General features: G+C 63.9%; 56 protein-coding genes (2 of these 56 running past the window's edge). 26 read left to right on the top strand and 30 right to left on the bottom strand.

The features are described from left to right. The 8 genes from NVV79_RS15395 to aroA all read left to right on the top strand — a co-directional run. Nucleotides 1-85 carry the end of a cupin domain-containing protein gene (locus NVV79_RS15395; RefSeq protein WP_303991261.1) on the top strand. It extends 302 nt beyond the left edge of the window, so the window shows 85 of its 387 coding nt (coding positions 303-387); its start codon lies beyond the left edge, outside the window; it ends in the stop codon at nt 83-85. Continuing rightward, entirely contained in the window at nt 82-582 is a 501-nt protein-coding gene (locus NVV79_RS15390; protein ID WP_303991260.1) for a cupin domain-containing protein, read from the top strand. The genes NVV79_RS15395 and NVV79_RS15390 overlap by 4 nt, the downstream gene beginning before the upstream one ends. 54 nt (nt 583-636) lie before the next feature. Next, the gene (sufC, locus tag NVV79_RS15385; RefSeq protein WP_146292949.1) at nt 637-1,386 is read left to right on the top strand and encodes a Fe-S cluster assembly ATPase SufC; all 750 of its coding nucleotides are present in this window, start codon (nt 637-639) and stop codon (nt 1,384-1,386) included. A 3-nt stretch (nt 1,387-1,389) separates the two neighbouring features. Continuing rightward, nucleotides 1,390-2,598 (top strand): Fe-S cluster assembly protein SufD, encoded by a 1,209-nt coding sequence (sufD, locus tag NVV79_RS15380; protein ID WP_303991259.1) that lies wholly within the window; start codon nt 1,390-1,392, stop codon nt 2,596-2,598. Between the two features lie 162 nt (nt 2,599-2,760). After that, nucleotides 2,761-3,981, top strand: coding sequence for a cysteine desulfurase (locus tag NVV79_RS15375; protein WP_303991258.1), 1,221 nt, complete (start codon nt 2,761-2,763; stop codon nt 3,979-3,981). Nucleotides 3,982-3,993: 12 nt separating this feature from the next. Further along, nucleotides 3,994-4,389: an SUF system Fe-S cluster assembly protein gene (locus NVV79_RS15370; protein WP_303991257.1), complete on the top strand. Its 396-nt coding sequence runs from the start codon at nt 3,994-3,996 to the stop codon at nt 4,387-4,389. A 51-nt stretch (nt 4,390-4,440) separates the two neighbouring features. Next, nucleotides 4,441-4,821: an iron-sulfur cluster assembly accessory protein gene (locus NVV79_RS15365; protein WP_303991256.1), complete on the top strand. Its 381-nt coding sequence runs from the start codon at nt 4,441-4,443 to the stop codon at nt 4,819-4,821. A 271-nt stretch (nt 4,822-5,092) separates the two neighbouring features. After that, nucleotides 5,093-6,361, top strand: a complete 1,269-nt coding sequence (gene aroA, locus NVV79_RS15360; protein ID WP_303991255.1) for a 3-phosphoshikimate 1-carboxyvinyltransferase — start codon at nt 5,093-5,095, stop codon at nt 6,359-6,361. Between the two features lie 156 nt (nt 6,362-6,517). Here aroA and glp read toward each other — a convergent pair whose 3' ends face one another. The 7 genes from glp to NVV79_RS15325 form a co-directional block, all read right to left on the bottom strand. Beyond that, complete coding sequence (gene glp / locus NVV79_RS15355) at nt 6,518-7,720, bottom strand: gephyrin-like molybdotransferase Glp (RefSeq protein ID WP_303991254.1); 1,203 nt, start codon at nt 7,718-7,720, stop codon at nt 6,518-6,520. Continuing rightward, a complete protein-coding gene (moaC, locus tag NVV79_RS15350) occupies nt 7,717-8,196 on the bottom strand; it encodes a cyclic pyranopterin monophosphate synthase MoaC (RefSeq protein ID WP_303991253.1) in 480 nt (159 codons plus the stop codon). Before moaC ends, glp begins: the two co-directional genes overlap by 4 nt. Beyond that, nucleotides 8,196-9,008 carry an indole-3-glycerol phosphate synthase TrpC gene (gene trpC, locus NVV79_RS15345; protein WP_303991252.1) on the bottom strand — a complete coding sequence of 271 codons (813 nt, stop codon included), beginning with the start codon at nt 9,006-9,008 and terminating at the stop codon, nt 8,196-8,198. Before trpC ends, moaC begins: the two co-directional genes overlap by 1 nt. Then, nucleotides 9,008-10,027 (bottom strand): anthranilate phosphoribosyltransferase, encoded by a 1,020-nt coding sequence (trpD, locus tag NVV79_RS15340; RefSeq protein WP_303991251.1) that lies wholly within the window; start codon nt 10,025-10,027, stop codon nt 9,008-9,010. Before trpD ends, trpC begins: the two co-directional genes overlap by 1 nt. Next, a complete protein-coding gene (locus NVV79_RS15335) occupies nt 10,024-10,623 on the bottom strand; it encodes an aminodeoxychorismate/anthranilate synthase component II (protein WP_303991250.1) in 600 nt (199 codons plus the stop codon). Before NVV79_RS15335 ends, trpD begins: the two co-directional genes overlap by 4 nt. A gap of 174 nt (nt 10,624-10,797) precedes the next feature. Beyond that, on the bottom strand, nt 10,798-12,306 hold the full coding sequence (trpE, locus tag NVV79_RS15330) for an anthranilate synthase component I (protein WP_303991249.1): 1,509 nt from the start codon (nt 12,304-12,306) through the stop codon (nt 10,798-10,800). A 40-nt stretch (nt 12,307-12,346) separates the two neighbouring features. Continuing rightward, nucleotides 12,347-14,218 (bottom strand): peptidylprolyl isomerase, encoded by a 1,872-nt coding sequence (locus tag NVV79_RS15325; protein WP_303991248.1) that lies wholly within the window; start codon nt 14,216-14,218, stop codon nt 12,347-12,349. 124 nt (nt 14,219-14,342) lie between these two features. On the opposite strand from NVV79_RS15325, the gene tpiA reads away from it, so the two are divergent. The 5 genes from tpiA (at nt 14,343) to NVV79_RS15300 (ending at nt 18,123) form a co-directional block, all read left to right on the top strand. Further along, nucleotides 14,343-15,098 carry a triose-phosphate isomerase gene (gene tpiA / locus NVV79_RS15320; protein WP_303991247.1) on the top strand — a complete coding sequence of 252 codons (756 nt, stop codon included), beginning with the start codon at nt 14,343-14,345 and terminating at the stop codon, nt 15,096-15,098. Nucleotides 15,099-15,208: 110 nt separating this feature from the next. Continuing rightward, a complete protein-coding gene (secG, locus tag NVV79_RS15315) occupies nt 15,209-15,682 on the top strand; it encodes a preprotein translocase subunit SecG (RefSeq protein WP_303991246.1) in 474 nt (157 codons plus the stop codon). Nucleotides 15,683-15,791: 109 nt separating this feature from the next. Then, nucleotides 15,792-17,420, top strand: a complete 1,629-nt coding sequence (locus NVV79_RS15310) for a CTP synthase (protein ID WP_303991245.1) — start codon at nt 15,792-15,794, stop codon at nt 17,418-17,420. Nucleotides 17,421-17,532: 112 nt separating this feature from the next. Continuing rightward, nucleotides 17,533-17,901, top strand: a complete 369-nt coding sequence (locus NVV79_RS15305; RefSeq protein WP_303991244.1) for a hypothetical protein — start codon at nt 17,533-17,535, stop codon at nt 17,899-17,901. 45 nt (nt 17,902-17,946) lie between these two features. After that, nucleotides 17,947-18,123: a DUF4169 family protein gene (locus tag NVV79_RS15300; protein ID WP_303991243.1), complete on the top strand. Its 177-nt coding sequence runs from the start codon at nt 17,947-17,949 to the stop codon at nt 18,121-18,123. Nucleotides 18,124-18,321: 198 nt separating this feature from the next. Here NVV79_RS15300 and NVV79_RS15295 read toward each other — a convergent pair whose 3' ends face one another. After that, complete coding sequence (locus NVV79_RS15295; protein WP_303991242.1) at nt 18,322-18,753, bottom strand: VOC family protein; 432 nt, start codon at nt 18,751-18,753, stop codon at nt 18,322-18,324. Nucleotides 18,754-18,925: 172 nt separating this feature from the next. Here NVV79_RS15295 and eno point away from each other — a divergent pair, with 172 nt between their 5' ends. The 3 genes from eno (at nt 18,926) to NVV79_RS15280 (ending at nt 21,951) form a co-directional block, all read left to right on the top strand. Beyond that, nucleotides 18,926-20,203, top strand: coding sequence for a phosphopyruvate hydratase (gene eno, locus NVV79_RS15290; RefSeq protein ID WP_303991241.1), 1,278 nt, complete (start codon nt 18,926-18,928; stop codon nt 20,201-20,203). 14 nt (nt 20,204-20,217) lie between these two features. Next, entirely contained in the window at nt 20,218-21,186 is a 969-nt protein-coding gene (locus NVV79_RS15285; RefSeq protein ID WP_303991240.1) for an NAD(P)-dependent alcohol dehydrogenase, read from the top strand. A gap of 90 nt (nt 21,187-21,276) precedes the next feature. Continuing rightward, nucleotides 21,277-21,951: a hypothetical protein gene (locus NVV79_RS15280; protein ID WP_303991239.1), complete on the top strand. Its 675-nt coding sequence runs from the start codon at nt 21,277-21,279 to the stop codon at nt 21,949-21,951. A gap of 1 nt (nt 21,952) precedes the next feature. On the opposite strand, the gene NVV79_RS15275 is transcribed toward NVV79_RS15280, so the two are convergent. Both NVV79_RS15275 and NVV79_RS15270 read right to left on the bottom strand, forming a co-directional pair. Continuing rightward, a complete protein-coding gene (locus NVV79_RS15275; RefSeq protein WP_303991238.1) occupies nt 21,953-23,428 on the bottom strand; it encodes an AMP nucleosidase in 1,476 nt (491 codons plus the stop codon). Between the two features lie 332 nt (nt 23,429-23,760). Then, nucleotides 23,761-24,198 carry a DUF1801 domain-containing protein gene (locus tag NVV79_RS15270; RefSeq protein ID WP_303991237.1) on the bottom strand — a complete coding sequence of 146 codons (438 nt, stop codon included), beginning with the start codon at nt 24,196-24,198 and terminating at the stop codon, nt 23,761-23,763. A gap of 88 nt (nt 24,199-24,286) precedes the next feature. On the opposite strand from NVV79_RS15270, the gene folD reads away from it, so the two are divergent. Beyond that, entirely contained in the window at nt 24,287-25,189 is a 903-nt protein-coding gene (gene folD, locus NVV79_RS15265; protein ID WP_303991236.1) for a bifunctional methylenetetrahydrofolate dehydrogenase/methenyltetrahydrofolate cyclohydrolase FolD, read from the top strand. Next, nucleotides 25,186-25,734, top strand: coding sequence for a DUF1643 domain-containing protein (locus tag NVV79_RS15260; RefSeq protein ID WP_303991235.1), 549 nt, complete (start codon nt 25,186-25,188; stop codon nt 25,732-25,734). The genes folD and NVV79_RS15260 overlap by 4 nt, the downstream gene beginning before the upstream one ends. 138 nt (nt 25,735-25,872) lie before the next feature. On the opposite strand, the gene NVV79_RS15255 is transcribed toward NVV79_RS15260, so the two are convergent. Beyond that, entirely contained in the window at nt 25,873-26,199 is a 327-nt protein-coding gene (locus tag NVV79_RS15255; protein ID WP_303991233.1) for a hypothetical protein, read from the bottom strand. A gap of 171 nt (nt 26,200-26,370) precedes the next feature. Next, the gene (gene metH / locus NVV79_RS15250; RefSeq protein ID WP_303991231.1) at nt 26,371-30,126 is read right to left on the bottom strand and encodes a methionine synthase; all 3,756 of its coding nucleotides are present in this window, start codon (nt 30,124-30,126) and stop codon (nt 26,371-26,373) included. Between the two features lie 465 nt (nt 30,127-30,591). Here metH and NVV79_RS15245 point away from each other — a divergent pair, with 465 nt between their 5' ends. From NVV79_RS15245 to NVV79_RS15215, 7 genes are all read left to right on the top strand, one after another. Beyond that, entirely contained in the window at nt 30,592-31,416 is an 825-nt protein-coding gene (locus NVV79_RS15245; RefSeq protein ID WP_303991229.1) for a septal ring lytic transglycosylase RlpA family protein, read from the top strand. A 145-nt stretch (nt 31,417-31,561) separates the two neighbouring features. Beyond that, complete coding sequence (locus tag NVV79_RS15240; protein WP_303991227.1) at nt 31,562-32,707, top strand: D-alanyl-D-alanine carboxypeptidase family protein; 1,146 nt, start codon at nt 31,562-31,564, stop codon at nt 32,705-32,707. A 247-nt stretch (nt 32,708-32,954) separates the two neighbouring features. Continuing rightward, nucleotides 32,955-33,650: a dTMP kinase gene (gene tmk, locus NVV79_RS15235; protein WP_303991225.1), complete on the top strand. Its 696-nt coding sequence runs from the start codon at nt 32,955-32,957 to the stop codon at nt 33,648-33,650. Further along, the gene (locus NVV79_RS15230) at nt 33,647-34,675 is read left to right on the top strand and encodes an AAA family ATPase (protein ID WP_303991223.1); all 1,029 of its coding nucleotides are present in this window, start codon (nt 33,647-33,649) and stop codon (nt 34,673-34,675) included. The genes tmk and NVV79_RS15230 overlap by 4 nt, the downstream gene beginning before the upstream one ends. Next, the gene (metG, locus tag NVV79_RS15225; protein WP_303991221.1) at nt 34,672-36,222 is read left to right on the top strand and encodes a methionine--tRNA ligase; all 1,551 of its coding nucleotides are present in this window, start codon (nt 34,672-34,674) and stop codon (nt 36,220-36,222) included. The genes NVV79_RS15230 and metG overlap by 4 nt, the downstream gene beginning before the upstream one ends. A gap of 1 nt (nt 36,223) precedes the next feature. Further along, complete coding sequence (locus tag NVV79_RS15220; RefSeq protein WP_303991219.1) at nt 36,224-37,003, top strand: TatD family hydrolase; 780 nt, start codon at nt 36,224-36,226, stop codon at nt 37,001-37,003. 3 nt (nt 37,004-37,006) lie between these two features. Further along, nucleotides 37,007-37,843 carry an MBL fold metallo-hydrolase gene (locus NVV79_RS15215; protein WP_303991218.1) on the top strand — a complete coding sequence of 279 codons (837 nt, stop codon included), beginning with the start codon at nt 37,007-37,009 and terminating at the stop codon, nt 37,841-37,843. A 29-nt stretch (nt 37,844-37,872) separates the two neighbouring features. Here the strand turns inward: NVV79_RS15215 and NVV79_RS15210 are convergent, their stop codons facing one another. The 6 genes from NVV79_RS15210 to fgd all read right to left on the bottom strand — a co-directional run bounded on the left by NVV79_RS15210 (nt 37,873) and on the right by fgd (nt 43,567). Beyond that, nucleotides 37,873-38,874, bottom strand: a complete 1,002-nt coding sequence (locus NVV79_RS15210) for a TIGR03842 family LLM class F420-dependent oxidoreductase (RefSeq protein ID WP_303991217.1) — start codon at nt 38,872-38,874, stop codon at nt 37,873-37,875. A 100-nt stretch (nt 38,875-38,974) separates the two neighbouring features. Next, complete coding sequence (locus tag NVV79_RS15205; RefSeq protein WP_303991216.1) at nt 38,975-39,757, bottom strand: ABC transporter ATP-binding protein; 783 nt, start codon at nt 39,755-39,757, stop codon at nt 38,975-38,977. Beyond that, nucleotides 39,754-40,767: a putative F420-0 ABC transporter permease subunit gene (locus NVV79_RS15200; RefSeq protein WP_303991215.1), complete on the bottom strand. Its 1,014-nt coding sequence runs from the start codon at nt 40,765-40,767 to the stop codon at nt 39,754-39,756. Before NVV79_RS15200 ends, NVV79_RS15205 begins: the two co-directional genes overlap by 4 nt. Then, nucleotides 40,764-41,705, bottom strand: a complete 942-nt coding sequence (locus NVV79_RS15195) for a putative F420-0 ABC transporter substrate-binding protein (RefSeq protein WP_303991214.1) — start codon at nt 41,703-41,705, stop codon at nt 40,764-40,766. The genes NVV79_RS15200 and NVV79_RS15195 overlap by 4 nt, the downstream gene beginning before the upstream one ends. A gap of 5 nt (nt 41,706-41,710) precedes the next feature. After that, nucleotides 41,711-42,511 (bottom strand): coenzyme F420-0:L-glutamate ligase, encoded by an 801-nt coding sequence (gene cofE / locus NVV79_RS15190; protein WP_303991213.1) that lies wholly within the window; start codon nt 42,509-42,511, stop codon nt 41,711-41,713. A 39-nt stretch (nt 42,512-42,550) separates the two neighbouring features. Then, a complete protein-coding gene (gene fgd / locus NVV79_RS15185) occupies nt 42,551-43,567 on the bottom strand; it encodes a glucose-6-phosphate dehydrogenase (coenzyme-F420) (RefSeq protein WP_303991212.1) in 1,017 nt (338 codons plus the stop codon). Nucleotides 43,568-43,730: 163 nt separating this feature from the next. Between fgd and NVV79_RS15180 the strand changes: the two genes are divergently transcribed. Then, entirely contained in the window at nt 43,731-44,687 is a 957-nt protein-coding gene (locus NVV79_RS15180) for an MYG1 family protein (RefSeq protein ID WP_303991211.1), read from the top strand. On the opposite strand, the gene NVV79_RS15175 is transcribed toward NVV79_RS15180, so the two are convergent. From NVV79_RS15175 to NVV79_RS15120, 12 genes are all read right to left on the bottom strand, one after another. Continuing rightward, nucleotides 44,637-45,152: an AAA family ATPase gene (locus NVV79_RS15175; protein ID WP_303991210.1), complete on the bottom strand. Its 516-nt coding sequence runs from the start codon at nt 45,150-45,152 to the stop codon at nt 44,637-44,639. The genes NVV79_RS15180 and NVV79_RS15175 overlap by 51 nt on opposite strands. A gap of 130 nt (nt 45,153-45,282) precedes the next feature. After that, nucleotides 45,283-45,708 carry an MAPEG family protein gene (locus NVV79_RS15170; RefSeq protein ID WP_303991208.1) on the bottom strand — a complete coding sequence of 142 codons (426 nt, stop codon included), beginning with the start codon at nt 45,706-45,708 and terminating at the stop codon, nt 45,283-45,285. Nucleotides 45,709-45,791: 83 nt separating this feature from the next. After that, on the bottom strand, nt 45,792-47,483 hold the full coding sequence (locus tag NVV79_RS15165) for a thiamine pyrophosphate-binding protein (RefSeq protein ID WP_303991206.1): 1,692 nt from the start codon (nt 47,481-47,483) through the stop codon (nt 45,792-45,794). A 90-nt stretch (nt 47,484-47,573) separates the two neighbouring features. Continuing rightward, nucleotides 47,574-49,562: a tripartite tricarboxylate transporter permease gene (locus NVV79_RS15160; RefSeq protein ID WP_303991204.1), complete on the bottom strand. Its 1,989-nt coding sequence runs from the start codon at nt 49,560-49,562 to the stop codon at nt 47,574-47,576. A 123-nt stretch (nt 49,563-49,685) separates the two neighbouring features. Next, nucleotides 49,686-50,768, bottom strand: a complete 1,083-nt coding sequence (locus tag NVV79_RS15155) for a tripartite tricarboxylate transporter substrate binding protein (protein ID WP_303991202.1) — start codon at nt 50,766-50,768, stop codon at nt 49,686-49,688. A gap of 104 nt (nt 50,769-50,872) precedes the next feature. Next, nucleotides 50,873-51,697: an iron-containing alcohol dehydrogenase gene (locus NVV79_RS15150; protein WP_303991200.1), complete on the bottom strand. Its 825-nt coding sequence runs from the start codon at nt 51,695-51,697 to the stop codon at nt 50,873-50,875. Beyond that, a complete protein-coding gene (locus tag NVV79_RS15145; protein ID WP_303991199.1) occupies nt 51,646-52,089 on the bottom strand; it encodes an iron-containing alcohol dehydrogenase in 444 nt (147 codons plus the stop codon). The genes NVV79_RS15150 and NVV79_RS15145 overlap by 52 nt, the downstream gene beginning before the upstream one ends. After that, a complete protein-coding gene (locus tag NVV79_RS15140) occupies nt 52,086-53,252 on the bottom strand; it encodes a CaiB/BaiF CoA-transferase family protein (RefSeq protein ID WP_303991197.1) in 1,167 nt (388 codons plus the stop codon). Before NVV79_RS15140 ends, NVV79_RS15145 begins: the two co-directional genes overlap by 4 nt. Nucleotide 53,253: 1 nt before the next feature. Next, on the bottom strand, nt 53,254-54,027 hold the full coding sequence (locus NVV79_RS15135) for an enoyl-CoA hydratase/isomerase family protein (RefSeq protein WP_303991195.1): 774 nt from the start codon (nt 54,025-54,027) through the stop codon (nt 53,254-53,256). Then, nucleotides 54,017-55,195, bottom strand: a complete 1,179-nt coding sequence (locus NVV79_RS15130; protein ID WP_146289031.1) for an acyl-CoA dehydrogenase family protein — start codon at nt 55,193-55,195, stop codon at nt 54,017-54,019. The genes NVV79_RS15135 and NVV79_RS15130 overlap by 11 nt, the downstream gene beginning before the upstream one ends. Before the next feature lie 168 nt (nt 55,196-55,363). After that, on the bottom strand, nt 55,364-56,128 hold the full coding sequence (locus NVV79_RS15125) for an enoyl-CoA hydratase/isomerase family protein (RefSeq protein WP_303991192.1): 765 nt from the start codon (nt 56,126-56,128) through the stop codon (nt 55,364-55,366). After that, on the bottom strand, nt 56,125-56,549 hold the 3' portion of the coding sequence (locus NVV79_RS15120) for an enoyl-CoA hydratase/isomerase family protein (RefSeq protein ID WP_303991190.1). The gene runs 331 nt beyond the window's last position; 425 of the gene's 756 nt are visible here — the last part of the coding sequence; the start codon falls outside the window, past its right edge; it ends in the stop codon at nt 56,125-56,127. The genes NVV79_RS15125 and NVV79_RS15120 overlap by 4 nt, the downstream gene beginning before the upstream one ends.

Genomic DNA, 56,549 nt, shown 5'->3' with positions numbered 1-56,549 from the left:
GCTGTTCATCGCGGCCATCGGCGCACGCAATACCGGCAATGTCGATGACCACATCTATACCGCGCCAACGGGGGTAAGGGCATGACCGAAACCCGTAACCCCGTCGTTTCGCTTGCTGGCCTGGCGCTCGATGCCTGGGAGCAGGGCAGTCTCTACAAGTCTGCCGATACGTCCTTCGGCAAGCTGCTGGGCCTGCGCACCCTGGGCATCAGCTACAATGAAGTGCCGCCGGGCAAATCGAGCTGCCCCTTCCATAGTCACCACGTCGAAGAAGAGCTCTTCATCGTGCTGGAAGGCGAGGGGACCTATCGCTTCGGCGACCAGCGCCTGCCGTTCAAGGCCGGCGACGTGCTCGGTGCGCCCAATGGCGGCCCGGAAACGGCACACCAGATCCTCAATACCGGGTCGGTGACGCTCAAATATCTGGGCATTGCCAACAATGCCGATACCGAAGTCTGCGAATACCCGGACTCGGGAAAATTCCAAGTGACGAGCCGCAGCTCTGCCGATCGTCGCCTGCGCCATTGCGGCCGCGAAGGCCAGAACCACCTTGATTACTGGGACGGCGAACCCGGCGCCTGAGGGCGACGCAGCCGTCTGAACCGAATGACTGGAGACCGAACGATGACCACCCCGATCCTTGAAATCCGCAACCTGCATGCGCGCATCGAAGAGCGCGAAATCCTCAAGGGGGTGAACCTCACCATCCCGGCCGGGCAGGTCCATGCCGTCATGGGTCGCAACGGCTCGGGCAAGTCCACGCTGAGCTATGTGCTGGCCGGCAAGGAGGACTATGAGGTCACCGAAGGCGAAATCCTGCTCAATGGCGAGAATATCCTCGAAATGGAACCGGCCGAGCGCGCCGTCGCCGGCATTTTCCTGGCCTTCCAGTACCCGATCGAAATCCCCGGCGTTGCCACCATGACCTTCCTCAAGGCCGCCATGAACGCCCAGCGCAAGGCGCGCGGCGAGGGTGAACTCTCGACGCCCGATTTCATGCGCGCCGTCAAGGAAGCCGGCGCCCAGCTCAATATCGACGCCGACATGCTGAAGCGCCCGCTGAATGTCGGCTTCTCCGGCGGCGAGAAGAAGCGCGCCGAGATCCTGCAGATGGCTTTGCTCAAGCCGACTCTCTGCGTGCTCGACGAGACCGATTCCGGCCTCGATATCGATGCGCTCCAGGTCGTGTCCAAGGGTGTCAACGCCCTGCGCGCCGATAACCGCTCCATGCTGGTCATCACCCACTATCAGCGCCTGCTCAACCACATCGTGCCCGATGTGGTGCATGTGTTCTCCGATGGCAGGATCGTCGAAAGCGGCGACAAGGACCTGGCGCTTCAGCTCGAAGCCAAGGGTTATGCCGACTTCGACGGCGCGGCGGCCTGACCCATGCGCCAGACCATGCCCGTCCGGCTCGGAGCAGCCGAAGATACATTGATCGCCCAGCTCAAGAGCGTGGGCGCCGACGCGACCGCCGAACGGATCACCGTTGCCGGCCTGCCGACGCGCCGCGTCGAAAGCTATCACTATACCGACCTGAAAACCCTGCTGCGGTCCATCCCGCCGCTGGCCCAGGCCGCCAATGAAGCCAGTGCGCCCGCTCTGCGCGTTCCCGGCGCCTATCAGTTGATGATCGCCAATGGCGTCATCCAGTCCGCCTCCACGGCCCCGGCCGGCGTCATCGTCGGCAAGGCCGCCGGCGGCGTGCTGACCACCCGTGACGACGTGCTGGTCCATCTCAATGGCGCCTTCGCCAGGGAGAGCCTGACCCTGACGCTGGAAAACAGCGTCGATCCGGTGATCCAGATCGACCGCCGCAGCGAGGGCGAGGCCGCCCATGTCGCGGATTCGCTCAAGGTCTTCGTGGCCGATGGCGCTTCCGCCGTCATTCTCGAAACCTTCTCGGGTTCCGATGCGGCCCATGTCGGCAATCACGCCACCTATATGGTGCTCGGCAAGAATGCCGTGGTGACCCATATCACCATCGACCTGTCGCCCCGATCAGCCAGCCACTTCGCCAGCAACGAATATCATGTGGGCGAGGGCGCCAAGCTGCGCACGCTGGTCATCCATGCCGGCGCGGGCCTGGCCCGCACCCAGCTCTTCCCGCGCTATGAAGGCGCCGGCGCCCATGGCGACATTACCGGCCTCAACCTGGTGGTCGACGGCCAGCATGCCGACATCACCATGGATGCCAGCCACGCCGTGCCGCATACCTCGTCCCAGCCCTTGTTCAAGTCCGTCGCCCGCGGCCGCGGCAAGGCCGTGGTGCAGGGCAAGCTGGTGGTGGCCCGCGACGCGCAGAAGACCGATGCCAAGTTCATGCATCAGGGCCTGATGCTCTCGGACGAAGCCGAAATCCTCTCCAAGCCGGAGCTGGAAATCTACGCCGACGATGTCGTCTGCGGCCATGGTTCGACCTGCGGCAAGCTGGACGAAGACTCCATGTTCTATCTCACCAGCCGCGGCATTCCGAAAGATCAGGCCGAAACCATGCTGGTCCGCGGCTTCATCGAGGAACTCGTCGACCCGATCGAAGATGAAGCCCTGGCGGAAGCCCTGCACGGCATCGTGGATGGCTGGTTGCTGGGGAAGTAAGCCGGTGGGTGGGGGGGCCACCCCCACCCTCACTCCCTCCCCACAAGGGGGAGGGATGCACAAGAGCCGACAGTTCAGTGTGACGCGAAACGTGCCACATCGTCTCCCTCCCCCTTGTGGGGAGGGACCAAGGGTGGGGGTGTCCCGCCCACGGAACTTGCAATGACCTTCGACCTCGAAAAAGTCCGCGCCGATTTCCCGATCCTCAGTGAGCAGATCCACGGGAACCGGCTGGTCTATCTCGATAGCGGCGCCTCCGCCCAGAAGCCGGTGCAGGTGCTCGACCGCATGGACCATGCCTTCCGGCACGAATATGCCAATGTCCATCGTGGCCTCCACACGCTCGCCAATCGCGCCACCGAGGCTTATGAAGGCGGCCGCCACGCGGCCCAAAAGTTCCTCAATGCGGCGCGTCCCGAAGAAATCGTCTTCACCAAGTCGGCCACCGAGGCGATCAACCTTGTCGCCTCCTCCTTTGCCGGCCCCCGCATCGGGGCAGGGGACGAGATCGTCACCACGATCATGGAGCACCATTCCAATATCGTGCCGTGGCATTTCCACCGCGAACGCAAGGGCGCGGTCATCAAATGGGTCGATGTCCGCGACGATAGCAGCTTCGATCTCGACGCCTTTGCCACCGCACTGACCGACCGGACCCGTATCGTCGCGGTTACCCATATGAGCAACGTGCTGGGCACGGTGACCCCGATAAAGCAGGTCATCGAGATCGCTCATGCCAAGGGCATTCCGGTGCTGATCGACGGCAGCCAGGGCGCCGTTCATACATCAGTGGACGTCCAGGCGCTCGACGCCGATTTCTACGTCATGACCGGCCACAAGCTCTACGGCCCCACCGGCATCGGCGTGCTCTACGGCAAATACGACCTCCTTGCCGAAATGCAGCCCTATCAGGGCGGCGGCGAGATGATCGACGTCGTGACCATGGAAACCGTCACCTATAACGAGCCGCCCCACCGCTTCGAGGCCGGCACCCCGCCCATCGTCCAGGCTATCGGGCTGGGCGAAGCGCTTGGCTACATGGAAAGCCTCGGCCGCGACGCCATCGCCGCCCATGAGCACGAGGTCGCCGAATATGCCCATGAACGCCTCAGCCGCATCAATTCGCTGCGCCTGATCGGCACCGCGCCGGGCAAGGGCGGCATTTTCTCCTTCGAGATGGCGGGCGCCCATGCCCATGACGTCGCCACCATTCTCGACCGCTACGGCATTGCCGTCCGTGCCGGCACGCATTGCGCCATGCCGCTGCTCAAACGTTTCGGTGTCACCTCTACCTGCCGCGCCTCCTTCGCCCTATATAACGGCAAGGACGACGTGGACGCGCTGGTGGACGGCATCACCCGCGCCCAGAAATTTTTCGCGTAAGCGAGGCTATCTATGTCTGACGAAACTGAAATCGCGCCCGCTCCGGCCATTCCCGAAAACCGGATCACCCCCAACGTTTCCGGCGCCCTGCCGGAAGCGGAAGTGGAGCGCATCACCTCCGACCTGATCGGCGCGCTCAAGACCGTCTATGACCCGGAAATCCCGGTCGACATCTACGAGCTGGGCCTGATCTACAAGGTCGATCTCGACGACGATCGCAAGCTGACCATCGACATGACGCTGACCGCGCCGGGCTGCCCGGTGGCCGGCGAAATGCCCGGCTGGGTGGAAAACGCCGCCCGTGCCGTGGAAGGCATCCAGGATGTCGAGGTCAACATGGTGTTCGATCCCCCCTGGGACGCTTCACGAATGAGCGAAGAGGCCCAGGTGGCCCTGAACTGGTGGTAATCCGGCGCGTTTCACGCTATATATCGTGAAATGCCGATAGAAAGTTCGCCCATGGCCTTCAAGATCATGTCGTTGACCGATGCCGCCGCCGAGCGCATCACCGAGATCATCGAAGATTCCGACTCACCCGTCGTGGGCCTGCGCGTCGGTATCAAGAATGCCGGCTGCGCCGGGGTGTCCTACACCATGGACTATGTAAGCGAGCCGGTCAGCGGCGACGACCATGTCGAAGACCGGGGCGTCAATGTCTGGGTCGATCCCAAGGCGACCATGTATCTGCTCGGCACGGTGATGGATTTCGAACAGTCCAAGATGGGCTCCAGCTTCACCTTCAAGAATCCCAATCAGACAGGCGCCTGCGGCTGCGGTGAAAGCGTCACCCTCGCGCCGGCGGATTTGAAAGCCATCGCCGAGGCCCGGGCAGGGGCCTAGTTGCGCTAGAGCGCCCCACAAACTCGATGTCACCCCGGCCTTGAGCCGGGGCCCATCTCGAGATCGCGCCACAGCCGCAAGGTCGTTCAGCTTAATTGCCAGCATCTCAGGATGGATCCCGGCTCAAGGCCGGGATGACACCGTGTGCGTGGAGAGATCAAGGCGCTTCCCAGGCTCGATCTGTTCCTGCCCCTATCAGGGGGAGGCTAGGAGGGGGTATCCCCTTCGCAACCAGTTGCATCCGGGACCACGCTGAGGCATCTATCCCGCCATGCTCAGCCCCGTTCCACCCGCCCTCACCATCGTCCCGCCCAACCGCCCGCTTGTCGGCCGCGTTTCCCCACCGGGCAGCAAATCCATCACCAATCGCGCCCTGCTGCTCGCCGCCCTGGCCAACGGCACCAGCCGCCTCACCGGCGCGCTCAAGAGCAAGGACACGACCCTGATGGCCGCCGCCTTGCGGCAGATGGGCGTGGCCGTGGACGAGCCGGACGCCACGAGCTTCACCGTCACCAGCACCGGCCGCCTGCAGCAGCCCTCCGGTCCGCTTTTCCTCGGCAATGCCGGCACCGCCACGCGCTTCCTCACGGCGGCTGTCGCCACCGTCGATGGCGCGGTTATCGTCGATGGCGACGAGGAAATGCGCCTGCGCCCCATCGGCCCGCTGGTCACGGCGCTCCGCTCGCTTGGCATCGACGCCATCTGCCCCACCGGTTGCCCGCCGGTGACCATTCACGGCAATGGCAGCTTCGGCTCCGGCCGCGTCGAGATCGATGCGGGCCTCTCCAGCCAATATGTCTCGGCTTTGCTGATGGCCGCGCCTTTGGGCCATGGCGCCATCACCGTGGCGTTGACGGGCAAGGATATCGGCGCCCGCGGCTATGTCGACCTGACCCTCGCTGCCATGCGCAGCTTCGGTGCCGAGGTGGAACAACTCGATGCCGGCACCTGGCTGGTCCAGCCCACCGGCTACAGTGCCAGTGATTTCCTGATCGAGCCCGACGCCTCGGCCGCCACCTATCTCTGGGGCATCGAGGCGCTCACCGGCGGCAAGATCGACCTCGGCGTCGCCGCCGACGCCTTCACCCAGCCGGACGCCGCCGCACAGGCCGTCATCGCGCAATTCCCGAACATGCCTGCCGTCATCGACGGCAGCCAGATGCAGGATGCCGTGCCGACGCTCGCCGTGCTGGCCGCCTTCAACAACCACCCGGTGCGTTTCACCGGCATCGCCAATCTGCGCGTCAAGGAAACCGACCGCATCCGCGCCGTCGCCAACGAGCTCAACCGCATCCTGCCCGGCCTCGGCACGGAGGAGGGGGATGATCTCGTGGTCGCGTCAGACCCTGACCTGGCCGCGCGCAGCCGCCCGGCCCGCATCGAGACCTACCACGATCACCGCATCGCCATGAGCTTCGCTTTGGCGGGATTGAAGCTGCCCGGCATCACTATTCTGGACCCCGCCTGCACCGGCAAGACTTACCCGGAATATTGGGACATGCTGGCGGGGCTGGGCGTGGAACTGCAGCCGGCCACCTAGGATTCAGCGCGTGTTGGCCACCCCACCCTCACTCCCTCCCCATCAAGGGGAGGGAGGCGCATGGGCGCATTCAGGGGTCCAATGATGGTTTAGTCACCGGACGGGCTTCCCTCCCCCTTGTAGGGAGGGAGTGAGGGTGGGGGTAGGCCACGCGCACTAGAACGCGTCTATCGCCAACGCCTCGACAATCGTCCCGGCCTTCTGCCCCGGATCATGCTCGGGTTGCACGATCAGCATGTCGGCATGCGCCAGCGACGATGTATGCCCGCTGTCGGTCTGCGCTATCGGCAGCAGCGCCGGCCCATCCACCCCATGCACCAGTTGCGCCCGCATGAAATGCCGCCGCGCGCTATTGGGCGGCGTCGGCCCGGCCAGCGGCAGGCGCCATGTGGTGGCGCCCGTATAGCCCAGCCATGCCCGCAGGGCAGGCCGGATGAACACCATGGCCGTCACCATGGCCGAAACTGGATTGCCCGGCAGCCCGAAGATCAGCGTCCTGCCGCGCGTGCCGAACATCAACGGCTTGCCCGGCCGCATGTTGATGCGCCAGAAATCCAGCGCCACGCCCAGTTCGAGCAGGATGTCCTGCACGATATCGTGGTCGCCCACGCTGGCCCCGCCGGTGGTGATGACGATGTCCGGCTCCCCGGCAAACACCGCATCCAGCTTGCCCCGCAACGCCTCGCGGTCATCGCGCGCAATGCCATGGTCGGTCACCTCAACGGCATAGGGCGCCAGCAAAGGATGCAGCCCGAAACTGTTGGACGCCACGATCTCGTCCGGCCCTAATGCGGAGCCCGGCAGCACCAGTTCATCCCCGGTCGCCAGCAGCGCAATGCGCGGCCGCCGCGCCACCGTCAGCACCGCCGCATTGGCCGCCGCCGCCACCGCCAGTTGCATGGGCGCCAGCCGCATCCCGGCCTCGATCAGCACCTGCCCGCGCGCAAAATCATTGCCCAGCGGCCGGATGCTGTGGCCGACCCGGGCAGGGACGGTGAAGGACACGAAATCCCCATCCGTCACCGCCTCTTCCTGCATGATGACCGTATCGGCGCCATCCGGCACCGGCGCCCCGGTAAAGATGCGCACGGCCTCGCCGGCGCCCACCGTCCCGGCAAAGCCGGCCCCCGCCTGCGAGGTCCCCACAACCCGCAGCCTGTGCCCCACGACCACGTCCGCGGCCCGCATGGCATAGCCGTCCATGGCACTGGCATTGAAGGGTGGCTGGTCATGCGTGGCCGATAGTGGCGCCAGCAGCACTCGCCCCGCCGCCTCGGCCAGCGGCACAATCTCCGCCACCGGCTCGGGCACGCGCCGCAATATGGCGGCAATGGCGTCATCCACGGGGAGGAGGCTCATGCGCGCAAAAAGTCGCCGGATTTGCCGCCGGACTTCTCCACCAGCCTGACATCGGTAATGACCATGCCCTTTTCCATGGCCTTGCCCATGTCATAGAGCGTCAGCGCCGCCACCGAAGCCGCCGTCAGCGCCTCCATCTCCACGCCGGTCTGCCCCGTCGTCTCTGCCGTGGCGGTGACATGCAGGCCCGCCCCGCCGCTCAGCGCCTCGATCTCGACCGACACCTTCGTCAGCGCCAACGGGTGGCAGAGTGGAATAAGCTCGGACGTCTTCTTGGCCGCCATGATCCCGGCAATTCGCGCCGTAGCAATGGCATCGCCCTTCTTGCCGCTACCCGACAGCAGGGCCTCCACAGTCGCCGGCTGCGCCAGAATGCTGGCCTCGGCCACCGCCCGCCGACGCGTAACCGCCTTGTCACCGATATCGACCATATGGGCCTCGCCCCGGTCGTTGAGATGCGTCAACCCCTGCGCCATCAGCGCACGGCTTCCGGCGCACCCATCAGCAGCGCCCGCGTGGCTGCCGCGACATCCGCCTGCCGCATCAGGCTTTCCCCCACCAGGAACGTGCCGATGCCGGCCTCCTGGTCGAGCTTGAGCACATGCCCATGGTCGACGATGCCGCTCTCGCTCACCAGCAGCACACCCTCGGGCACACCCCCGGCAAGGCTGATGGACGTGTCCAGCGTCGTCTCGAAGGTCCGCAGGTTGCGGTTGTTGATACCGATGAATTCGGCGCCCAGCGCCAGCGCCCGGTCCAGCTCGAGCTGGTCATGCACCTCCACCAGGGCATCCATCTTCCACTCTTCGGCCGCGTCGAGCAGGTAGCGCGCCACGTCGTCGCCCACGGCAGCGAGAATGATGAGGATGCAGTCCGCGCCCCAGGAACGGGCCTCGGCCACCTGATAGGTCTCGAACAGGAAATCCTTGCGCAAAACCGGCAACTGCGTCGCCGCCCGCGCCTCGATCAGGTAGCTCGGCGAGCCCTGGAAACTCGGCCGGTCGGTCAGCACCGACAGGCAGGCCGCCCCCGCCATTTCATAGCTGCGGGCAATCTCGGCCGGGTTGAAATCGGCCCGGATCAGCCCCTTGGACGGGCTGGCCTTCTTCACTTCCGCGATCAGCGCATAGTGCCCCTTGGCCCGCTTGGCCTTGATAGCCCTCAGGAATCCGCGGGTCGGCGGCTGGTCATGCGCCTGCGCCACCACTTCGGCCCAGGGCCGCATGCTCTTGGCGGCGGAGATTTCCTCGCGCTTGTAAGCCTCGATCTGCTGCAGAATATCGCTCATCAATCTCGTCCGTTCGAAACCGCCACGAGGCGGGCGAGTGTGTCCCTGGCCTTGCCAGTGTCGATGGTGGCGCGGGCCAGCGCAATACCGTCCTCGATCGTGCCGACCTTGTCCGCCACCAGCAGCGCCGCGCCGGCATTGAGCAGCACGGTATCGCGATAGGCGCCCGGCGCCCCATCGAACAGCGCAACGATGGCCGCGGCATTGTCCGCTGGCTCGCCTCCGAGCAATTCGCCCGGGTCGGTCAGGGCAAGGCCCACCTGTTCGGGATGCAGCTCGAAACTGCGCAGGTCGCCATTGGCGATCTGGGCGACGAAATTGGTCCCCGAGGTCGACAATTCGTCCAGTCCTTCGCTGGAATGCACTACCCACGCCTTGACGGCACGATTGGCCAGCAGCGCCGCCGCCACCGGCTCCACCCATTGCTGGGAATAGACGCCCAGCAGATAGCGGCGCACCCCGGCCGGGTTGGATTGCGGCCCCAGCAGGTTGAACAGGGTCCGTACGCCCATTTCGCTGCGGGCCGGGCCGACATGGCGCATGGCCGGGTGATGGCTCGGCGCAAACATGAAGCCGATGCCGGCCTTGGCAATGGTGCCGGCGATCTGCTCCGGCGTCAGGTCGAGCTTCACCCCCAGCGCCTCCAGCGCCTGCGACGAGCCCGAGCGCGATGACAGCGCCTTGTTGCCATGCTTGGCCACCGGCACGCCGGCCGCTGCGACCACCAAGGCGGTCGCTGTCGAGATATTGAGGCTTCCTACGCCATCCCCGCCCGTACCGACGATATCGATGGCATCATCCGGCGCTTCGACCGGGATCATCTGCTCGCGCAGGATGGACACCGCGGCGGCGATTTCGCCCACCGTCTCGCCCTTGATGCGCATCCCCATCAGGAACGCGCCGATCTGGCTCGGCGTGGCCTCGCCAGCCATGATGATGCGCATCACGCCGCGCATTTCCTCACCGGTCAGGTCCTTGTTGTCAGCAATCTTGCTGAGGGCTGCCTTGATATCCATCATGCGGCTCGCTTCTGGTTGAAGTCGCGGGCGAGGTTCAGAAAATTCTGCAGCAGTGCATGGCCATTCTCGCTGGCAATGCTTTCCGGGTGGAACTGCACCCCATGCACCGGCAGGCTCTTATGCTGCATGCCCATGATGAGCCCGTCATCGGTCGTCGCCGTAACTTCCAGCACATCGGGCAATGTGTCCGGTTTGACGATCAGCGAATGATACCGCGTCGCCTCGAAGTCATTGTTGAGCCCGCGAAACAGGCCCTTGCCGCTGTGGTGGATCTTGCTGGTCTTGCCATGCACGAGATGCGGCGCACGGATCACATCGCCCCCCATGGCCTGCCCAATGGCCTGGTGCCCCAGGCACACGCCGAGCATGGGGATTTCCCCCTTGAAGCGGTCGATCAGCGCCAGGCAGATGCCCGCCTCGTTGGGCGTGCAGGGGCCGGGCGACAGCACGATGGCCTCCGGCGCCATGGCGGCAATGTCGTCGAGCGTGATCTTGTCGTTGCGCGCGACGGTGATGTCGGCGCCCAGTTCGCCCAGGAAATGGACGAGATTGTAGGTAAAGCTGTCGTAATTATCGATGACGAGAGTACGGGTCATTTGGCCTGTCCCTGAAATGAAGAGGTTCTGTTGGCGTCGTTCAGAACCAGCTCCGCCATCGAATATTCTCAGTAGCCCTCATGGTGAGCTTGTCGAACCACGAGGGCGTGGCACCATTTGTGTACCCGACCTCGTGGTTCGACAAGCTCACCATGAGGTCTCCGACTGTTCTGCTCATTGCCCGATCCTCGCCTCGCCAGCATAGCGTAGCGCTTCCTCGGCGGCGCTGAAAAGGGCGCGGGCCTTGTTTTCGCATTCGAGCTGTTCCAGCTCCGGCTTGCTGTCGGCCACGATGCCGGCGCCCGACTGCACGTAGAGCTTGCCATCCTTGAGGATGGCCGTGCGCAGCACGATACAGGTATCCATCGTGCCATCGGCGCCGAAATAGCCCACGCAGCCGCCATAGATGCCGCGCTGCGACTTCTCCAGCTCGTCGATGATCTCCATCGCCCGCACTTTGGGCGCGCCGGACACCGTGCCCGCCGGAAACCCAGCCGACAGCGCATCGACAAAGTCATATTTCGGGTCGAGCACGCCCACGACATTCGAGACGATGTGCATGACATGGGAATAATATTCGAGGAAGAACTTGTCGGTGACCTTCACCGTACCGGTCTTGGCCACGCGCCCCACATCATTGCGGCCCAGGTCGAGCAGCATCAGGTGTTCGGCCAGTTCCTTGGGATCAGCCAGCAGTTCCGCAGCAAGTTCCTGGTCCCGCGTCGGCGTGGCGCCGCGCTTGCGCGTCCCGGCGATCGGCCGGATGGTCACTTCCCCGTCCTGCACCCGCACCAGGATTTCCGGGCTCGAGCCGGCCACCGAAAAGTCGCCGAAATCGAGGAAATACATATAGGGGCTGGGATTGGTCCGCCGCAGCGCCCGATAGAGCGCGGTCGGGGGCAGGGTGAAATCCGCCTCGAACCGCTGGCTCAGCACCACCTGGAAAATGTCCCCCGCGGTGATGTAGTCCTTCGCCCTGGCCACCATGGCGAAATACTCGTCTTTCGACGTGTTGCTGGTGACGGCAATGGATTCCAGGTCGGGCAGAGCAGGGGCGGCCGGCATGGCCTGGGTCAGCCGGGCAATGGCATCGTCGATCCGCGCCTCGGCCGCCTCATAGGCCTGCTTGGCGGACACGCCCGCCCGCACATAGACCGGTGCGGTGAAATAGAGCTCGTCCTTGAGCGTATCGAAGATGGCCAGCAGCGACGGCCGCATCAGCATGGCTTCGGGCGTCTGCAGATGGTCCGGATTGCTGTTGGGCAGCTTTTCCATATAGCGGACCATTTCATAGCCCAGGAATCCGTAGACCCCCGCCGATTGCGGCGGCAGCCCCTCGGGCACCTCGATCTTGCTGTCCGCCACGAGATTCCGCAGCGCGTCGAGCGGCAGGTCGGGCAGGGGCTCGAAACTGGTCTCGTCGATCTGCGCGGCGCGGTTGATCGATGCCGTGCCAGCCTCGACCTTCAGCATCACATCCGGCTGGCTGCCGATGATGGAATAGCGGCCGCGCGTCGTCCCGTCCTGCACCGATTCGAGCAGGAACGTGTTCCTGCGTCCCTGGGCCAGCTTCAGATAGGTCCCGACAGGCGTTTCGAGATCCGCCACGATGCGACGCCAGACGATCTGCGATTTTCCAGCATCGTATTGCTCGGAGAAGCGCTGATAGAAGTCGTCGCCCATCGTTATGGTGTCCAGTTTGGGGTGAAGTCCGGCCTGCGGATTACAGGCCGGTATTGAGCTCCAGCACCTGTTGCAGGGCCTGCTGGTTGATGACCATGCGGGCATCGTCCCGCACGGCAGTCACGAAGTCGCCATAGATACCGATACGCGCCTCGTTTTCCAGGCTCGCATTGGCCGCCTCTTCCAACGGGCCTTCGGCCGCGGTCAGGTCGGTCACCGCAAAGACGATGAATTCGCCCGCCTGGCTCACCGCCGAGCCGTGATGGCTGGCATCGCCGGCAAAGGCGGCCGTGGCCACGGCGCTGTCGATCGTCCCGTCTTCCGAGCCGAAGCGCGTAAAGGGCGCGCTGAGCTGCGGGAAGAGATTGTAGGAGGCGGCCACATCAGCGATTGCCTCGCCATTGTCCAGCCGGGTCACCGCGTCCTGCTGCGCCGCCATGATGGCATTGTTGACCCGCTCGGCCATGACAGTCTCGGCCACCTTGTCGCGCACCTCGTCCAGCGTCTGGTCGCGCGCCGGCTCGATGGCATTGAGGTCGAACCATAGATTGCCATTGCCCGCGAGGGGGAGGGCGGCCGTGAGCGCACCCTGTTCGGCCTTGAAGATGGCCTGGGTCACGCGCGACCGGTCTTCGGCGGCAAGGTCGGGGATCACGCTCAGCTCGGCCCCGCCCGAGGTCACGTCGGCCTCATAGAGGTCGAGCCCGAAACGCTGGGCGATTTCGCTCAGCGGCCGGAAGGCGGCGCGCAGTTCCTCGATCTGGTCCTGCACGTCGGCCAGCTCGTTCCGCGCCTCGCTCATGGCCAGCGCATTGGCGACCTGGTCGCGCACTTCGTCCAGCGTGGGAACGCCACCGGCCTCGATGGCCGAGACATGCACCGCGCGCTTGCCGGCCACGCCGTCGATAACGGCAAAACCGCCCTCGGCCAGCCCGAAGGCGGCATTGGCAAGGCCCGCATCATTGATATCGGCCTGCGCCAGCGTGCCCAGATCGGTGGGCGAAAGACCCGCATCGCTCACCAGCGTCTCGAACGGCGTGCCGGCGGCAAGGCCCGCCTCGAAAGCGGTAACCTGATCGGCATTCAGCACCACCTGCTGGATGGTCCGGCGCTCCGCCTTGCTCAGCGTGGTCTTGGTCCGCTCATATTCGGCCGCAATGGCGTCGTCGCCAATGGTCTTGGTCGCGGCAAGGTCCGCCGTCGACAGCCGCAGCATCTGCACATTGCGCGTTTCGACGGTGCGGAACTCGGCCTGGTGCTCGCTCAGATAGGCGGCCAGTTCGCCTTCGGTCGGCTCGGCCACCGTGTCGATATTGGTCTCGCTGAGCGCGAAATATTCGATCGTGCGCTGATCGGCCACATAGCGATTGATCAGGTTCGACGCCGTCGCCGGCAATTGCGTATCGCCGAACAGGCTCAGGATCAGTTGCTGGCGCCGCGCTTCGTCGCTCTTGTCCTCGAAGTATTCCGCCTCGGTCAGCCCGCTCATCTGCAACACCTGGGTGAAGCTCGCGGGATTGAACGCCCCCAGCGCATTCTGGAACGAGGGATCTTCGCGCAGCATTTCGCTCAGCTTGCTCTGCGACACGCCAAGGCCAAAATCGCCTGCAAGCTGGTCGATCGCCGCATCCTGCGCCAGGCTCTGCAGCACCATGGAGGGAATGCCGAGATTCATCGCGTCCTGCGCCGTCGGCACGGAGCCGAGCTGCTGCGCAACCTGGTTCATCTGGCTCTGATAGGCCCGCAGGAACTGGCGCGACGTGATGTCTTCATTGCCCACCTTGGCCACCGTATTGCTGCCCAGGTCGGCAATGACATTGTTGATGCCAAAGCCCGCCAGGCCGACCAGAAGAAAGCCGCCCATGATCTTGCCGGGCCAGGATTTTGCAAAAACACGCAAACTATCGAGCATCTGAGACGTTCCAGTTGGGCAACACCAGGCTTTACCGCAGCAGCGGGAGGGCACTAGTAATCCATTTTGACAGCCGGGGTTAGGGCAAAGCTCGCCACGGTGCAAGAGGCAGCAGGAGCAAAGAGTGACAACGACAATAACGCCGCTGATCGCAGGGAACTGGAAAATGAACGGCCTGCGGGCCTCGCTGGACGAGCTGGCGGCCCTTGCGGAGATGATGACGGCAGGCGAGGCGCCTCGCGCTCTGGTGGTGATTTGCCCGCCTGCGACCATCCTGGCGGCCGTGGCGCGGCAAGGCGCCACCTCGGGTATCCTGGCCGGGGGGCAGGATTGCCACCCGGCGGCTTCCGGCGCCCATACCGGCGATATCGCGGCCGGTATGCTGGCCGATGCCGGCGCCCAATATGTCATCGTCGGCCATTCCGAGCGCCGCGCCGCCCATGGCGAAACTGACGATATCGTGCGCGCCAAGGCGGAAGCGGCCATCGGCGCCGGCCTCAAGCCCATTATCTGCGTCGGCGAAACCGAAGCCGAACGCGACGGCGGCCACGCCGAATCCGTCGTTTCGGACCAGCTCGCCGGCTCTATCCCCGACGCCGCCGGCCAGCACGATGTCATCGTGGCCTATGAGCCGGTCTGGGCCATCGGCACCGGCCGCACCCCAAGCAATGACGACATCGCCCAGATGCATGATGCCATCCGCCGCCAGCTCGTCGCCCGCTTCGGCGACAAGGGGCAGTCCATCCATATTCTCTATGGCGGCTCGCTCAAGCCGCAGAATGCCCGCGAAATCCTCGCCATCGATAACGTCAATGGCGGCCTTGTCGGTGGTGCCAGCCTCTTGGCAAAGGACTTCGCGACCATTATCTCCGCCGTATAGCGACGCAGGTGCTGCGGGCAGGGCGGAAATTCCGCCTCGCCTCTGGCATTTGCGGCGGTAGGCGTGTATGACGCCGCATCTTTAGCTTAGACCGAATAGACTGAGACCCGATGGCGAACGTCCTGATTGTGGCCTATTTGCTGATCGTCCTGGCGCTGATTGCAGTAATCCTGCTGCAGCGCTCCGAGGGCGGCGCGCTGGGCATTGGCGGTGGTGGCGGCGGCTTCATGACCGCGCGCGGCTCGGCCAACCTGCTCACCCGCACCACGGCGATTCTGGCAACCCTGTTCTTCGCCACGGCGATTGGCCTGACGGTTCTGTCCGAACTCGATCGCGGCACGTCGGGCATTCTCGAAGGCGCCGCCACCACCGAGGACGGCACCGCGCCGACCAACGTGCTCGACGCGCTCAATGCCCTCCAGCCCGAAACATCCGACCTGCCGGTTCCTCCCACGGAAACCGCGCCGGCCGCCGAGGCGCCCGCGGCCGACGCCGCGACCCCCGATGCGGCCAGCGACCTGCCGGTGCCCGACGCTCCGGCGGAAACGCCGAGCAGCGAACCGGCCGCGCCGGCGACCAACTGACCGCCGCAAGGCGAACCGAAAGAGGGGGATGGAAACATCCCCTTCTTCTTTGTGTAGAGCGGGTTGCGCGCTCTACGAATCGACGCTGATGTGATTAAGGTGAACGCCCATGGCTCGGTACGTATTCATCACCGGAGGCGTGGTCTCCTCATTGGGTAAAGGTCTTGCATCGGCGGCGCTCGGCGCGGTCCTGCAAGCGCGCGGCTACAAGGTCCGCCTGAGGAAGCTCGACCCCTATCTCAACATCGATCCGGGCACGATGTCGCCCACCCAGCATGGCGAAGTCTTCGTCACCGATGACGGCGCCGAAACCGACCTCGACCTGGGTCATTACGAGCGCTTCACCGGCCGCGCTGCCACCAAGGCCGACAACATCACCACCGGCCGCATCTATTCCGACATTCTCGCCAAGGAACGGCGCGGCGAATATCTCGGCGCCACCGTGCAGGTCATTCCGCACGTCACCGACGCCATCAAGAATTTCGTCATCGAAGGCAATGACGACTTCGATTTCGTGCTGGTCGAAATCGGCGGCACCGTCGGCGATATCGAAGGCCTGCCCTTCTTCGAGGCCATCCGCCAGCTCGGCAACGACCTGCCGCGCAACCACGCCTGCTACCTGCATCTCACGCTGATGCCCTACATTCCCTCGGCCGGCGAGCTCAAGACCAAGCCGACCCAGCACTCGGTCAAGGAACTGCGTTCCATCGGCATCGCCCCCGACGTGCTGCTGGTGCGCTGCGACCGCCCCATTCCCGATGGCGAAAAGAAGAAGCTGAGCCTGTTCTGCAACGTTCGCGAAAGCGCCGTCATCCAGGGTCTCGACGTCGGCTCGATCTACGACGTGCCGCTGGCCTATCACAAGGAAGGCCTCGACCGCGAAATCCTCGCCGCCTTCGGCATCACCGACGCGCCCGAGCCCGACCTCAGCGCCTGGGACGACGTGTCCAGCCGCCTGCACAATCCCGAGGGCGAGGTCAACATCGCCATCGTCGGCAAATATACCGGCCTCAAGGACGCCTATAAATCGCTCTCCGAAGCCCTGACCCATGGCGGCATCGCCAACAAGGTCAAGGTCAACCTGCAATGGATCGACAGCGAGGTCTTCGAGCGCGATGACCCCGCGCCCTATCTCGAACATGTCCACGGCATCCTGGTGCCCGGCGGCTTCGGCGAGCGCGGCTCGGCCGGCAAGATTGAGGCGGCCCGCTTCGCCCGCGTCAAGGACGTGCCCTATTTCGGCATCTGCTTCGGCATGCAGATGGCCTGCGTCGAGGCCGCCCGTAACACGGCCGGCATCAAACAGGCCTCCTCCACCGAATTCGGCCCCACCAAGGAGCCGATCGTGGGCATGATGACCGAGTGGACCAAGGGCAACGAGAAGGAGCAGCGCGCGGCCGAAGGCGATCTCGGCGGCACCATGCGGCTCGGCGCCTATCCGGCCCAACTCACTCGCGGCTCCCGCGTCGCCGACATCTACGGCTCCACCCGCATCTCCGAACGCCATCGTCACCGCTATGAGGTGAACATGGACTACCGCAAGGTGCTGGAAAAGAATGGCCTGCTGTTCTCAGGCGTCTCGCCCGACGGCAAGCTGCCCGAAATCGTCGAGCGCACCGACCATCCCTGGTTCATCGGCGTGCAGTTCCACCCCGAGCTGAAGTCCAAGCCCTTCGAACCGCATCCGCTCTTCGCCAGCTTCATCGCCGCGGCGATGGATCAGAGCCGGCTGGTCTAGGACGGCAGCCCGGCGCGTCGCGCCCACTACCAACCACCACGGCGCCCCCCGGAAACAGGGGTAGGCCGGCCCATTCCGCTCCGCCATTCTCCTCGCCAAAGAGGAGACATCCATGATCCGCACGATCTTCGCCGCCACCCTGCTGGCGGTGACCGCAATGCCCGCCAGCGCCCAGGTGCTGGGCGATTTCGACTGCTATTCGGACCTCGATGGCCCCTATACGCCCGCCGGCCTGCTGCGCATCGAGGATCCCACCAGCTTCAGCTTCCTCGACCTGACCACAGCACGCCCAGGCAAATCATTTCCGATGGAAATGTTCCCCGACGACACCGTCAATTTTGACGACGCCTTCGCCGACCAGATCTCGCCGGGCGCCATCATGATCGACGCGCAGATGGTCGAGGACGACTATTCCTACTACGCCCGCATCCTGACCAGGAAGGGCAGGGAGGTCTCGGTTTCCTGCCCCTTCATCTACTGAGGCCGTCCCGTGCTATAAGCGGGCGACCCATTCCGATTCCCCGCCATGGCCGAGATCATCAACCTCCGCAACGCCCGCAAGCAGAAGGCCCGCGCCGACAAGGCGGTGCAGGCCGCGCAGAACCGTGTCCTCTTCGGCCGCACCAAGGCCGAAAAGCTCAGGCAGGAAGCCGAAAAGGCGCAGGCGGAGCGGCATATCGAGGGCCACAAGAAGGACGAATAGGGGGTATACCGCGCACCTTCAGTGCGTGTGGCCCCACCCCACCCTCAATCCCTCCCCATCAAGGGGGAGGGAGGCGCATGACCGAGGTCGGTGGTCCAATATCGCATCGTCCACCGGGCAGGCTTCCCTCCCCTTGTGGGGAGGGAATGAGGGTGGGGGTGAGTTACAGACCCTGCACTCGCGATCTGTATACCGCTCCTACCAGTTCACCTGGCAGACCCCGCCCTTCGGCCCGAACTGCAAACTCTCCGCCGTATACTGGAAAATCTCCAGCTTCACGCCATTCGGATCGGCGGACCAGGCCTGCCAGGTCCCGTCCACGCCAAGCTTCTTGTCGGTGATGGCAACGCCCTGCGCGCGCACCTGGGCGATCAGCCCATCCAGGTCCTCGGTCTCGAGGCAGATATGGTTGATCTGGTCGGTCTCGGCGAAGCGCGATTCCCCCTTGCGGAACACTTCGATGAAGGTCCGCGCGCCAAGGTCCATATAGAAGCCGATCCAGTCCTCCCCGCGCTTGAAGTCGAAGGCCTTCTCGATGCCAAGTACGTCACGATAGAAATTGGCCGTCTTTTCCAGGTCGTGCGCGAAGATGCAGGCATGGGCAACCTGCTTGATGAACTGTGTGGTCATGGTTCCTCCGGAAAGTATCCCGTATTAACGATAAAGCAGCGGCCGATCAATCGCCCGACCACCCCGGAAGCCGGCCAATCGGCATTTTTTTGTGCCGCCCTCTTTTACTTGTCACGCCCCGCGTCTAGGAGAGGGCAACGAACCGACAGAACCACCGGGAAGGGTCTATCCGATGTCTTCAATCATCCACGTCTCCGGCCGCCAGATCTACGACAGCCGCGGCAATCCCACGGTCGAAGTCGATGTCGTGCTGGACGACGGCAGCTTCGGCCGCGCCGCCGTTCCCTCGGGCGCTTCCACCGGCGCCCATGAAGCGGTCGAACTGCGCGACGGCGGCCCGAAATACAATGGCAAGGGCGTCACCAAGGCCGTCGAAAACGTCAATACGGCCATAGCGGACGAAATCCAGGGCATGGACGCGCTCGACCAGCTCGCCGTCGACCAGGCCATGATCGATCTCGACGGCACGCCCAACAAGTCGCGCCTCGGCGCCAATGCCATTCTCGGCGTCTCGCTCGCCGTGGCCAAGGCCGCCGCCGAATCCAGCGAATTGCCGTTCTACCGCTATATCGGCGGCCCCAATGCCCATGTCCTGCCCGTGCCGATGATGAACATCATCAATGGCGGCGAGCATGCCGATAACCCCATCGACATGCAGGAATTCATGATCCTGCCCGCCGGCGCGGAAAACCTCGCCGATGCCGTCCGCATCGGCTCCGAGATTTTCCACACCCTCCGCAAGGGCCTCGCCGCCGACGGTCACAACACCAATGTGGGCGACGAGGGCGGCTTCGCACCCAACCTCAAGTCTGCCGATGACGCGCTGGGGTTCATCATGCGCTCCATCGAAAAGGCCGGCTACAAGCCGGGCGAGGACGTGTTCCTCGGCCTCGATTGCGCCGCGACCGAATATTACAAGGGCGGCAAATACGAGATGGCGGGCGAGGGCAAGTCGCTATCATCGGACGAAAACGTCAAATTCCTGGCCGACCTCGCCGCCCGCTATCCCATCATCACCATTGAAGACGGCATGGCCGAAGACGACTGGGACGGCTGGAAGGCCCTGACCGACGCCATCGGCGACAAGGTGCAGCTCGTTGGCGACGATCTCTTCGTCACCAATACCAAGCGCCTCGTCTCCGGCATCAAGATGGGCGTCGCCAATTCCATCCTGGTCAAGGTCAACCAGATCGGCTCGCTGAGCGAAACCCTCAACGCCGTCGAAACCGCCCACCGCGCCGGCTACACCTCGGTCATGTCGCACCGCTCGGGCGAAACCGAGGATTCGACCATTGCCGACCTCGCCGTGGCGCTCAACTGCGGTCAGATCAAGACCGGCTCGCTCTCCCGCTCCGACCGCCTGGCTAAATACAACCAGTTGATCCGCATCGAGGAACAGCTCGGCACCTCGGCGAAATATGCCGGCTACTCGGTCGTAAAGGGCCGCTAGGGCAGGAGATGACGATGCGGGCTCTGGTCTACGATACCTACGGCCCGCCAGAAACGCTGCGGCTGGAGCAGATGCCCCAGCCGCAACCCGGCCCCGGTGAGGTGCTGGTGCGTATTCACGCCACCGCATTGAACTCCTGGGATTGGGACCTGATGGTCGGCACGACCATGGGCCGGATCACGGCGCCCTTTCGCCCACCCCGCAAAATCCTCGGCGCCGATATTGCCGGCACGGTCGAAGCCACTGGCCCCGATGTCACCACCTTCGCGCCGGGCGATGCCGTCTTCGGCGATCTGTCCGAAGGCAATTGGGGCGGACTGGCTGAACTGACTTGCGCCAAGGCGACCGCGCTGGCTCCGGTGCCGCAGGGCCTCAACTGGGTCGACGCCGCAGCCTTGCCCCAGGCAGGCAGTCTCGCCCTGCAGGCCATGCGCAAGCGCCCGCAACTCGGGCCCGCCGATCGCGTCCTCATCAACGGCGCCGGTGGCGGCGTGGGCACTTTCACCATCCAGCTCGCCAAAGCCGCCGGCGCGCACGTAACCGCCGTCGACCGCGCCGAAAAGCGCGACGCCCTGCTGGCCCTCGGCGCCGATGAGTTCATCGACTACCGCCAGACCGACTTCGCCGCCGGCACCATCCGCTACGATTTCATTATCGACGTCGTCGCCAACCGCTCTGTCGCCACCTTTGCCCGCGTGCTCAATGACGGCGGCAATCTCGTCGTCATCGGCGGCACCGTCGGCAGCCTGCTGCAGGTCGCGGCCTTCGGCGCCCTCATCGGCCGCAAGCGCCGCCAACGTCTGCAAGTGCTGATCTACCGCGCCGCTGCCGCCGACAGCGCCGAACTGGCCGCAAGCTGCCTCTCCGGCACCCTCCGCCCGGTCATCGACGGCGTCTACCCCCTCGAACAGGGCGCCCAGGCCCTGCGCCACCTGGGCGACGCCCACGCCATCGGCAAGGTCGTGGTCACGCCGACCGCGTGAGCATCAAGGCCTTGGTCTGCGTCATCGATTCGAATGAATACGTCGTGCCCGACCTGGTCTACGCTGCAGGCAACCTTGGAGGGCAGCACAATGGCGCGACAATGGGTCTATTGGGCTACGGTCTTTCACCGCAACTTCCTGCAGGTGGGAACGGCCAATGTCGAACTGCTCGTTGATCCACCGGCCGGGTTGATGGCCGAGTGCGCCCTTAGCGCCTACCAGGATGGCGGCGGAGGCTCCAGTATCAGCTACGTCAATAACGACTTCTCGATTGGGGACGACTACTATTTCGGCGATGGCGTATGGCGCATCGCGATGCGCCTGCGCATCGTCGGCGGGCTCGACCAGTCCAACCTCAACATCACCCGGGCGCGCATGGTTGTCCGCGAGTACGATACCGGCTCAGGTTGGCGCATTGAGCCCGCATCCTTCATGCGCTCGGTGGTCTACAACAAATCCACCGGCGACATCCTCCATACCGAAGACGTTGCCGGCCCCGAAGATCGGCTCGCCGATCTGCGCGGCGGCAAGCTGGATGCGCGGGCCTACGATTTCGTCAAGAAAGCCAATGAGCATGGCGGCGCCTTCGACGTCATGCCAGTGGAAACCGTGCAATTGCCACCTCAGGGCAAAACACTGCTGGTCGATCCCTCTGCCCGCCGCCTCGTCGAGGCCACCCCCAAACTGGCCCAGGTCGTGACCATCAGGAAGCCGGCCTCCGGCAAGGCACGGACGAAGAAACCGGCGGCCAGGAAGGCCAAATAGCCTACTGGAACGCCGTCTCGGCAAAGCTCCTGAGCTTGCGCGAATGCAGCCGCTCCGCCGGCTGGTCCCGCAGGATTTCCATGGCCCGCAGCCCGATCTGCAAGTGCCGGTTGACCTGCGTGCGGTAAAAATCCGACGCCATGCCCGGCAGCTTGAGCTCGCCATGCAGCGGCTTGTCTGACACGCAGAGCAAGGTCCCGTAGGGCACCCGGAAGCGGAAGCCGTTGGCCGCGATCGTCGCGCTTTCCATGTCCAGCGCCACGGCGCGCGACTGGCTGAGCCGCTGGGTGATTTCCGCCTGGTCGCGCAATTCCCAGTTGCGGTTGTCGAAGGTCGCCACCGTGCCGGTGCGCATGATCTTCTTGGTCTCGATGCCTTCGGTCTCGGTCACTTCATGCACCGCCTGTTCCAGCGCCACCTGCACTTCGGCCAGCGCCGGAATGGGCACCGACAGCGGCAGGTCGGCATCGAGCACATGGTCCTCGCGCACGTAGGCATGGGCCAGCACATAGTCGCCCAGCTCCTGGCTGTTCCGCAGCCCCGCGCAATGCCCCAGCATGATCCAGGCATGCGGCCGCAGCACCGCGATATGATCGGTAATCGTCTTGGCGTTGCTCGGACCCACGCCGATATTGACCATGGTGATGCCGCGCCCGCGATCCGCCGTCAGGTGATAGGCCGGCATCTGCGGCGCCCGCACCGGCGCCGTGCCCGCCACATTGCCCCCGCGCAGCGCATTGTCGGTCACCACATTGCCCGGCTCGATGAAGCTCTCGTAATGGGCATGGCCCGAGCGCATGTACTCCTTCGCCACCCGGCAGAATTCGTCGATATAGAAGGCGTAGTTGGTGAAGATCACGAAATTCTGGAAATGGCCGGCATCGGTGCCGGTATAGTGGCTCAGCCGGAACAGCGAATAATCCACTCGCGGCGCCGTAAACGCCGCCAGCGGATAGGGCCCGCCGCGCGGCGGCACGAAAGTGCCATTGGCGATCTCGTCGTCGGTATTGCCCAGGTCCGGCGCGTCGAACACGTCGCGCAGCGGAATGTTCAGCGCATTCAGCGCCTCGCCATCGATCCGCTCATTGGCTTCCACCGCGAAATGCAGCGGGATCGGCGTATCGGATTCCCCGATATCGATCGTGCCGCCATGGTTCTTGAGGATGACCGTGAATTGCTCCTGGTAATAGGTGCGGAACAGGTCCGGCGCCGTCACCGTGGTGCGATACAGCCCCGGCGTATGCAGGAACCCATAGGGCAGGGTGCTTTCATGCCTGGAATAGCTGGTCGAGCGCACTTCCACCTGCGGATAGCACGCCCGTACGCGCCCCGCCGGCACCACGCCCTTGGTCAGCGCATCCAGATGGCCGCGGATGAAGCCGGTATTGCGATGATAGAGCTCGGCCATGTATTCCCACGCCTTCTCCGGGTCGGTGAAGGATTGCTTGTCGAGGCGCGGCGGGCTGATCGTGGTCATGTTGCTCTTTCAAAATCGCCGCCTCCGGATTGAGCCGGCGTCGTCTCGGAATCGCGCTGCATATCCGGCAGCACCTAGCCGTCTTGAATGACAGCTTCGCGGCATGGCTTCAACTGCAGGGCCCGGCGCGCGCCGGTTTCACATCGGTGTGATGGCGCTTTTCTTGCCGCATTTCATCACCATCTTCATACGCAGTTCACTGGCACGGCAAGCGACCCATGCAAACCGGTGAGCGAGGAGTGTCGCGCTGGCCGCTTGTCCCCCAAGCCCTCAACAGTGCGGATGGCCGATATTCCCAAGACCGCAATGGCAGCAATGTCATTGCGGTCTTTCTATTTTGCCGCCGGATAGGCCGCCCGCAGCGTGGCGACCGAGATTTCCGCCAGCTCCCGCAGCACATCCAGGTCGATATCGTCGAGCCGCTTCACATAGAGACAGGCCTTGCCCATCCGGTGCCTGCCCAGCCTGGCCAGCAACCCATCGCGCCGGGCGATCTCCTCGGGCAGATAGGTGCCCATCAGATAGATGCTGAACTCCGCCTTGCGCGGCGCAAAGCCGATGAGAAACGCATCGCCCTCATGCCCGCTGGCATAGCGGTAGTGGTAGGTCCCGAAGCCGACCATCGTGCCCCACAGCACCGGTGGTTCGCCCGACACAGCCGACATCATCTCGACCAGCCGGTAACTGTCCGCCCGCTTGGCCGGATCATCCACTTGCGCCAGGAATTCATCGACATCGCCGGTATCGGGCCTGGTTTTCTGCTCGGACATGGCTTGTCTCCGACATTTCGCCGCAAGACCGTAGACGAACGCCGCCACGTTTTCTATTGCTGCCCGCAGAGCGGATTTGGAGGTTTTCATGACGGCAAAGATCATCGACGGCAAGAGCTTCGCCGAAAGCCTCCGCAGCCGCATTGCCGACCATGTGCAGCGCCTCAAATCCGAGCATGACATCACCCCCGGCCTCGCCGTGGTCATCGTCGGCCACGATCCCGCCAGCCAGGTCTATGTCAGCAGCAAGGCCAAGCAGACCGCGGAGGTCGGCATGGCCTCGTTCAAATACGAACTATCAGAAGATACCAGCGAAGCAGAGCTTCTGGAACTCGTCAATCGCCTGAACAACGATGACCAAGTCCATGGCATCCTTGTGCAAATGCCGGTGCCGAAGCAGATCGACCCCATCAAGGTGATCGAAGCCATCGCCCCGTCAAAGGATGTCGATTGCTTCACCCCCGCCAATGTCGGCAAGGTGCAGATCGGCCTGCCGGGCCCGGTTTCCTGCACGCCGCTCGGCTGCCTCATGCTGCTGCGCGACCAGCTCGGCTCGCTTTCCGGCCTCAACGCCGTCATCATCGGCCGCTCCAATCTCGTCGGCAAACCCATGATGCAGCTCCTGCTGCGCGAGAACTGCACCGTCACCGTCGCCCACTCGAAGACGAAGAACCTGGCTGACGTCGTGCGCGGCGCCGATATCGTCGTCGCCGCCGTCGGCCGTCCCGAAATGATCCGCGGCGACTGGATCAAGCCCGGCGCCACCGTTATCGATGTCGGCATCAACCGCATTCCCGCCCCCGAACGCGGCGAGGGCAAGACGCGCCTCGTCGGCGACGTGGCCTATGCCGAAGCCGCCGAAGTAGCCGCCGCCATCACTCCGGTCCCCGGCGGTGTCGGCCCCATGACCATTGCGTGCCTCCTCGCCAACACCATCACCACCGCCTCGCTGATCAACGGCCTCGTGCCCCCGACCGACCTGACGGCATGAGCGGGCTCGCCCACGATCCCGGCGGCAAGGTCCGCCTGCGTCTGGCCGAGGGCGTCCATGGCGACGTGGTGATGAGCGCGGACACCCGCTACCGCCAGCGCATGCGCCGCTGGCTCGGCGATGCCTTCCCGCAGCGCTACATCCTCTTCATCGGCATGAACCCCTCCACCGCCGACGCGACCGTGGACGACCCCACCTGCGCCCGCGAATGGACCTTCGCCCGCCGCGAGGGCTTTTCCGCCATGGTGAAATGCAATGTCGGCGACTACCGCGCCACCGATCCGAAAATGCTGGTCCAGCCGGGCATTGTCGCCGTCTCCGACGCCAATCTCCCCGTCATCCGCCAGGCTGCCGCTGGGGCAGGGCGCGTCGTCCTCTGCCACGGCAAGCTCAACAAGGCCCTGGCCCCGGCTGGCCGCGAAATCGTCGAAACGCTCCGCGCCGATGGCATCGATCTCTGGTGCTTCGGCACCAATGCCGACGGCAGCCCCAAGCACCCGCTCTATCTCAGGGCCGATACGCCGCTGGTGCGGTTTCCGGGCTGATTGCCACGCCCTCGTGGTTCGAGGCGCTGAAGAAGCGCGTCTCACCATGAGGGCTACTTTGAACTCGGCATTCCAGTAGCCCTCATGGTGAGGCGGGAGCTCTTGCGACCCTCGAACCACGAGCGCGTGCCCCGATGTCTAAGCCGCCCCAGCCAGATAAAACAACCGTGCCACCGTATGATCCCGCAGCGCCTGCGCCGGCAGCTTTCCCGTCAGCGCCGCGATCACCTGCCCCTTGTCGGCCACCGCGCTCGCATCCACCACCACCTTGCTGAATCCCGGCCGCAATCCCTGCTTGGCGCCTTCCAGCAGGTCGAACAGCAGCGCCCGTACATCCGTGCGCATGGCGCAGGCAATGCAGTGTTCGCCATCCGCATGCCCATGCCCGGAATTGGCCGGCAGCCGGAGCAGGGCGGTCTCGGCATCGAGCGGGATCAGATGGCCAGGCTCGGTGACGAGGGTCACGGGAATGGGGTCGATTTTTCATGGGGATACCCTCCTCCTAACCTCCCCCTGATAGGGGGAGGAATCCGCGCGGTCGATGTGGCTTGATCCTGCCAGGAACTCGATCTGTTCCTCCCCCTATCAGGGGGAGGCTAGGAGGGGGTACCCACCACCAATTCACCTTCGCCGCTTCTACTCCGCCGCCACGATCGCCGGCCCCGGAATATAGTTCAGGATCGGCCCCAGCCACCGTTCCACTTCGCTCACCGCCATATTCTTGCGCCGCGCATAATCGGCCACCTGGTCGCGCTCCACCTTGGCCACGCCGAAATAATAGGAATCGGGATGGCTGAAATAGAGCCCCGAAACCGATGAGCCCGGCCACATGGCATAGCTCTCGGTCAACGTCACGCCGACAGTCTTCTCGGCATCGAGCAGCTCGAACAGCGTGGTCTTTTCCGTGTGATCGGGCTGCGCCGGATAGCCGGGGGCAGGGCGGATGCCGCGATAGGGCTCCGCTGCCAGCTCGTCGGGGGCAAAACTCTCGCCGGCGCCGTAGCCCCAGAACTCCTTGCGCACCCGCTCATGCATGGCCTCGGCCAGCGCCTCGGCGAAGCGGTCGGCCAATGCCTTGACCAGGATGGACGAATAATCGTCATTGGCCCGCTCGAACCTGTCGGCAATCGCCACTTCCTCGATGCCAGCCGTCACCACGAACCCGCCCACATAGTCGGGCACGCCATCGGGCGCCACGAAATCGGCCAGCGCCATATGGGGCTTGCCGTCGCGCTTGCTGAGCTGCTGGCGCAGGGTGAACAACGTCGCCAGCTCGTCCTTGCGGCCCTCGTCCCTATAGAGGCGGATATCGTCGCCATTGGCATTCGCCGGCCAGAAGCCCACCACGGCGCGCGGCTTGAACCACTTCTCGCCGATGATCTGCTTGAGCATCTGCTGCGCGTCGTCGAACAATTGCCGCGCCACCTCGCCCTGCCTCTCATCCTCGAGAATGGCCGGATAGCGCCCCTTCAGCTCCCAGGTCTGGAAGAAGGGCGTCCAGTCGATATATCTGGCCAGCGTTTCGAGGTCGAAATCCTCGATCACTCGCGTGCCGAGGAAGCTCGGCCTGGGCGGCACATAGCTGCTCCAGTCGGGCTTGAACGCATTGGCCCGCGCCTTTTCCAGCGGCACGCGCTGCTTCTCGCTCTCTGCCCGCTCATGCGCCGCCGCCGCCTTGGCATATTCGGCGCGGATATTCTCGATGAAGCTGACCTTGGTATCCGATGACAGCAGGTTGCCCACCACGCCCACGGCGCGGCTGGCATCGTTGACATGGACGGCCTGGCCCAGATTGTAGCGCGGATGGATCTTGACCGCCGTATGCACGCGACTGGTCGTCGCCCCGCCGATCAGCAGCGGAATATCGAACCCTTCGCGCTCCATTTCGGCCGCCACATGCACCATTTCGTCCAGCGACGGCGTGATCAGCCCCGAAAGCCCGATAATGTCGACCTTCTCGTCCTTGGCCGTCTGCAATATCTTGGCCACCGGTACCATGACGCCCAGGTCGATGATCTCGTAATTGTTGCAGGCCAGCACGACGCCCACGATATTCTTGCCGATATCGTGCACGTCGCCCTTCACCGTGGCCATCAGCACCTTGCCGGCGGTCTGGCGTTCGCCCTCGACGCCGCCATTGGCGATCTTCTCGGCCTCCATATAGGGCAGCAGCAAAGCCACGGCCTGCTTCATCACCCGCGCCGATTTCACCACCTGCGGCAGGAACATCTTGCCCGAACCGAAGAGGTCCCCCACCACGCTCATGCCGGCCATCAGCGGGCCTTCGATCACATGCAGCGGGCGGGGCAGCTTCTGCCTCGCTTCCTCAGTATCGGCATCGATGAATTCGGTAATGCCGTTGACCAGCGCATAGGAAATGCGCTCCTCGACCGTCCCTTCGCGCCAGCTCATATCCTTGGCGGCGGCTTCCTTGCCCGCCGCGCCGCGATAGCGTTCGGCCAGCGCCAGCAGCCGGTCGGTCGAGTCCTCGCGCCGGTTGAGGATCACGTCCTCGCAGGCCTCGCGCAATTCGGGGTCGATGCTCTCATAGACCGCCAGCTGCCCGGCATTGACGATGCCCATGTCCATGCCGTTCTGGATGGCATAGTACAGGAACACCGCATGCATGGCCTCGCGCACCGGCTCGTTGCCGCGGAACGAGAAGCTCAGATTCGAGATACCGCCCGAAATATGCACATGGGGCAGGGTGTCGGTAATCTGCCTGGTCGCCTCGATAAAGGCCACGCCATAGCCATTGTGCTCCTCGATGCCGGTGGCCACCGCGAACACGTTCGGGTCGAAGATGATGTCTTCCGGCGGGAAGCCCACCTCTTCAGTAAGCAGCTTGTAGGCCCGCGTGCAGATCGCCACCTTGCGCTCGATCGTGTCGGCCTGGCCCTGTTCGTCAAACGCCATCACCACCACGGCGGCGCCATAGGCGCGCACCAGCCGCGCATGATGCAGGAACGCTTCCTCGCCTTCCTTCATCGAGATGGAATTGACCAGCGCCTTGCCCTGCACGCATTTCAGCCCCGCCTCGATCACCTCCCATTTGGAGGAGTCGATCATCAGCGGCACCTTGGCGATGTCGGGCTCGGCCGCCAGCAGGTTGAGGAAGTCGATCATCACCTGCTTGGAGTCGATCAGGCCTTCATCCATGTTGATGTCGATGACCTGAGCGCCATTGGCCACCTGGTCCCGCGCCACGTCCAGCGCTGCCGTATAGTCACCCGCCGTGATCATCTTGCGGAAGCGCGCCGAGCCGGTGACATTGGTGCGCTCGCCCACATTCACGAACGGGATTTCCGGCGTCAGCGTAAAGGGCTCCAGCCCCGACAGCCGCAGGAACTTCTCGGCCGCAGGCACCGCGCGCGGCTTGTGCTTGCCCACTGCCTGGGCGATGGCGCTGATATGCTCCGGCGTCGAGCCGCAGCACCCGCCGACAATGTTCACATAGCCGGCCGCGGCAAAGCCCTCGATCTGCTCGGCCATGAATTCGGGGCTCTCGTCATACTGCCCGAACGCATTGGGCAGGCCCGCATTGGGATAGGCGCAGATGAACGTGTCGGCCACGTCGGACAGCTCGCCCAGATGCGCCCGCATCGCATTGGCGCCCAGCGCGCAATTAAGCCCGATGGTGAACGGGTTGGCATGGCGCACCGAATACCAGAACGCGGTCGGCGTCTGCCCTGACAGGGTACGGCCGCTGAGGTCGGTAATCGTGCCCGAAATCATGATCGGCACATCGATGCCGCGCTCGTCGAACAGCTTTCGCGCCGCGAATATGCCGGCCTTGGTGTTGAGCGTATCGGTAATGGTCTCGAACAGCAGCAGGTCGGCACCCGCATCCACCAGCCCGCGGATCGCCTCGCCATAGGCTTCCACCAACTGGTCGAAGGTGATCGAGCGGAAGCCGGGGCTGGTGACGTCAGTCGACATGGACGACGTCTTGTTGGTCGGCCCCAGCGCCCCGGCGACGAAGCGCCGCCTGCCATCCGCCGCCTCGGCCCGTCGCGCCGCCCGCCGGGCGACGATCACGCCCTGGTAGTTGATGTCATAGACCGCGTCCTCGCAGGCATAATCCGCCTGCGCCACCGAAGTGGCCGAGAACGTGTTGGTCTCGGCAATATCGGCCCCGGCCATGAAGTAGTCGAAATGGATATCCTCGATCACCTTGGGCTCGGTTATAACCAGCAGGTCATTGTTGCCCTGCAGCGGCAGCTTCCAGTCCTTGAAGCGCTCACCCCGGAAATTCTCCTCGGTCAGCTTGAGGCGCTGGATCATGGTGCCCATGGCGCCGTCCAGGATCAGGATGCGCTCGCGCGCCGCCTTGGTCAGCGCGGTGCGGACCTCGTTCCAGTCGGGGATATGGGGATCATCATGCTGGCTCATCGCCAAATACCTCGGTTGTCGACGCCTAGTGACATAAAGATATCTTTATATCTGCAAGCGCGCAATAGCAGTGCAGGGACGCATTTATCCCCGAACAGTCACGCATTGGCATCAAATGCTACGCTCGATGCTAACAGTCCGTTCCCCTTAACCTCACCGAAACCAGAAAAAACGCTAACTGACTGCGAGCGCTCCCGGATCGCGTTATGATCCGTGCTCGCAGTGTAAATCAGCGTAGAGTTTGCGTACCGTGACGACGACCTCCTGGCGCCATGCCATCCGCTTTGTCGCCCTCGCGGCCCTGATCGCACCGGTCATCGCTGCCTGCGGCGGCGGGTTGGGCGCCACCGTCAACCGCGCTGCCTTCAGCTCTTCCGAATATGGTGTCGGCGTTTCCCCCGCGTCACCACCAATCCCAATCCCCCCAAGGGCGGCGGCCGCTACCAGGTCGGCAAACCCTATACGGTGCGGGGCAAGGTCTACACGCCGGCCGAACAGCCGGACTATGTCGCCAGCGGCGATGCCTCATGGTACGGCGCCGATTTCCATGGCCGCAGAACGGCTAACGGGGAAATCTTCTCAGCCAACGCGATCACCGGCGCGCATCCCACGCTGCCGCTGCCGTCCTATGTTCGCGTCACCAACCAGGCCAATGGCCGCTCCGTCATCGTCCGCGTCAACGATCGCGGCCCCTACATGCCGGGCCGCATCATGGACCTGTCCTACCGGGCCGCGAGCATGCTCGGATATGTCAACAACGGCCACACCCAGATCAGGGCCGAATATGTCGGGCCGGCGCCGCTCGAGGGCGACGATACCCGCATGCTCATGGCCTCCTATAACGGCCCGGCCGATTTCGGCGGCGGCAATACCCAGTTCGCCCAGGCCGACAATACCAACAGCCTCGCCGACATCGCCGGCAATTTCTTCGGCAACCTGTTCTCCTACGCCGACACCACGCCGCAGGAGCAGGATGCCGCCATCGGCACCGCCCATGCCGCCGTAACCGCCATGGCCACCCGCGCCGGCGCCCTTGACGAATGGGTACAGTCCATCGATGCCGATGCCCGCAGCATCAAGCTGGGCCTCGGTATTTTCGCCGATCAGGGCAATGCCATAGCCCTCTCCGAGCGCTTCGCCCTGCTGGGCGCCGTCGATGAGGAAGCCGTTACCGTCAACGGCCGTGCCGCCACCCGGCTGACCCTGACCCATCTCAAGCCCGGCGTATCACGCATCGATGTTCTCGATCTGGCTCGCGAACTCGGGCTCAATGATCTAAAGTTGGACTGATAGACGAACTGTCATTTGTCAGTCCGATCACTGTGTCATTCCCGCGAAGGCGGGAATCTACTCTTCAATAGACAGAATGGATTCCCGCCTGCGCGGAAATGACATCGGGAACAAGGCTCGCATTGAACCGGGAGGAGGGGGCAACGTGAAGAAAATCCTGCGAATTCTCGCGGCAACGCTGGCCTTGACTATGCCGGCTTTGGCCCAGGCCGATTTCGACACCAAAGCCAAATTCGCCATCCTGATGGACGAGGATTCCGGCACCGTCATCTTCCAGAAGGATGCCGACCTGCCGATGGAACCGGCCAGCATGGCCAAGCTCATGACCATCGCCGTGGTCTTCAACGAAATCCGCAGCGGCCGGCTGTCCATGACCGACATGTTCTTCGTCTCCGAACATGCCTGGCGCACCGGCGGCGCCGCCTCGGGCGGCTCGACCATGTTTGCCGAGCTCAACTCCCAGATATCGGTCGAAGACCTGATCCGCTCGGTTGTCATCCAGTCCGGCAACGATGCCGCCATCGTGCTGGCCGAGGGCATTGCCGGTTCGGAAACCAGCTTTGCCGCCATGATGAACGAGCTGGGCGAGGATATCGGCCTCGCCGACTCCCACTTCACCAATCCCACCGGCCTGCCGGACCCGGACATGTATGTCACGGCCCGCGACCTCGCCGACCTGGCGCGCTACCTGATCCAGCAATTCCCCGAATATTACCACTACTTCTCCGAGCCCGACATGGAGTGGAACGGCATCAAGCAGCCCAACCGCAACTCCCTGGTGGAACTCGGCATCGGCGTCGATGGCCTCAAGACCGGCCATACCGAGGCCGCGGGCTACGGTTCGGTCATCTCCACCGATGAAGGCGGCCGCCGGCTGGTCGCCGTGCTGCATGGCCTCACCTCCATGGCCCAGCGCACCGAGGAAGGCCGCAAGCTCATCACCTGGGGTGCCCGCGCCTTCGAACGCGTCGCCGCCTATCCCGAAGGCGCCGTGGTCGCCTATGCCAATGTCTATGGCGGCAGCAGCGCCAGCGTTGGCCTGGTCGGCAAGGGCGAAGTGGCACTCTACCTGCCGCGCGGCTCGCGCCGCTGCCTCAACGCCCAGGTCAACTATACCGGCCCGCTGCGGCCGCCGGTCATGCAGGGCGACCAGATCGCCGAACTCCAGGTCTTCTGCGACGACCAGCTCGTCCAGACCGCCCCGCTCTACGCCGCCGAAAGCGTGGGGGAGGGCGATATCGTCCGCAAGGCCACCGACGCCCTCAAGCAACTGGCCCTTGGCTGGCTGTAAGTTGAGGGCCAGCGCTTACTTAGGACCTCTGTGGCTCCCGTCACCCCATCCTCATTCCCTCCCCATCGAGGGGAGGGAGGCGCATGGGCGACGTCAGTGGTCCAATATTCCCTCATCCACCGGCCAGGCTTCCCTCCCCCTTGTGGGGAGGGAATGAGGGTGGGGGTGAGGCACACGCACCAGCCTCACTTGACGAGCGCCCCCCAAGTGCATAGCCCTCGGATCGAGACAATTGAAGCCGGAAGACATGTTGCAAGAGGCACCGACTTCCAAAGCCAGCCGCGCCCGTTTCATCACCTTCGAGGGTGGTGAAGGCGTCGGCAAATCCACCCAGGTCAAGCGCCTGCTGCAAAACCTGCAGCGGCATGACATCGAGGCCGTGCGCACGCGCGAACCCGGCGGCACGCCCAAGGCCGAAGCCATCCGCTCCTTCATCCTGCAGGGGCGGTCCGAAAGCTGGGGACCGGGCGCCGAGGCGGTGCTCTTCGCCGCGGCGCGGCTCGATCACGTCAACCAGCTCATCGCCCCCAACCTGCGCAACGGCATCTGGGTTCTCTCCGATCGCTTCCACGATTCCACCCGCGCCTATCAGGGCCTGACGGGCGGCGTCGATGACAAGCTCATCGCCGGCCTCGAATCCCTGGCGCTGGACGGCCACGCACCGGACCTCACCATCATCCTCGACATGGACCCCGAGGCCGCCTTCAAGCGCGTGGCCGAGCGGGCCATCGAGGACGGGCTGGCGCTGACGGGCGACCGCTTCGAAAAGGAAGAGCTCGAGTGGCACAAGAAACTGCGCGACGGGTTCCTTGCCATCGCGCAGGACAATCCCGACCGCTGCGTCGTCATCTCGGCAGCCCAGTCGGAAGACGCATTGGAAGCCGCCATCTGGGAAGCCGTTAGCCAGCGCTTTCCCGAACTGCTGCGCGGGTCGCAGGCGTGACCGATCCCGACGCTCTCGAGGATATTGCGCTGCCCGAACGCCGCCAGAGCGCGCGCGGACACGATGCGCAACGCGCCGCCATCCTCAACCAACTGACCGAACGTCGCCTGCCGGGCGCCATCCTGCTGCATGGCCCGCAGGGCATCGGCAAGGCCACCTTCGCCTTCGAAATGGCCGCCGCCGTTCTCACCGCTACCGGCGACGAGGATGCCCACCGCGTCGCGGAACAGGTGGGGGCAATGTCGCACCCCAATCTCTTCCTGCTGCGCCGCCGCCCCAAGGACACCAAGGGCTTCTACACCGTCATCCGCGTCGAGGACATCAGAGACCTGCGCGACAGCCTGCACCATACGCGGGGCAGGGCGGGGCACCGCGTCGCCATCATCGACAGCATAGACGACTGCAACCCCTCGGCGGCCAATGCCCTGCTCAAGACGCTGGAAGAGCCGCCCGCCGATACCATTTTCCTGCTGGTCTCGCATCGCCCCGGCCAGTTGCTGCCCACCATCAAGTCCCGCTGCCACAACCTCGCCCTGCGCCCCATCGGCGCCGAAGACGTACGCGGCGTATTGCTGGAACACGATGCCAGCCTCGGCCAGACCGAACTCGACCGCGCCATCGCCCTGGCCGGCGGTCGGCCGCGCCGTGCTTTCGAGACCCTGGCGCTGGAGCCGGACTCCGCCCTTGGCGCGCTGCAAGGCTGGCTGGCCAACCCCGCGCAGCATCCGGCCGGCGTGGCGCTGCAACTGGCCGACGCGCTCGGCGCCGACACCCAGAGCCCCGAACTCAGCTTCGCCCGCGAAATGCTTGACGACTGGATGGCCGACGAGGCCCGCAATGCCGCCATGCAGCCGGGAGGCCGCATCCGCCTTGCCTCGGCCAACGAGCTATGGGACAAGGCACACGCCCTTTTCGCCGAGGCCGACAGCATCAATCTGGATATGAAACAGACGCTTGTCGCCATTTTCGACGCGATCAGAAAGCATGTTTCACTGACCGCCCCCGTTTCCTCCGAGTCCCAATGACCGCCAAGCCCTTCTACGTCACGACCGCAATTTCCTATCCCAATGGCGCGCCCCATATCGGCCACGCCTATGAGATGATTGCGACCGACGCCATTGCCCGCTGGAAGCGCCTGGAAGGCCGTGAGGTCTACTTCCTGACCGGCACGGACGAGCACGGCATCAAGATGGTGCAGACCGCTGCCGCACAGGGCGTGACGCCGCGTGAGCTGGCCGACCGCAACGCGGCAGAATTCCGCCGACTGGCCGAAGTCCTCGAAATTTCCAACGATGACTTTATCCGCACCACCGAGCAGCGCCATCACGAAGCCAGCCAGGCGATCTGGAAGAAGATGGAAGCCAGCAACAATGGCGACATTTTCCAGTCCACCTACAAGGGCTGGTATTCGGTGCGCGACGAAGCCTATTTCGACGAAGACGAACTGACCGAAAAAGACGGCAAGAAATTCGCGCCATCGGGCGCCGAGGTCACCTGGGTGGAAGAACCCACCTATTTCTTCCGCCTCTCCGCCTACCAGCAGAAGCTGCTCGACCTCTACGAATCCAATCCCGATTTCATCGCCCCCAGGGAACGCCGCAACGAAATCGTCTCCTTCGTGAAGAGCGGGCTGCAGGACCTCTCCATCTCGCGCACCACCTTCGATTGGGGCATCCCGGTGCCCGGCGCGCCCGGCCACGTCATGTATGTCTGGGTCGATGCCCTGACCAACTACATCACCGGCGTCGGCTTCCCCGACGAGGCGAGCGAGCTGTTCAGGAAGTTCTGGCCAGCGGATCTGCATGTCATCGGCAAGGACATCATCCGCTTCCACACCGTCTACTGGCCCGCTTTCCTGATGAGCGCCGGCATCGACGTGCAGCACCGCGTCTTCGCCCATGGCTTCCTGACGGTCGATGGCCAGAAGATGAGCAAGTCGCTCGGCAATGTCATCGACCCCTTCCATCTGGTCGAGACCTTCGGCGCCGACGCCATCCGCTATTTCTTCCTGCGCGAAGTCTCCTTCGGCAACGATGGCGACTACAGCAACGAAAAGCTGGTGCTGCGCGTCAACGCCGATCTCGCCAACAATCTCGGCAACCTGGCGCAGCGCTCGCTGTCTATGATCAACAAGAACTGCGACGGCAAGGTGCCGCAGCCCGGTCCGCTGACCGAGGCCGACCAGGCCATCATCGCTGAAGTCGGCGAGGCCATCCAGGCCGCGCAGAAAGCCATGGACGAGCAACTGGTGCATGAGGCGACGGGCGCCATCATCGCCGCGCTCAGTTCGGCCAACAACTACTTCGCCGCGCAGGAACCCTGGGCGCTGAAAAAGACCGATCCGGAACGCATGGCGACCGTGCTCTACGTGACGGCCGATACGGTGCGCCGCCTGACCATTCCCATGCTCGCCTTCGTGCCGGCATCGGCATCGCGCCTGCTCGACCAGCTTGCCGTTCCGGATGACCAGCGTTCACTCGCTGCTGCGCTCGATGCTAACAGTCTGCTAACCAATACGCCCCTTCCGCTACCGCAGGGCGTCTTCGCCCGCCTCGAACGCAAGGCCGAATAGCATGCTGATCGACAGCCATTGCCACCTCGATTTCGAGGCCCTGGCCAATGACATCGAAGGCGTCATGGCCCGCGCCGAAGCCGCCGGTGTCACCGGCATGGTGACGATTTCCACACATGTGGAGAAGTTTTCCACATACACGGCACTGGCGGAACGTTTTGCGAACGTCTGGTGCTCGGTCGGCACCCATCCACATCACGCCGATGAGGAATTGCATATACAAACGGATGATCTTGTCCGGCTAAGTGCCCATCCCCGTTGCGTTGCTATCGGCGAAGCCGGCCTCGACTACTTCTACGACAACGCCCCGCGCGAGGCCCAGGCCACCGGCCTGCGCCGTCACATCGCCGCCGCCCGGATCACCGGTCTTCCACTGGTTATCCACAGCCGCAAATGCGACGACGACATGGCCGCGATCCTGAGGGAAGAAGCCGGGCAGGGGGCCTTCCCCTTCCTGCTGCATTGCTTCACCGCCGGCCCCGACCTGGCCCGTACGGCACTCGACCTGGGCGGGTATATCTCCTTTTCCGGCATCATCACCTTCAGGAATGCCGAAGAGATCCGCGAGGTCGCCAAATTCGTGCCGGCCGAACGCTATCTCGTTGAAACCGATGCACCTTATCTCGCCCCAATCCCGCATCGCGGCGAATCCAACGAACCGAGTTTCGTCCGCCACACCGCCGAAAAAGTCGCCGAAGTGCGGGGGATAAGTCTCGAACAGCTCGGAAGCGAGACCACCGCCAATTTCGCCCGCCTGTTCTCGAAAACCGGGCTGGCCTGATCCATGCCGTCTGCCCAGAGGATAACAGCCACCATCCTGGGCTGCGGGTCGTCCGGCGGCGTGCCGCGCATCGGCAATGTCTGGGGCGACTGCGACCCCAATGAGCCGCGCAACCGGCGCCTCAGATGTTCCCTTTTGCTGGAAGGGTTTAGCGAGGGCAGCGACATCCCGACCCGCGTGGTGATCGATACCGGCTGCGACCTGCGCGAGCAGATGCTGGCCGCCAAGGTCGATCGCGTCGAGGCCGTGCTCTACACCCACGCCCATGCCGATCATACGCATGGCATCGACGACCTGCGTGTACTGGCACTACACAATCGCCGCCGGGTCGATGTCTATTTCGACACCGAAACCGGCGCCCGCCTGCGCGAAGCCTTCGGCTATTGCTTCGTTTCCCCGCCGGGCAGCGACTATCCGCCCATCCTCAACGCGCACGACATCGCCGCGGGAGACGTGCTTGATATCGACGGGCCGGGTGGCACGATCACCATCACGGCCTTCGAGCAGACCCATGGCAACATCACCTCGCTGGGTTTCCGCGTCGCCAATTTCGCCTATTCCTGCGATCTATCAGGCTTTCCCGAGGCATCGCTGCCGGCAATTTCCGGTCTCGACCTATGGGTGGTCGACGCTCTGCGCCCCACGCCGCATCCGAGCCATCTGAGCCTGCCCGAAACCCTGGAATGGATCGCCCGGATGGCCCCAACACGGGCCGTTCTGACCAACATGCATATCGATCTTGACTATAGCAGGACCGAATCGGAGACGCCCGACAACGTCACCCCGGCCTTCGACGGCATGCAGATCGACGTGCTATCAGGGCGGATACTCAACCGGTAGGGCAGCCCCACACCGGGCTTGGTTGCCGCCTATCGAAATGCCGGGATCACGTGCCGCCCATAGTTGGCGATGATCTCTTCCTCGTCGCCGCTGTCCAGATAGATGTTGAACTGCGTCACGCCCGCATCCTCGAGCGCATGCATCTTGGCGATGTGGTCTTCCGGCTCGCCCAGCACGCAGAAATTCTCCACCACGTCGGGCGTGATGAAGTCGAGGAACGGGTTATCCGACTGGCCGTGCTTGGAATAGTCGTAGCCGCGGCGCTTCTCGATATAGCTGGTCAGGCTCTTGGGGATCTGGTCGCTGTCGGCGCCATATTTCTCGACGATATCGGCCACGTGGTTGCCCACCATGGCCGGGAACCACTTGGTGGCCTCGATGGCCCGCGCCTTGTCGCCGAAATAGGCGGGCGCCGCAGCCATGGAGCGGAATTTGGACATGTCCTTGCCGGCGGCCTTGCCCGCGTCGATGCACTGGTCGGTAAACCACTTGCAGAGCCCCGGATCGGCCAGTTGCAGCACCACGCCATCGGCATGTTCGCCCGCGGTCTTGAGCGCCAGCGGGCCATAGGCCGCAATCCAGCTCGGCATTTCGTGGCCCACAGCCCAAGGGAATTTCACCGCGGCGGGGATTTCGCCATAGGAGACTTCTTCGCCACGCACCATGGCCTGGGTCTTCGCGATGAACTCGGCCACCCGCGCCAGCGTCGCCGGCTTCTTGCCCATGACGCGCATGGAGCTGTCGCCCCGGCCGACCGCCAGGTCGAAGCGGCCACCGCTCTGCTTGGAGAGCGAGCCGAAGATCGAGGCGGCAACCGACCAGTCGCGCACATCCGGATTGGTCACCAGCGGGCCAAAGCGCATATGGGAAGTGTGTTCCATGCACATGGCGATGGCGGCATAGCAATCGCGCCAGAGAATATGGCTGTCATAGAACCAGCAATAGCTGAACCCGGCATATTCAGCGGCACGCACCAGATAGCGTGCCCGTTCGGCCTCGATGAAGCCCTTGAAGGTGATGCCGAATTCCATGCGCGCCTCCCTATGCCGCAGGTCCGAAATTTGACCAGTCGATCAAATTTTTGAGTGGACGGCGCGTGATTGTCAATCGCAATCGCATGGTGACGAGGATTTAGCCGGGCAGGTCATAGGCGATCAGCGGGCGGCCATCACCGGGATGGCGCAATATGGTGGCATCGACCCCATAGACCTGCCGCAGCAGGGCAGGGGTCAGCACGTCACCCGGCGCTCCGGCCGCCGCCAACCGGCCTCCCTGCAGCACGACCAGCGAGTCGCAGAAGCCGGCAGCGAGATTGAGATCGTGCAGCGCCACCAGCACGGCCGCGCCGGCGCGCGCGCTGCGGCGCAACAGGTCGAGCATGGCCAGTTGCGCATGCACATCGAGATGACTCGTGGGTTCATCCAGCAGCAGCAGCCGGGGCTGTTGCGCCAGCGCGCGGGCAATCTGGACGCGCTGTTGTTCGCCACCCGACAGCGTCTGGTAGAGCCGATCGGCAAAATCAGTCATTTCCACCGCGGCCAGCGCCGCATCGGTCTGCGCGTGATCCTCGGGGGAGGGGGCAGCCTGCCAGATGGACTGGAAGGGAATGCGACCCAGCAACACCACTTCACGCGCCGTCAGCCGCGCATCGGTGTCGCTGCTCTGCTCGACAAAGGCCGTGAACTGCGCCCGCGTGCGGCGGGGCAGGACGGTGAGGTCTGTTCCATCAAAGCTCACTGAGCCCATGGCCGGAACAAGACCGAGAATGGCCCGCAGCAACGTGGATTTCCCAGCGCCATTGGGGCCAATCAGTCCGGTCACCTGACCCACGGGCGCGACCATGTCGACCCCGGCGACAATCGCCTGGCCGCCCAGTTCCACAGCGACCCCGCTGACCACCAGCCCCGCGCTCATGTGATGCGCCTGTAGCGCAGCAGCACAAGAAGGAAGATCGGCGCGCCGAGCAGGGCGGTGATGATGCCGACCGGCAGTTCACGCGGTTCGAACAAGCTACGCGCCGCCGTATCGGTCCAGATCATGAAGCTGGCGCCCAGCAGCATGGCCACCGGCAGCAGCACGCGATGCCGCGAACCGGTCACCAGCCGCGCCACATGCGGCACGATGAGTCCGACAAAGCCGATCGCCCCGCCGATGGAGACCAGCACCCCGGTCAGCAGCGCCGTGCCGCCCAGCAGCCACCAGCGGAGCCTGACCACATCGACACCGAGCGTTGCTGCCGCGGTGTCGCCGAAGGCAAAGGCATCGAGCGAGCGGCCGGACAGCAGCACCGGCAGGCCTGCCAGCACCAATGCGGCGAGCACCAATAGTGCCTCGGACCAGACGACACCGCTCAGCGAGCCCATGAGCCAGCTCAGGATTTCCCGGTAGGAATCGCCGGTCGCCGACCAGAAGATGAGGAACGACGTCGCGGCCGCCGCCAGCGCCGATATCGAGATACCGGCCAGAATGGCCCGTGTCGGCGTGGCTCCGCCCAGTAGTTGGATAACCAGCAGCGTCAGGGCCATGGCGGCGCCGGCACCAAGAAAGGCGCCCAGCGGCATCAGCAGGCTCGCGCCGGCAAGCAGGAAGGCGACGGCGCCGAGCGACGCGCCGGACGATAAGCCGAGCAGATAGGGGTCAGCCAACGGATTGCGGGTCAGCGCCTGCATGACCGCGCCGCACAGCGCCAGGCCAGCACCGACCGCCGCAGCGGCCAGCACGCGCGGCAGGCGCAATTCCCAGATGATGGCATCGCGCAGCCTGCCCACCGGGCTTTCCGGCAGCAGGCCGAAATGCCAGCCAATGGTCTGCCACACTTCTGATGGAGCGATATCGGCGGGCCCGAAGGTTACCGCCAGCACGAGGCTGGCCAGCAGCAGCGCCAGCAGGCTCAGTATCAGCGTGGCGAGCGCCGGTCGGTTCACGGCGAGAAACTGAGGCCGGCAAGCTGGGCGGCCATGTCGGCTGTTGCGCCCACATTGCGTATCCCGGCTTCCGAAGCCGGAAAGGGCACCACGAGGTAACGCTGATGGATCACCGCATCCAGTTGGCTGGTGATCGGGTTCTCGGCCAGCAACTGCTTTTTTTGCTCGGCCGAATTCCACACCGCATCGACCAGCACGATGACATCGGGATTGGCATCGACGACGGCCTCCCAGCTCGCAGAAACCCAGCCGTCATCGACAGCGGCCATGATGTTCTCCAGCCCCAGAGCCTCCAGCATCATCTGCGGAGCGCCACTGCCGGCGCCGACATAAGGCGTCTTGGTGCCCGAAGAATACCAGAGCGCCGAAAGCCCGCGCGTATCCGGCGCAATGGCGGCCAGCGCCGCCTGCTGCTCGGCAATCAGGGCGTCGGCCGCCGGCGCGACATCGAAGATCATGCCCATTTCGTCGATCTCGGCGAAGATGTCGTCGAAGGTCAGCTTGGCCGGTTTGATCGAACGGCAGGCGGCCGGCGATACATAGCCAGCCACGCCCAGCGCAGCCAGGGTAGGGCGCTCCCCCGCACCATCGGCAGAAAAATTGCTTTCCCAACCGCCATAGACCAGGTCCGGCTCCGCCTCGAGCACGACTTCCTGCGATGGCAGCTTGTCCGACAATACCGGCAGAGCCGCAGCGGTCGCCGCCCATGGTTCCGAGGCCGGACCATCCTGGAAGCCGACCCCGACGATCCGTTCGCCCAGCCCCAACGCCAGCAGCATTTCGGTGGCCGTCGACTTGATCGTCACCACGCGCTGCGGCGCCGCCGGCAGGGTTACGGCAAAACCGCAATTGTCTATTGTCAGGGGATAATCCGTCTGGCCGAACGCATGGCCGACGGACAGCGCGAGCACAGCAAGGGACAAGGGCAGGGGTCGCATGAGGGTCAATCCTGTTTGACGCATTCGCTGGCTTGGTCATCCCGGTCGCGCAATTCGGCCTGCGCAGCCTCATAGCCCAGCCGATAGGCTTCCGCCGAGCCGAAGCGGAACATATCATCGTCCACCCCGCGAACCAGCGAACGGGCACCTGGCGCATCGAGCGCGGTTACCAGCCGTCCCAGCCCGCGCACTACGGCAACGGGAATGCCGCTGGCCTTGCCCTTGACGAGATCGGCCGCGCCCGCCAATTCGTCGGCCAGCACGGTGATGGTGACATTGAGCGGGCGGCCATTGGCGTCGACGCCGCCCCGCAGGTCATCAGTAACGATCATGCCGGCCGCGCCAATGGCGACATCGGTCTGCCCGACGCGCCAGGGCCGGCCCAGCGTATCGGTGACGATGACGCCCAGCGACACCCCGAACCGTTCGCGCAGGCCTTCGCACAGCGCCCGGGCCGACCGGTCGGGGTCTTCCGGCAGCCGCAGGGCCAGCCCGTCCGGCACATTGGACGTATCGATACCGGCGGCGGCCATGATCAGCCCATGCCGCGTCTCGACGATGCGGGTCACCCCGCCGGGATGCACCCGCTCGGCCACGACACGCACCGTATCGGCGGAAATAGCTTGTTCGCGCTCGCTGGCCGGCACCTGCATGCCCTCGGCCTTGGAGACAATCTTGCTGGTGACGACAAGGATATCGCCGTCCCTCAGAGCTGCTTCCGGGTCTTCTGCCAGCGATGCCTCGATAGCCGCCGCAATCAGCGCCACGAGATCGTCGCCCGGCCCGATCTCCGGCACGCCCGTCACCCCCAGACTGTATATCGTGGCATTGGCATGGGTGGGGACCTAGCTGGCCGTTGCTGCCGGCGCAAGCGCCCGCAATCGCGGCAGGATTTCCTTGGCATAGAGGCTGATGAACCGGCTCTGGTCTTCGGCTGGCGCATGGAACACCAGGTGGTCGAAGCCGTAATCCATATAGGTCTTGATCGCAGCCACATGCTCATCGGGATCGCTGGAGACGATCCAGCGCTTGGCAACCCGCTCGATTGGCAGTGCGTCGGCCAGCCGCTCCATTTCGGCCGGATCCTGCACCGAATGCTTTTCCTCCGGCGTCAGCGACAGGGCCGCCCAGGCCCGCGTATTGTTCAGCGCCAGCGCCGGATCGGGATCGAACGATACCTTGACCTCGATCATGCGTTCGAAGGGCAGGGCGCCCCTATCGGATTGGGCCCGGCCAAGCGCCACATTGGGCAGCAGCTGATCGACATAGAGCTCCGCCCCCTTGCCCGAAGTGCAGATGAAGCCATCACCGGCCCGGCCGGCATATTTTGCGTTGAGCGGCCCACCCGCCGCGAGATAGATCGGCACCATCTTGTCCGGCTTGTCATAGATGGTCGCATTCTGTGTCTTGTAGAATTCGCCCTCAAAGGTCACGCGATCCTCGCTCCACAACCGGCGGATCAGCGCCACCGCCTCCCGCAGCCGCGCCGAACGCTCCTTGAGTTCGGGCCAGACCATGCCCGTGGAAGGCACTTCGTTGAGCGATTCCCCGGTGCCCACGCCCAGGATGACGCGCTCGGGAAACATGGTGCCCAGAGTACCGAAAGCATGCGCGACGACCGATGGATGCAGCCGGAATGTCGGCGTCAGCACCGAGGTACCGACGACGATATTTTCCGTGCGTGCCAGCGCCGCCGCGATCCAGGATGGCGCGAAGGGTGCATGGCCATCGGTATGCTTCCACGGCTGGAAATGGTCGCTGATGAAGACCGATTCAAAGCCGGCCTGCTCCGCCTCGATGGCGAAGCGCAGCAGCGTATTGGGGGCGAACTGTTCCGCAGAAGCCTTGTAACCGAAGCGCATGCCTGTCCTCCAATGCTCGCCGGCCCCAATACTTTGACCAAATGGTCAAAATTGTCCATTGGATTCGTGCATTTGGCCCGAATGCGGTTGAGCTGCCGGCCGGCAATGTCTATCTGTTGCCACCGCCCAGCCGGCTCCGCAAACCAACAAGGCATATAACGGCATGATTCCCGACTTTCTCGTCACCCATTCCGGTGGTTTTCATGCCGATGAATTGCTCTCCAGCGTTGTCCTGACCCGGCTTTTTCCGCAAGCCCGGATCAAGCGGAGCAGGGCGCCTGACTGGATCACGCCCGGTGCGGATCGCATCATCTATGATGTCGGCGGCGCCTATGATGGCGAAAAGCGCATTTTCGACCATCACCAGCGCGGCGCGCCTCTACGCGACGATGGTCAACCCTACAGCTCGTTCGGCCTGATCTGGAAGCATTATGGTCGCGCCTACCTGGCCGCGGCCGCCGTGCCTGAAGCCCATGTCGACGCCATTCACGCATCTTTCGACGCCAGCTTCGTCCTGCCTGTCGACTTGACGGACAATGGCGCACTCAGCCCCTCGGGTCCGCTGGCCAGCCTGACGCTGCCATCGCTGCTCGAAACGCTGAAGCCGGACTTCGACAATACCGATCCCGATGCCGAGATGGCTGCATTTCACAGCGCATTGGCCGTCGCGCGGACCTTTGTCGAAGCCGCGATTGCCCGTGCCGCCGCCAAGCTGCGCGCCGAAACCGTAGTGCGACAGGCCATCGAGAAAACCGGGCAGGCGCGTGTGCTCGAACTTCCCATGGGCATGCCGTTCCGCCCGGCCATCGTGAAAGCGGGCGCCGACCATCTGCTCTTCGTCGTTCACCCGCGTGAAAGGGACTGGTGCCTCACCACCATCCGCCGCGGCGATGACGGTTTCGCTGTACGCGCCGATCTGCCGGCGGCCTGGGCCGGCCTGACCAATGGCGAGCTGGAGGCCGTGTCCGGCGTTATCGGCGCCAGCTTCTGCCACAATGGTCGCTTCGTAGCCGCCGCCAAAACCCGCGAAGCCGCGCTCGCCATGGCCGATCTGGCCGTCGCCGAAGCGCTACCAGTGCTCGAGGATGGCCTCGGCCACGCCATCGACGCTCATCGCTGACGTATCCAGCCACAGACCTTCGCGCGGCGTTTCAGCGCGCAGCGCGTCGGCGAGCACATCGGGCGGGAAATGCTCGCCGTAACCGGTCTTGTGCCGGTCGGCATCGCGCTGGGCCAGGGTTTCGACACTGGGATTGAGCACGACGATACGCGGCGTGAGATCGGCCAGTGCCGTGGTGACACGAACGAAATCCGCGCCGATCAGGATGTCCTGGTACACGGTGGCAAATCCCGCGCCCACAAAGCGCCGCACCGCATCCATGGCGATATCCTGCCGCAAATGCAGCTGCGCGATGGCCTCGCTGTCGAGCACCGGACCCATGACGGCGCCACCCTTGGCAATCATGCGCAGGAAAGCATCGCCGCCCACATGCGCCGACTTGTCGAAACACTGTACCAAGGCCTTGGCAATGGTCGACTTGCCGGCAGCCATGGCTCCCGTGATGATATAAAGCGGCGCGGTCATTCTGGCGTCCTCAGGTCGGTGCGATCATCGCTGATAACGCGAAACAGGCGGAAAACACCAGGCATTCCCAGCTTTTCGTATCAATTTTAGTTCCATAATATTTGTTATGCGAATTGCGGATAGGCGCCATTCAGGTGAGCGCCGCCCATCCGGCAGCGATAATCAGCACCATCGTGACGAGTGCCGACGAGACGTAAAGCACGGTTCTGAGATGTCCCCCTTTTGCCGCTTCCCCGCCGCGCAGGTAGATAACGAGATGGGCAAGCCGAATCGCCACATGCAGCCATACCAGCCCCGCAAGCAGCGCCGGCGTCACCTCGACCAGCATGGCGATCACCACCGACACGGCGAATGGCGTCAACGCCTCCACGGAATTCATGTGCACCCGGTCGATGCGATAGAGCTTGTTGTCATCGCGCGCGTCGAGCACCGGTCCGGACAGCGCCCCGGCCGCGCCCTTGGAGCGCCCCGAATAAACCGCCAGAACCAGCGACAGCAGGCAAAGCGCCAGCACGCCCACTATGCTCATCGCGTACGGTGCCAGTTGCGCTCCCAAAATGACCTCCAGCGGATGCCCGAACTGCTAAGGTCTATCAGAACACGATTCTGGCGAACTGAATAAGGAAAGCTCTCTGGCCCCTAGTTCGGCTGCTTGCGTCCGCGCGGCGACGAGACACGTGTCGAGATGTGCACGTCCCAGATCGCGGATCGCCCTTCCGGGTCATATTGCGCAAAGGCTCGCTCGATCTGGCCCGGCCCGTCGACAGTCGCGACATCCAGCCCGAAGCCTTTGCCAATGGCTGCAAAGTCCGGCCGGCCGAATGTGGCCATCTTTTCGTCCACCCCGATCTTGCGCAGCTTGTGGATTTCGGCGCCGAAGCCCCCGTCATTGAGCGCACATATGACCAGCCTGATGCCCTGGCGCTGGATGGATTCGAGTTCCTGGATATGCATCATCAGACCGCCATCACCATCGAGCAACAGCACCTTGCCGTTATTGCGGACTGCCGCCACCCCGATCGCCATCGCCAGGCTGCTGCCGATGGCGCCGAATTCGCGCAGCACATGGAACTGTTCGGGTCGGCGGTCGCGGAGATGGGTGTAGAAATAGGAAGAATGTCCGGTGCCGCTGACGATATCCCAGTCCTTGGGTATGACGCGGTCGATTTCCTTGACCACTTCACGAGGATCCAGCAAGCCCGGCTCGACCTCGTAAGGCGTTGCATCGGGTGGTGTTTCGACGATGCGCCGGGCCAGTTCATCGCTCCGGAATCGCGCAGCCGTTCCCCCCTTCAGGTGATCCATGAGGGCCTGCGCAGCCAGCGCGGCATCGCCCCGCACATAGATGTCTGCAGCCTGCCGTCCATGGCGCATGCCGAGCGGGTTTTCATCGATCTGGGCAGTGAAGGCATTGGGGAAAAGCCCACCACCATCGACCGTGTAATGAGTCAGGCTGGCGCCGATGGCGACGACCATGTCGGCTTCCGCGAAACATTGGACAGCAACCTGGCTGGCAAAGCCGCCCGCCACGCCGACGGAGAAAGATGAGCGATCGAACAGCCCCCGCGCCGGCAGACTCGTGGCCAACAAGGCCCCGGTGGTATCGGCCAGCGCCTCGATAGCAGGCCCTGCCCCGGACCGGACAGCCCCCCTGCCCGCCAGTAAAATCGGCCGCTGCGCCGTCCTCAGCCGCTCCGCCAGCCGGTCGATATCGGCGGGGTTCGGCGGCATGGGGCCAACCTGCGGCAGGAGGGTGGTCGAGGGAATGTAAGGCTTCTGCGTGGAGATGGAGAGCTTGAGCAGGTCATAGGGAATGCTGAGCACGACCGGTCGCCGCTCGAAGTGTGCCGTGTAGAACGCCTCCTGCACATAATCACGCATCAGCGCGGGACTGTGGGCAGCGATGAAATGAGAGCCGGTGGCCCTGGCCAGTGCAGCCTGGTCCACAGACTGGTTATACCAGCGCTGATTCAGCGGGCTGTCGGCCGCCAGGATCACCAGAGGAACCCGGGCCTGCGCCGCCGAGGTCAACGCCGTCATCGTCTGGGTAAAGCCCGGGCCGCAGGTCACCGAAGCGACGCCGACCTTGCCTGTGGCAAAATGGTAGCCTATCGCCTCGGCGACGGCGCAGTGTTCGTGCCGGGCATCGATGCTTCGCATGCCGGGCAGTTTGTCCATGGCAATGGCCCAAAGCATCTGACCGTGCCCCATCAACAGGAAATGATGGTCGACGCCCTCCGCCACAAAAGCCTCCGCCAGAGCCGCGTAGACTGGCTGTTCCCCTGCCCCGTCCACCGCTCCTGCAATCACATGCTGCACCCCGCCAGACATGGCTTTCCTCCAGATATGAGTTGGTTGCCAAGCTGGCCAGAGCACAGCTCGCATTGGATGTGGCGGCGGATACCCGCCGCCACATCGGAGCTATCCTAACGGATAGGGCAGATCGACCAGTTGCTGGAGCAGGCCCGGTGCGAACCTGGCATTGATCAGGTCGACCATCACGTAGAAGAACAGGCCCAACAGCGCGGTGTTGATGGCGCTGTAGAGGACGGACTTGCGTGCCACCAGCCACAGGAACAAGAACATGTAGACCACCGAGCCCAGCCAGAATCCCAGAAGCGCGATGGATAGCGGGAGTGCTGCCATCAGTGCCATGAAGGGAAGCAACGGCTTGGACCCGTCTGTCTCGGGGTCATCGCTGAGATCGGCGTCGAAGATCAGGCCAGGCGCCTTGCTCCGCCTGACCATACCGATGCCGGCAATGGTGAGGAAGATCAGCGCCAGGCCGGCCACGCTAAGTGGGAAAACCTTGGCAAGGAACGTGTTGTCACTCACGTCGAGCGCCACGGCGACCACAAATGCAATGAGCACCAGCAGGAAGCCGAACTGCAGATTGACCGTCGGCATGGAAAGCTCAGGCGATGCATCGCCTTCACTCGAGACGCGAGTCTTGGCCCGTATCGTCACGAACAGCATCAGCGCGGCAATCCCCAGGATGACCAGCGCCAGCGGCCGCAGGAAGAGTTCGAGGCCATAGACCTGCGCGGTGCGATAAAGCGCAGCCTCCAGGTTACGCGACATGACGAGGCCGATCAGCAGGCCCGCGCGCGACCAACCGAAGCGCTTCATGAACAGGCCCACAACCCCAACCACGAGCAGGGAAATGATATCGCCCCAGTCGGACTTGGATTGATAGGCCGAGAAGAAGATCGCCACGAGAATGAACGGCGCCACCAGCATGAACGGGATCGCCGTCACTTTGGCGATGGGACGCGCCAGAAGGATGCTGATCACGGTGCCCAGAATGTTGGCGATCGCGAGCGACCAAATGATCAGGTAGACGATATCCTGATGCTGGGTCACCATGGCGCGACCCGGCTGGAGCCCGATCACTGTCAGGCCAACGAGGAACAGCGCCATGGTGCCGTTGCTCGGCACACCGAGGAACAGGGTTGGGATAAGATCGCCGCCATCCTTGGCATTGTTGGCGGATTCCGGCCCGATCACACCCCGGACGTCACCCTTGCCGAACTGGCTCTTGTCCTTGGCGGTCTGGACCGCGTGGGCATAGGCCACCCAGCCGACCACACCGCCGCCCATGCCAGGCAGCATGCCCATGACCGCCCCGACGCCTGAACAGCGCAAGACCAGCCAGATATTGTCGATGACGTCGCGGAAGCCCTGGAGCCATCCATGTCCCAAGGGTGCATCGCCCGCAATAAATTGACGCTTGCGCAGCACGTCCATGATTTCCGGCAGCGCGAACGCCCCCAGAGCCACGACAACCAGCGGAATGCCATCCATCAGGTAGATCGTGCCAAAGGCAAAGCGCTGTTCGCCAGTGGCGGTCGCGGCACCGATCGATCCAATCAGCAGACCAAGGCAGCACGATGCCAGACCCTTGGCGAGATTGCGCCCGGTCAGCATGCCCACCAGGGTCAGTGCGAGAATGATGAGCATCAGTTGTTCGGAAAAGCCGATCGCCATCAGGATGGGCGTGGCGACCACGAAGGCAAAGCTGAGTACGAATGCACCAAAGAGGCCACCGATCAGCGAGCTGAAAAAGGCCGCAGTCAGCGCACGAGCGGCCTCCCCGCGCTTCGACATCGGAAAACCGTCGATAACCGTCGCTGCCGAGCCCGCGCCCCCGGGCACCCCGATCAGCACCGAACTGAACGTGTCCGATGTCGCGGGGACGGCCGCCAGGCCGATCATCATCGCCAAGGCGGGACCAGGGTCCATGCCGAAGAGGAACGGCAGGACAAGGGCGATCCCGGCCAGCCCGCCGATGGCCGGCAACACGCCGAAGACCATACCCAAAGCGACGCCGAAAATCAGGTAGAGCAGATGTGGCCCTGTCACCAGCGTCAACAGTGCCGGGAGAGCGTATTGCAGTGCCGAAAGATCCATTTCGCGGCCCAATGCTAGCTTGGCGCAGCCTACCGCCCGCCACTCTGAGGTGGTTGCCGGATCGGTTAGCGCGCTTCAAAAGGAAAACTCTGGCGGACCTCAGCCCGCCAGAGCAAATCGATCTTAGTCGATATTCCACACATCCTTGAGCCAGCGGTCCAGCTCGGCCTTGGCCTCAGGGCTCATGACCGAAGCAGTGCGGTGACCCTCGATTGCGACCTCGCCGGTGCCCTGCGGATAGCCGCCGAGCTCGAGCTGGGCAGCCGCAGACTGCAGTTCAGGACGGGCGACGACCCGTTCGATGGCCGCCTGGTAGGTCTGGACGATGTCGTCCGGCGTTCCTGCAGGCAGAACCAGCGTCTTGGCCGTCACCATGCGAATGGCGAACATGTTCTCGTAGACTTCCTTTTCCACGCCGGACATGGGCTCGCCATACACGATCTCATAGAGTTCGGGGCATGTGGCGGTATCGGGCAGCACCGGGTCGCGAACAACTTCGCCGTTCTCGTTCTGGAAGCCCATCGTGAACAGCGTCACCATGGTTCCGTCATCGACCATCGGCTTCAACTCGTTGTCCCACGAGGCCATGTTGTCGTAATTGACCTGGGATTCGCCGCGCATGAACGCCTGGCGGGACTCGCCGCGAGACACGCCAAAGACGCCGTTCAGCTCGATCCCGAGCAGGTCAAAGCAATACAGCACCGGCATGTCCGCATCAGCCGGACCGTCGCCGACATAGACCGCCTTATGCTCCTGCAGGTACTTCACGTCATGCTCCGGATCGCCGGTGAGCCCGAAGCTGGTGAGGCCGTAGGAAACCACGCCATAGGGCGAGGTCAGGAACGGAATGAAATCGGCCAGCGGATACTGGACGGTCTCTTCGCCCAGGATGTAGCTGTAGTAGGTACCCGTTGCCAGCGCGGCGATGGTCAGGCCATCCGGCTTGGCGCGCGCTGCAAACTCATTGATCCCGCGCACCGATCCACCGCCTTCGATATTGCGGATGATGATGGTGGGATGGCCCGGAAGCTCTTGCTCCAGAAGCGGAGCCAGCAGGCGAGCATGGACGCTCGAGCCGCCCCCTTCCCCGTAGGGAACGATCAGTTCGATGGTCTTGCCGGAAAAGTCGACCTCCTGGGCATAGGCGCCTGTAGACATCAAAGCAGCGATGCTGATTGCTGCGGCAGTCATATAAGAGTGTTTCATTGGTCTCCTCCGTGAAACATCGTTGATGTTGCATTTGGGCCTTTTGCGGCCTCTTTGACTTATTGTTGTGCTGGAACGTGGTAGCGGGCCGGCTGTGCCGTCCGCTAGAACATCCTTTCCAGTAGCGTGAATATCTCGTCCGCATCGCGCGGCGGGCGCGGCGTTGGCGACAGGGTACGGTCACGCAAGGTCATTTCCGCCACCTTGGGCAGGTCCTCGCGCTTCACGCCAACTTCCTGCAACCGAGCCGGCAAACCCAGCGATGCGATCAGGCCACGAACTTGCTGTTCGGCCCAGATTGCGGCCTCCTCGTCGCTGGCGGCCGTATCCTCGAACCCCATGGCCATGGCGATCTGCCGCTGCTTTTCGAGCGTGGCCGGGCGGTTGAACTCCATCATGAACGGCAGCACGATGCAGCCGCTGATCCCATGAGGTACGTCGCAGACCCCACCCAACTGATGACAGATGCCGTGCCCGAGGCCGATACCCCCCTTGCCGGCGCCGAATGCCGTCATCCAGTTCAGGAACTGCAAGCGACCGCGCGCATCCAGGTCATTCGAGTCATCAACCGAGCGCTTGAGGTAGCGGAAAACGTTGCGCGTCGCCTCAAGGCACAGACCCTGGATAAAGGGATTGGCATTGAGCGCGTAATAGCGTTCGACGGCATTATGCAGCGCCTTGATGCCGGTGGACGACCACAGCCGTGCCGGGGTCGCCGTGGTCATCACCGGATCCAAGATCACCGCCCGCGGCACCACCTTGGGATCGATGAAGATATCCTTGGCGCCCGTGGCGTCATCGGTAATGCCCATGGCGGAACTGAACTCGCCCGCCGACAGGGTTGTCGGAATAGCGATGACCGGCGGCTTGGCCCGGGTCAGCTTGGGCGCGGTGATCTTGCGGGTCTGGTAGTCGTAATGCGCCCGCAAGGCGTCGAGGTCTTCCCCTCCCCGAGCACGAGCGCGACACCCTTGGTGCCGATGATCGTGCTGCCGCCACCGATGCCTACCAGCAGGTCGGCGCCGGCGGAACGGGCCTGACGCGCCGCCTCCAGCACCGTCGAGCGGGGAGAATGTTCTCCCATCGCCGCAAAATGTCCGCAGCAATTGGCGCCCAGGCCTTCCTTGAGCCGGGCAACCAGATGGCTTGCCCCCATGCTCTTGCCGGTGATGATGAAAGCCCGGCTCGCACCGGCCGCGGCAAGCTCCTCGAGCACGCCGCTCAGCGCCTTGTCCGGTCCATATATGACGCGTGTCGCGGCCGGGATGTCAGCTTCGCCGCTCAGGGCAATTTCGGCATTGTGATTGAATTGCATGGTCATGGCTCGGAGCCCCCCAGCACAAGTTCGGGTTGTTCGATCAGGGCCTGGTCCTCGCCCAGCTTGCGGCTCGGCCAGCGTATGTCTCGGGGCACGCCCTCGAATACCAGCGGGCTGGTCGGTATGGTCATGGCGCCATAGATCGGGTGGTCGATCTCGACGAGCGCTTTGCGGGCATGAAGGTGTTCGTCCTGCATGACCTCGCTCAGTTCGCGAACCGGCGAACACGGCACGCCTACAGCGATGAGGCCGGCAAAAAGCTGATCCTTGGTCTGTGCGCGCGCCCAGCCCCCAACCAGTTCATCGACCTCCTCGATGCGCTTGACCCGCTCATACATGGTCGCATAGCGCGGATCGGTGATGGCCCATTCCTGGTCGAAATAGCGCGCCAGCGCATGCCATTGATGCTCGTTATTGGCCAGGATGGCGCAATGGCCGTCCTTGCACTCGTAGACGTTGTAGGGACTGATCGACAGGCCGCCATGCCGGTTTCCCGTCCGGGGAGACCGGTCCTTGTTGATGCCGCCCATCAAACCCAGATTGGAGGCCAGCGCCGGGTAGATCGCCTCGAACATGGCGACTTCCACGGCACGCACGGTGCCCGTCCGCTCGCGGTCAAGCAGGGCCGTGGCAATGGCACCATAGAGGTGCACGCCGGCATTGAAGTCGGCAATGGCGGGGCCTGCTTTCACCGGCGGATTGTCCGGATAGCCGGTTACGCTGAGCACGCCGCTCATCGCCTGCACGGCAAGGTCCATGGCCGGATAGTCACGATACGGGCCGGTCGTGCCGAACCCCGAACTGCTGGCATAGATGAGCCGCGGATTGAGCGTCTTGACATGCTCGCGGGAGAAGCCGAGCCGCGCCATCACTCCGGGGCGGAAGTTTTCGACCAGCACGTCGCTCTGCTCGATGAGCCGGGTCAGCGCCGCCTTGCCCTCCTCCTGTTTGAGGTCGAGTACCACAAAGTGCTTGCCCGAATTGAGCATGGCGTGAGGGATATGCGCGCCGCCGCCATCGCGCTGCCGGCGTCGCGTATGTTCCCCGCCGGGCGGCTCGATCTTGATGACTTCGGCACCGGCCATCGCCATGAGAAACGTGGCATATGGACCGTTGTAGATCTGTGTGAGGTCGACGACCTTGATGCCGGTAAGAGGCCCCTGCATGTCAGTGCCCCTCGAACCGTGGTGACCGGCGCTCGGCAAAGGCCTGCCGCCCCTCGGCGGCGTCCCTGCTGGCCAGCAATATGCGCTGGGTCAACTGCTCCATGCGCAACCCTTCCGCAAGCGGAACGTCACGCGAGCGCAGCGCCAGCTCCTTGGTCGCCTGGATGGAGAGCGGCGCACTGGCCGCGATAGCTGCCGCATAACGGCGCGCGGTCGCCATGACGTCGCCAGCGTCGACCACATCATTGACGAGGCCCCAGCGCCCGGCTTCTTCGGCCGACATGCGCTCGCCGGTCAGCAGCAGCTTCATCGCCACGGCATGCGGCAACTGATGCAAGGCGCGCTGGGTACCACCATTGGCGGGAATGATGCCCCGCTGCCCTTCCGGCAGCGAGAAAAAGGCATCTCGTGCAGCGACCCGGATATCGGTGGCGAACAGCAGCGTCATGCCACCCCCGATACAGGCTCCATTGACGGCAGCAATCACCGGCTTCCAAACTTCAAGCCCACGGTTGAGCAACTGTCCGGCTTGCGTCGCCCATAGCTCGGCAAGGGATGGCTCACGCCCGATCCAGGTCTTGAGATCAGCACCAGCGCAGAACACATCCCCCGCCCCCGTGACGATGGCGCAGCGGATCGCGGCCTCGTCACGCACGCGGCAGAATGCCTGGCCGAGATCATGATAGTGCTCGGCATCGAGCGCATTGCAGCGCTCGGGACGGTTGATCGTGATCGTCGCTACACCCGCGGCGTCGACATCGACGTCAATTGGCATTGGCCGAGCCTTTCAGCTTCAGCAAATCGCGGGCAATGACCATGCGCTGCACTTCGGACGGACCTTCGCCGACGCGCTTCACGCGCAATTCGCGGAACCAGCGTTCGATCGGCATTTCCTCGGCAACACCGAGCGCGCCGAACATCTGCACGCACCGATCCACCACGCGGTGGGCCGTTTCGGTAGCCGTCACCTTGGCCATGGACGAGAAGTAGCGGAGGTCGCCGCCGGTCTCATGCACCATGGCAGCCTTGTAGATCAGCATGCGCGCGGCCTGCAGCTCCATCTCGCTGTCGGCGACCATCCACTGGATGGCCTGCTTGTCGGCAAGCTTAGTCTTGAACGTCTCGCGCTGCTTGACCCATTCAATGGCCAGTTCCAGCGCTTCCTGCGCCACGCCAATCGTGCCGGCGGCATAGGGAATGCGGCCCTCGGTGGTCCATTTCGAGAAGATCTGGAAGCCCTTGCCCTCTTCGCCAAGCAGGTTCTCCTCGGGGATTTCGCAATCCTCGAAGGTCAGCTCGAAGGGGGAATAGGCGCGGATCACCGGGATTTCACGGGTCGACAGGCCCTTGGTGCCAAGCTCCACGATGAAGGAGGAAATGCCGCCCCGGTCGCCCTGCTCCCCAGTCCGGGCAAACACCATACCCCAGCTCGCATGCTGCACGCCGGAAATCCACATCTTGGTGCCGTTGAGAATGTAGCGATCGCCCTTCTTGACCGCCCGGGTGCGGATGGCGCGCGCCGGGTCCGAGCCACCTGACGGTTCGGTGATGGCGGTGAACACCTTCTGGCCAGATTCGACGCCGGGAATGGCGAACCGCTTTATCTGGTCGGGCGTGCCGTGGGAAAAAACGGTGTTCGGAGGATCAAAGCCGATCGCGCCACAAGCCGGGATATAGGCGCCCATGCGGCAGCGTGCAGTCTCCTCGGCAACCACGGCCTGACCCAACAGGCTCAGCCCGGCGCCGCCATATTCGGCTGGCGAGCGAATGCACCAGATACCGAGATCCTTGGCCTTCTTCTGCAGCGGCTCCAGCAGATCATGCGGCAGATGGATAGCGTCATGTTCGACTGTGTCTTCGGCCGGCTTCACGTCGTTGCGCATAAAACGGCGCGCCGTGTCGCGGATCATCACCAGTTCGTCCGAAAGTGGCCAGTCGCTCATAACTACGTCTATCCTCCTGCTGGGCGGCCCGAACTATGGTGTACCAGACGACCGCTGTCTTGCTCAGTTCTATCTTTTGAAGACGATAGTAGGAGGATTAAACACCGTCCAACACCGAAGTGCTATGGCGGTCATACCGAATTGATATGACGTCAAAACACAAGGAATCTATGGTTTTTTTGGAGAGCGTTCGGCAAATTTGTCGATACCGGCCTGCCAATCCCCCACAGCCAGGTTATGCTCGATCGCAGCCAGCTCAATTCGTATACCACTGTCTTGATCGGTACGTCCGCCCAGGTCAATTGACTGCTTGGTCAGACGGACTGCCAGCATGGGCGCTTCGGCGATCTGACGCGCCGTCTGCTCACCGGCCTCCCGAAGCGCAGATGGCTCTACGATTCGAGACACCAGACCCAGCAGACGGGCTTCGTCGGCCGGCATGGATCGGCCCGTGAAGAGCAATTCCTTGGCCGTTCGCTTGCCGATCGCGCGCTGCAGGCGCTGGGTCGCGCCCACAGTCCCCCACTTGGTCTCGGGAAAGTTGAAGAACGTGTCCGAGGTGGCGATGATGAAGTCGCATGCCATGGCGATCTCGCCACCCGAACCGATGACCCCATTATGCACGAGCGCGACCACCGGCTTGGAGCAGCGTTCGATGGCGTCATAGGCAGCAAAGCTCGCAAGCCGCCTCTGCCGCACCCATTCGGCGTCCTTGCCCTGGCGCTCCTTGAGGTCGGCTCCGGAGCAAAAGACCGGGCCAGCGCCTTCCACCAGGACAACACGAATGTCATCGTCGCCGTCCAGTTCCGCGAAGGCGGCCCGCAAGTCGAGACAAAGCTGGAGATTGACCGCGTTACGCTGCCGCGGCCGATTGAGCCGCACCCACGCGATTGGGCCTTCTCGCTCAAGAACAAGCACGGCTTCGTCGGTCATTTTCCCTCTCCCGCCTGTTTGGGAAAGCCGCGCATGAGCGCATTGATGTCACGACCGGCGGCCATTCCCGCCTCGAAGGGCAGTTCGCCCACGCGATGGAACAGGGTCTTGGCCGCGGCCATCGCCATGCGACCGGGCCGGGCGCATGCCTCGGCCAGTTCCATGGCGGTGTCGACGACTGCTTCGGGCGCCACCACGCGGTTCACGAGTCCCTCGCGCGACAACTCTTCCGCACTGAGCAGCCGCCCGGTAGCGACCATCTCGAATGCCAGCTTGAGCCCGATATGGCGGACCATATTGGTCATCACCAATGCCGGCACGAGATCGTGCTTGAGTTCGGGATATCCAAACTTAATGTCTTCGCCGGCGACCATCATGTCACAGCCGATCGCCAGCCCTGCCCCGCCGCCAACCGCAGCCC

It is taken from the genome of Devosia ginsengisoli, from assembly GCF_024707105.1.
Classification (GTDB): Bacteria; Pseudomonadota; Alphaproteobacteria; order Rhizobiales; family Devosiaceae; genus Devosia; species Devosia ginsengisoli_A.
This window is presented reverse-complemented; position numbering and strand designations above follow the sequence as displayed.

Excerpts from the sequence above, each read along its gene's own strand:
- NVV79_RS15390 (WP_303991260.1), top strand. The coding sequence starts at position 82 with ATGACCGAAACCCGTAACCCCGTCGTTTCGCTTGCTGGCCTGGCGCTC.
- sufD (WP_303991259.1), top strand. The coding sequence starts at position 1,390 with ATGCGCCAGACCATGCCCGTCCGGCTCGGAGCAGCCGAAGATACATTG.
- NVV79_RS15375 (WP_303991258.1), top strand. The coding sequence starts at position 2,761 with ATGACCTTCGACCTCGAAAAAGTCCGCGCCGATTTCCCGATCCTCAGT.
- NVV79_RS15370 (WP_303991257.1), top strand. The coding sequence starts at position 3,994 with ATGTCTGACGAAACTGAAATCGCGCCCGCTCCGGCCATTCCCGAAAAC.
- NVV79_RS15365 (WP_303991256.1), top strand. The coding sequence starts at position 4,441 with ATGGCCTTCAAGATCATGTCGTTGACCGATGCCGCCGCCGAGCGCATC.
- aroA (WP_303991255.1), top strand. The coding sequence starts at position 5,093 with ATGCTCAGCCCCGTTCCACCCGCCCTCACCATCGTCCCGCCCAACCGC.
- glp (WP_303991254.1), bottom strand. The coding sequence starts at position 7,720 with ATGAGCCTCCTCCCCGTGGATGACGCCATTGCCGCCATATTGCGGCGC.
- moaC (WP_303991253.1), bottom strand. The coding sequence starts at position 8,196 with ATGGCGCAGGGGTTGACGCATCTCAACGACCGGGGCGAGGCCCATATG.
- trpC (WP_303991252.1), bottom strand. The coding sequence starts at position 9,008 with ATGAGCGATATTCTGCAGCAGATCGAGGCTTACAAGCGCGAGGAAATC.
- trpD (WP_303991251.1), bottom strand. The coding sequence starts at position 10,027 with ATGATGGATATCAAGGCAGCCCTCAGCAAGATTGCTGACAACAAGGAC.
- NVV79_RS15335 (WP_303991250.1), bottom strand. The coding sequence starts at position 10,623 with ATGACCCGTACTCTCGTCATCGATAATTACGACAGCTTTACCTACAAT.
- trpE (WP_303991249.1), bottom strand. The coding sequence starts at position 12,306 with ATGGGCGACGACTTCTATCAGCGCTTCTCCGAGCAATACGATGCTGGA.
- NVV79_RS15325 (WP_303991248.1), bottom strand. The coding sequence starts at position 14,218 with ATGCTCGATAGTTTGCGTGTTTTTGCAAAATCCTGGCCCGGCAAGATC.
- secG (WP_303991246.1), top strand. The coding sequence starts at position 15,209 with ATGGCGAACGTCCTGATTGTGGCCTATTTGCTGATCGTCCTGGCGCTG.
- NVV79_RS15310 (WP_303991245.1), top strand. The coding sequence starts at position 15,792 with ATGGCTCGGTACGTATTCATCACCGGAGGCGTGGTCTCCTCATTGGGT.
- NVV79_RS15305 (WP_303991244.1), top strand. The coding sequence starts at position 17,533 with ATGATCCGCACGATCTTCGCCGCCACCCTGCTGGCGGTGACCGCAATG.
- NVV79_RS15300 (WP_303991243.1), top strand. The coding sequence starts at position 17,947 with ATGGCCGAGATCATCAACCTCCGCAACGCCCGCAAGCAGAAGGCCCGC.
- NVV79_RS15295 (WP_303991242.1), bottom strand. The coding sequence starts at position 18,753 with ATGACCACACAGTTCATCAAGCAGGTTGCCCATGCCTGCATCTTCGCG.
- eno (WP_303991241.1), top strand. The coding sequence starts at position 18,926 with ATGTCTTCAATCATCCACGTCTCCGGCCGCCAGATCTACGACAGCCGC.
- NVV79_RS15285 (WP_303991240.1), top strand. The coding sequence starts at position 20,218 with ATGCGGGCTCTGGTCTACGATACCTACGGCCCGCCAGAAACGCTGCGG.
- NVV79_RS15280 (WP_303991239.1), top strand. The coding sequence starts at position 21,277 with ATGGCGCGACAATGGGTCTATTGGGCTACGGTCTTTCACCGCAACTTC.
- NVV79_RS15275 (WP_303991238.1), bottom strand. The coding sequence starts at position 23,428 with ATGACCACGATCAGCCCGCCGCGCCTCGACAAGCAATCCTTCACCGAC.
- NVV79_RS15270 (WP_303991237.1), bottom strand. The coding sequence starts at position 24,198 with ATGTCCGAGCAGAAAACCAGGCCCGATACCGGCGATGTCGATGAATTC.
- folD (WP_303991236.1), top strand. The coding sequence starts at position 24,287 with ATGACGGCAAAGATCATCGACGGCAAGAGCTTCGCCGAAAGCCTCCGC.
- NVV79_RS15260 (WP_303991235.1), top strand. The coding sequence starts at position 25,186 with ATGAGCGGGCTCGCCCACGATCCCGGCGGCAAGGTCCGCCTGCGTCTG.
- metH (WP_303991231.1), bottom strand. The coding sequence starts at position 30,126 with ATGAGCCAGCATGATGATCCCCATATCCCCGACTGGAACGAGGTCCGC.
- tmk (WP_303991225.1), top strand. The coding sequence starts at position 32,955 with ATGTTGCAAGAGGCACCGACTTCCAAAGCCAGCCGCGCCCGTTTCATC.
- metG (WP_303991221.1), top strand. The coding sequence starts at position 34,672 with ATGACCGCCAAGCCCTTCTACGTCACGACCGCAATTTCCTATCCCAAT.
- NVV79_RS15220 (WP_303991219.1), top strand. The coding sequence starts at position 36,224 with ATGCTGATCGACAGCCATTGCCACCTCGATTTCGAGGCCCTGGCCAAT.
- NVV79_RS15215 (WP_303991218.1), top strand. The coding sequence starts at position 37,007 with ATGCCGTCTGCCCAGAGGATAACAGCCACCATCCTGGGCTGCGGGTCG.
- NVV79_RS15210 (WP_303991217.1), bottom strand. The coding sequence starts at position 38,874 with ATGGAATTCGGCATCACCTTCAAGGGCTTCATCGAGGCCGAACGGGCA.
- NVV79_RS15205 (WP_303991216.1), bottom strand. The coding sequence starts at position 39,757 with ATGAGCGCGGGGCTGGTGGTCAGCGGGGTCGCTGTGGAACTGGGCGGC.
- NVV79_RS15195 (WP_303991214.1), bottom strand. The coding sequence starts at position 41,705 with ATGCGACCCCTGCCCTTGTCCCTTGCTGTGCTCGCGCTGTCCGTCGGC.
- fgd (WP_303991212.1), bottom strand. The coding sequence starts at position 43,567 with ATGCGCTTCGGTTACAAGGCTTCTGCGGAACAGTTCGCCCCCAATACG.
- NVV79_RS15180 (WP_303991211.1), top strand. The coding sequence starts at position 43,731 with ATGATTCCCGACTTTCTCGTCACCCATTCCGGTGGTTTTCATGCCGAT.
- NVV79_RS15175 (WP_303991210.1), bottom strand. The coding sequence starts at position 45,152 with ATGACCGCGCCGCTTTATATCATCACGGGAGCCATGGCTGCCGGCAAG.
- NVV79_RS15165 (WP_303991206.1), bottom strand. The coding sequence starts at position 47,483 with ATGTCTGGCGGGGTGCAGCATGTGATTGCAGGAGCGGTGGACGGGGCA.
- NVV79_RS15160 (WP_303991204.1), bottom strand. The coding sequence starts at position 49,562 with ATGGATCTTTCGGCACTGCAATACGCTCTCCCGGCACTGTTGACGCTG.
- NVV79_RS15155 (WP_303991202.1), bottom strand. The coding sequence starts at position 50,768 with ATGAAACACTCTTATATGACTGCCGCAGCAATCAGCATCGCTGCTTTG.
- NVV79_RS15145 (WP_303991199.1), bottom strand. The coding sequence starts at position 52,089 with ATGACCATGCAATTCAATCACAATGCCGAAATTGCCCTGAGCGGCGAA.
- NVV79_RS15140 (WP_303991197.1), bottom strand. The coding sequence starts at position 53,252 with ATGCAGGGGCCTCTTACCGGCATCAAGGTCGTCGACCTCACACAGATC.
- NVV79_RS15135 (WP_303991195.1), bottom strand. The coding sequence starts at position 54,027 with ATGCCAATTGACGTCGATGTCGACGCCGCGGGTGTAGCGACGATCACG.
- NVV79_RS15130 (WP_146289031.1), bottom strand. The coding sequence starts at position 55,195 with ATGAGCGACTGGCCACTTTCGGACGAACTGGTGATGATCCGCGACACG.
- NVV79_RS15125 (WP_303991192.1), bottom strand. The coding sequence starts at position 56,128 with ATGACCGACGAAGCCGTGCTTGTTCTTGAGCGAGAAGGCCCAATCGCG.